Below are 57,671 nucleotides of genomic sequence, written 5' to 3'. Positions count from 1 at the left end.
CCGCGCCATCCTCAACTACAAGGGGCGCTACCTGCTCACGGCTACCCTGCGGTCCGACGGGAGCACCAAGTTTGGCGTCAACAATAAGTACGGCTACTTCCCCTCGCTGTCGGCGGCCTGGGACATTAGCCAGGAGAGTTTTTTGAAGGTGGAAGCCATCAACCAGCTGAAACTACGGGCCGGCTACGGCCGCACTGGCAACCAGGAGTTTCCGGCCGGCTCGGCCCGCGGGTCCATCGCTTTCCTGAATAACAACGAAGGCACCCGCCAGGTCAACAACGACAACGCCAACCTGAAGTGGCAGTCGGACGAGCAGTACGACGGTGGGGTTGACGTTGCCTTGTTTAATAACCGCGTGACGCTGACGGCCGACTACTTCTACAAGAAGACGACTGACCTGCTGTATCCGCTCGCCCCGATTCAGCCCGCTTCGCCCGGCGGCGCCATCACGTGGAGTAACCTCAACGGCACCATCGTGAACAAGGGGGTCGAGCTGATTGCCGGCGTTACGGCGGTCGACGGGCCACGCTTCGGCTTGAGCTTCAACGCCAACGCCACGTTCATCCGCAATATGGTGTCGGGCATCCCCGGGGTCATCCAGACGGGTGCCCTCAACGGCCAGGGCTTGTCGGGCGTGACGGTGGAAACGATTCAAAGCGGCTACCCCATCAACTCGTTCTTTACCCAGCAGTTTCAGGGCCTCGACCCCACCACCGGCCAGTCGCTGTACGCCGACAACGGGGCCCCCCGCTACCTGGGCAACCCCAACCCCCGGACGCTGGCGGGCCTAAGCACCACCGTGCGCTTTGCCAAACTCTCGCTGACGGCCAACTTCAACGGGGTATTCGGCAACCTCATTTACAACAACACGCTCAACAGCGTGCTCAACGTGAGCCAGATCCAGGGCGGCAAAAACATTTCCAAGGTCCTCTACGATTCCCCCATTAAGGAGGCCCTTAGCAACCGGCTCGCGCCGTCGTCGCGCTACCTGGAAAGCGGTAACTACGTGAAGCTGTCGAACGTAACGTTGTCGTATGCCTTGGGTGACCTGGGCAAGGTATTCAAGGGGGCCAGCATTTACGCCATCGGCCAGAACCTGTTCGTCATCACAAACTACACGGGCTTTGACCCTGAAGTCAACACCAACAAGACGGTGAACGGCGTGCCCTCGGCCGGCATCGATTACACCGGCTATCCGAGCGCCCGCACCTTCACGTTCGGCGTCAATTTCTCCCTCTAACCCACTCAACTACTTATTTTTATGAAAAAAATACTCAGCGCGGGGGCCCTGCTGGCGGTGCTTCAGCTTGCCAATAGCTGCCAGATCAACGAGGAGTTCCAGGGGACCTTGCCGGCAGCGCAGTCGGGCGGCGGCTCCGCCAATCCGGCATCTTTGCTCGATGGCGTGTACAGCTCGATGCGCAGCCCATTTCAGGGAGCTACCCAGGTGTTTGCCCTTTCGGAAGTAACCACCGACGAACGCCTCATGCCCACCCGCGGGGGCGACTGGGACGACAACGGCGTGTGGCGCCAGTTGCACCAGCACAACTGGGATGCCAACCACACCCAAGTGCGCGATGCGTTCAATAACCTGAACGGCGTCGTGTTCGCAGCCACTGACATTCTCCGCTACAATCCCAGCACGCAACAGGCCGCCGAAGCCCGCTTCCTGCGCGCCTGGGCCATGTACTGGGTGCTCGACCTTTACGACCAAGTGCCTTACCGCGACCCGGGCGAACCCGTAACGCAACTGGCCCGCGTGCGCAAGGGCACCGAGGCGCTCGACTTCATCATCAGCGAGGTGAACGCCGTGCTGGCGACCCTGCCCGACGCCCCGGTATCCCGGGCCACCAAAGACGCGGCCCGTGGCCTGCTCATGAAGTGCTACCTCAACCGGGGCGTGTATGCCAACCGCAGCACCCCCGCGTTCGCTGCGGCCGACATGAACCAGGTTATCAGCTTGGCCGATGCCATCATCAACAGTGGGCGCTACCGATTCGCCACCAACTACTTTGATAACTTTGCTCCCGACAATACCAACATCGGCACGGAGAACATCTTCACTGAACTAAACGTGGGCGGCGTGAGCAGCGGGGCCCAGTACGACCTGTGGCGCTTCATTTCGCACTACAACATGGCGCCCAGCGGCTACAACGGGCCAACGGCTTTGTCCGATTTCTACGACAAGTTTGGGGCTAACGACATTCGCCGGGGCACGGTATATAAGTACAAAAATGGCCCAACCAATCCTGGTAACCGCCAGAATGTGGGTTTCCTAATAGGCCAGCAATACAACCTGAATACGGATGTTGCGCTGACTGACCGCACCGGCGCGCCTTTGGCTTTTACGCGGGAGGTAAGCATCATCGAAACCAACGCCCAAACCTTGGAGCGCACGGGCATCCGCCCGATGAAATACCCACCTGACTTTACCAATAACTCGGCTGGCACGATTGACAACGACATGGTGCACTTGCGCCTGCCCGACATCCTGCTAATGAAGGCCGAAGCTATTCTGCGCGGGGGCACGGCCACGACAGCTGGCACCTACGGCAACACGCCGCTGGCGCTGGTCAACTCCATCCGCACGGATGCTTCGCGCAATGCCGGGGCTCTCGCCAGTGTGGACTTGAACGCCTTATACGACGAGCGAGGCCGGGAATTATACCTGGAAATGTGGCGTCGGCAGGACATGGTTCGCTTCGGCAAGTTTCTGGGGCCTATCCAGGAAGGGTCCACAACCAGCGCTGCTACCTACCTCATCTTCCCCATCCCCAACCAGCAGATTGCCGTTAACTCGAACCTAGTTCAGAACCCTGGGTACTAAGCTCTAAGCGGCGCGGAGCCCCAGAGGCCCCGCGCCGCTTGCCCATCGACCACGCAAAGGAGGATAAGCCAACGCTTATCCTCCTTTGTTTTAGGCCATTTTTCACCGTTTTCCCGTTTTCGGATGCTACGCACTATTCGCAATAAATCGAGCCTGTTTTTTGGCGCGCTGGCGCTGCTGTGGTCGGCCGCCTGGGGGCCCGTGGGGGCCCAAACGGCCGTTGACCCCTGGCGCATTGCCGCCGATAAGGTGGACCCCAACCACTACTACGGTGCCACGGTAGCCAACGGGCTGATTGGCATTGTGTCATCGCCGGTGCCGTTCCAGGTGAAGAGCGTGGTGCTGGCCGGCGCCTACGACCAGTACGGCCGCGGCCGGGTGAGCAACTTCCTCAACAGCTTCAACCTGCTGAATATGTACCTGGAGGTGGACGGCAAGCGCCTGGGGCCCCAGGAGGCCACCAACTTCCGCCAGGAGCTGGACATGCAGCGGGCGGCCCTGACGACCACTTTCGACTACGCCGACAAGGCTACCGTGCGCTACACGTACTACGCGCTGCGCCACCTGCCCTTCACGGTGCTGCTCGACGTGAGTATTACGGCCAAAAAGGACGTGAACCTGACCGCCGCCAGCGTGATGGAGGCCCCCGACGCGCTGCGCGACGTGCAGAACTACTACAACGAAATCGATAGGCCCCACGCCACGCTCAGCCTGCTCACGTCGTCGGCCAAAAGCCCGACGGGCAAGATTCAGCTGTGCGCGTCGACCAGCTTTTTGTTTGAGGAGCCGCACGGGCAGGAGCCCCGCATCATCCACGAGATGTGGGACAACAACATGCACCTGATGAAATTCGGCAAGGCCCTGAAGGCCGGTCAAACCTACGGCTACGCCATTGCGGGCTCGTCCATCACCTCGGCCCACCACCCCGACCCGCTGAACGAGGCCGAGCGCCTCACCATTTTTGCCCGCCTGGAGGGCCGCCAGCGCCTGCTCGACTTCCACGCCAAGGCCTGGAAGGATTTGTGGCAGAGCGACATTCAGATTACCGGCGATGCCCAGGCCCAGCAAGACGTGCACAGCATGCTGTACCACCTCTACAGCTTCTCGCGGGCGGGCACCGACTACTCGCCCTCGCCGATGGGCCTCTCGGGCCTGGGCTACAACGGCCACGTGTTCTGGGACACCGACGTGTGGATGTTTCCGGCGCTGCTGGTGCTGCACCCCGACATTGCCAAGTCGCTGCTGGAGTACCGCTTCCGCCGCCTGGAGCCGGCCCGGCGCAACGCCTTCGCCCACGGCTACCAGGGCGCCATGTACCCCTGGGAAAGCGCCGACACGGGCGTGGAGGAAACGCCGGTGTGGGCCCTGAGCGGACCGTTTGAGCACCACATTTCGGCCTGCGTGGCGCTGGCTGCCTGGCAGTACTACTGCGTGACGCAGGACAAGGACTGGCTGCGCGAGAAGGGCTGGCCCATCCTCTCGGCCACGGCCGACTTTTGGGCCAGCCGGGTGGAGCGCAACGGCCCCGGGCACTACGACATCAAGAACGTGGTGGCTTCCGACGAGTGGGCCGAGAACGTGGACAACGACGCCTTCACCAACGCCGCGGCCCAGGTGAACCTGCGCAACGCCACCGCCACCGCCCAGCTGCTGGGCCTGCGCGCCAACCCCGACTGGCTGCACGTGGCCCAGAACATTCCCATCCTCAAAATGGCCGACGGCGTGACCCAGGAGTACGCCACCTACCACGGCGAGGGCATCAAGCAGGGCGATGTGAACCTGCTGGCCTACCCGCTGAAGACGATTACCGACCCCGCCCAGATCCGCAAAGACTTGGCCTACTACGAAACCCGCGTGCCCACCGAAGGCACCCCGGCCATGACGCAGGGCATCTTCGCGCTGCTCTACTCGCGCCTCGGAAACGCCGACAAGGCCAAGCTGTGGTTCAAAGACGCATACGAACCTAACCTGCTGCCGCCCTTCCGCGTCATTGCCGAAACCAAGGGCGGCACCAACCCCTACTTCGCCACCGGCGCGGGCGGCGTGCTGCAAGCCGTGCTCATGGGCTTCGGCGGGCTCGACATTACGCCCGCCGGCATTGTGCAGCGCAAAACCACGCTGCCCAGCGGCTGGCAATCGGTGCGCATCACCGGCGTGGGGCCCCAGCACAAAACCTACGCCAACGGCCGCTAACGGCGGCTGGGGCCCCGGGCCTTTAAATCCCGGGGCTCAGGGGCTCAGGGGCGGCTTACAAAAAGCCGGTCATGCTCATCTGGCGTCCACGCAGTGAAGCATCTTTCCCGCTGAGTAAACCTAATTACTTACGCGAGAGAGATGCTTCACTGCGTGGACGCCAGATGAGCATGACGGCCTTTGGGGGCACCAGGGTCCTAATTTGGGGGCCCTGGCACGAACGCGCTGCCCACGCGCCGCCTCAATCGTCGTCGTCGTCGCGTTTGGGCGTGGGGCGCAGGAAGGCGCCGCGGCGGGGGGCCGGCACGGCGGCGTTTTCGCCCCGGATGGCCTTCCAGACCACCTCGGTAAGGTCGCGGTCGGGGGTGGCGTCTTCGCGGGCCAGGTTGAACTTGGCCGAGCGCTCGGCGCTGCGGTTCCAGGCGGTGTTGCGGGCGTCGAGGGGCACGCGGGCGGCTTTGGCTTGGTACGGGGCCCCGGCGGGCGCGGCCTGGAACACGCCGAACAGCGGCCGCGCGGCGGCGTCGTACTGGCTCATGGGCGGCAGACCGAGGACGAGCTCCATCGTGCGCAGCACCCCGGCCGTGGTGTAGAGGGTGTGGTCGACGGCGCCGCGGCGGGTGTAGGGGCTGATGACGAAGGCCGGCGAGCGGTGGGCGTCCACGTGGTCGGGGCCGTTCTGGGCATCGTCTTCAAGCACGAACACCACCGACTCGTTCCAGATGGAGCTGTGCGAGAGGTGCTCCACGAACTGGCCCAAGGCAAGGTCGTTGTCGGCCACGGCCGAGATGGGTGAGATTTTGCCCAGCCGCTGGCCGCTGGTGTGGTCGTTGCTGATGCGGATGGTGCTGAACTGGGGCACGGCCCCGCGGGCCAGCAGCGAGTCAAAGTCCTGGGCCCAGATGCGCACCCGGTCCACGTCCTTCACGTCCAGGTCGAAGCCCGGGGCCTTGGGGCAAATGTGCCCTTCCAGCGACTTGAGCGGCGTTTTGCCGTTTTCGGCAAACTCGCCGTAGCTGCGGTAGCTGCGGCCGGCGCGCTGGCAGTAGTCCCAGATGAAGCCGTCGCGCGGGTAGGCAATTTTGCGGGTGCCCTCGAAGTCGTAGGTGCCGCCGCGCCCGCCGTAGCTGATGGGCCACGACTTCTCCACGTAGTCGGTGGCGTAGGCGGCCATGCTCCAGTTGTGGCCGTCGGCGCTCACCTCGGCATTCACGTAGAAGTTGTCGAGCAGCACGAACTCGCGGGCCAGCGCGTGGTGGTTGGGCGTCACGCGCTCCGGAAAAATGCACAGCGTCGAGTCGCCGTTGCCCTCGCGCATATCGCCGAGCACCTGGTCGTACGTCCGGTTTTCCTTGATGATGTAGAACACGTGCTTGATGGGCGACGCCTGGCCCGCGCGGCGCGGAATAGGGCCCCCAGCTACGCCCAAGGCTTCTTTTTCCAAGGCCGGCGTGAAGGGCGTATTGGCGTACACTTGCGCCGAATAGGCCTTGAGCTGGGCCGCGCTCGGCGCTGGGATGACCGAGAGCGTGCCCTTGAACAGCCCGCCGATGTACTGCTCGCGTCCGTTAATGATGCCCTTTTGGTAGCCGCTGTTGTCGGTGCGCTTCACCGGCTGGGGCCCCCGGGGGTTGGGCAGCGAGGAAAAGCCCTTGCCGTTGGCCACCAGCACCTGCTTGCCCAGCGTGCGCACGCAGGTGGGGTACCAGCCCGTGGGGATGAAGCCCTTCGGGACGCTCTTGCCCGGCGCCGCCACGTCGAACACGGCCAGGCAGTTGTTGTCGGCGTTGGCGATGTAGAGGGTTTTCTCGTCGGGGCTCAGGGCCAGGCCGTTGGGCGTCGAGCCGGTGAGCTTGGTGGGGTACAGGGCCGAGGAAATGGTTTCGAGCACCTTCCAGCTCTTGGCGTCCACCACCGACACGGAGTTGTCGTTGGCATTGGCCACGAACAGGTAGCGGCCGCTGCGGCTCTGAATCAGCTCGTTGGGGTGGCTTTCGGTGGCCAGGCGCTGCCGGATCTGGCCGGTGCGGGTGTCGTAGGCCAGCAGCTCATCGCCGCCCCACAGGCTGATGTAGAGCGTGTTGCCGTCGGGCGCCAGCAGGCACCCGTAGGCCTCGTGGCCCAGGGCTAGCCGGCTGAGCGTACGCTTGGTTTTCAGGTCAATGACGTACAGCGCGTTGTCCTCCTTGGTCACGGTGTAGAGGCGCTGCCGGGGCCCGTCCACGGCCAGGCCGGCGGGGCTGATTTTCTCCTTCGGCCAGGCCTTGCCCAGGCGCAGCGTGTCGGGGGCCCCCAGCTTGCGGGCGGCCACGGGGTAGGCCAGGATAACGTTGTCGTTGGCGCCCGACACGTAGAGTCGGTCGGCCGCCGCGTTGAACGCCAGCCCGTACCACGACTTGCCGATGACTTTCTCATCGAGCAGCTTTTGCGTTACCGGGTCGATGAGCTGCACCGTTTGGGTGCTCTGCCCGTTGTTGGTAACGGCCAGCAGCCGGCCCGATTGCGAGAGCTGCATGTTCAGCGGCAGGTCGCCGAGGGCCAGGGCGGGGCCCCCGGCCGGCGTGAGCGACCAGCCATTGGGCAGCAGAATTTTGGCGGCCCGGGGGTCGTCGGCGGGCACTTGGGCGGCGGCCGGGCGGGCGGCCAGCAGGCCGAGGGCGGCGGCCAGGGCAAAAGCGATTTTCATGCGGAGCGGAATGAGCCAGCAAAACGCCGCCCAACCCAGGCGGCCGGCCCGGCTTAGGCCCGGGCTGAGCGCAAAGGTCGGCAGCGGGCGGCCGTGCGCGGCTACGCCAATATTACGTTTGCGCGGGCCGCCGGGGCCCCGGCGCGGCTAGTACATGGTGGCGGCCCAGCTGGCCGGGCTGATGCTGCGCCGCCGCCGTTGCAGCTCGCGCACGCGGTACACCGCTACCACGGCCCCAATTACCCAGCCAATAATGGTGGGTTGCAGCAACAGGAATAGCGTGCCCAAGCCCCGGCGCCGGTTCATCAACAGCGAAATTCCAGGAAAAAGGCATGCCAACCACCTGAGCCCAACAGATTGATACAATCCAAATATATCCGATAAACATTCAAAAGTTTAAAGGCAACCGTTTGGTGCCGGTCGCCATTCGGGGGTTGCGGCGGGCCCCCAGGCAGCCAAAGCCGGGCATTGGCCACTGACAGGGCCCCGGCCGCGGCCTTCGCATCCACCGGCTTGCACCGGGCCGGCGCTGGCGCGGCCGACCCGGTACAAGCCGGTGGTGGGCGGAGCTAAATCGCAATTTTCTGTACCTTCCGCCTCGAAATTATCCTCTCTTTCCCACCCTTTGCCCCTACCCGCCTATGAGCCAGGTACCCGAGGCGCCCTCCCGGCGCGAGTTTGTTAAGAAAAGCACGTTGGCCGCGGCCTCGTTTTTCATTGTGCCGCGCTTCGTGCTGGGCGGCAAGGGCTACACCGCCCCCAGCGACCAGCTGTTGATTGCTGGCATTGGCGCTGGCGGCAAGGGCGAAAGCGACATTGCCATGTTTGCCAAAACCGGCAAGGCCCGCATCGCCTACCTCTGCGACGTGGACGACCGCCGCGCTGCTAATTCGCGCAAAGCGTTTCCTCAGGCCAAGTACTACAAAGACTGGCGGAAGATGCTGGAGAAAGAGCACAAGCACATCGACGCGGTATCGGTGTCGACGCCCGACCACAACCACGCCATGCCGGCCCTGGCGGCCATGCAAATGGGCAAGCACGTGTACGTGCAGAAGCCGCTGACCCACGACATTTACGAGGCCCGTGCGCTCACCGAGGCGGCCCGCAAGTACCCCAAAGTGGTGACCCAGATGGGCAACCAGGGCTCGTCCAACGACGGCGTGCGCCAGCTGATGGAGTGGTACGACGCCGGCACCATTGGCGACGTGCACACCGTTTACTGCTGGACGGACCGGCCCGTCTGGCCCCAGGGCATTGCCTGGCCCACTACCGCGGCCACGCCGCCCGCCGAGCTGGATTGGGACTTGTGGCTGGGCACGGCCCCCAAGCGCGATTACGTCGACCACCTCATCCCCTTCAACTGGCGCGGCTGGTGGGCCTACGGCACGGGGGCCCTCGGCGACATGGGCTGCCACCTGATGGAGGCCCCCTTCCGGGTGCTCGACTTGCAGTACGCCAACTCGGTGCAGGCCAGCGTGGGCAGCGTGTACGTCGACGAGTTTAAGCGCGGCTACTTCCCCGACAGCTGCCCCCCCAGCAGCCACGTCACGCTCACGTTCCCCAAAACCGCCAAAACCAAGCAAGACATTACCATGCATTGGATGGACGGCGGCATCCAGCCCGAGCGCCCCGACGAGCTGGGCGCCAACGAGCTGTTTGGCGACGGCGGCAACGGCATTCTCTTCATCGGCGACAAGGGCAAGATGATGGCCAGCACCTACGCCGACAACCCGCGCCTGCTGCCCCTCTCGCGCAACCAGGAGGTGACGGTGCCCCAGACCCTGGCCCGCGTGCCGGGCCAGGCCAACGGCCACTACGGCCAGTGGGTAGAAGCCTGCCTGGCCGGCGCCGGCAAAACGAAACTCAGCTCGCCCTTCGCGCTGGCAGGCCCCCTCACCGAGGCCCTGCTGATGGCCAACCTGGCCGTGCGCGGCTACGACCTGCAAAAGCCCCGGGCCACGGGCCAGGGCTTCGACTACCCCGGCCGCGGCCGCAAGCTGCTCTGGGACAACCAGCAAATGCGCATCACCAACCTCGACGAGGTTAACCAGTTCGTGAAGCGCGACTACCGCACCGGCTGGTAAGCCAGCGGCGGCCGCCGCGGGGCCCCATGCGGGGCTTTTGCGGCGGCCGCCGTATGTTTGCCGGCACTTGGGGGATTAGCTCAGCTGGCTAGAGCGGTTGCTCCGCAAGCAACAGGTCATCGGTTCGACTCCGATATTCTCCACCAAAAAGCCCTGGCCAGTTGGCCGGGGCTTTTTGGTTGCGTTTGCCCCGCGCTGGGGGCCCTATTTCTCTATGTAATAGCGCAGGTTTTCCTTGGTGATGATGTCGAGCGGCAGGTACTTCAGCGGGGGCACTTCCTTCTTGAAAACCAACTGGTCGGCCAGTGCAAAAACGCCCTGGTAGCCCTGCTCGTGCGGGTTTTGGTTGATGAGGAAGTCAATCACGTTCTCGTTGAGGAAGTGAATGTTCTTTTCCAGCAGGTCGTAGCCCACCAGGCGCACGTCCTCGCGGTGGTAGGCTTGCAGGTAGGGCGCAATTTCGTAAGCCTTGGAAGTGCTCACGAAAATGCCGCGCAGGTTCACTTCCGCGTCGTCGAGCAGCCGGTTCAGCTGCCGGGCAAATGATGGGTCGGACGGGTCGGGCAGGTCGATGCTAACGACGGCATCGGGGGCCGGGCGGGGCCCCGGAGCCGCTTCGTTCTGGGCGGCCAGCTGGGCAAAGTAGTCGCGGAAGCCCCGCTCCTTCTGCGTTACGTGCACGGAGTTGGCAATGTCTTCGGCGATGTGGGCGATGAGGTACGTGCCCGGCCGGGCCTGCCCAAACTGCACCAGCTTGCCCGCCAAAAACCCGCTCTGGTACGAGTCCTGCCCCACGTAGCTCAGCGAGGGCAGCTCGGCGATGTAGGTATTGAAGAGCACGTACGGAATGCGCTGCGCCTGCCAGCGCTCAAAAAACGCCAGCGATTCGCGGTAGAACAGCGGCGCCACGAGGATGCCGTCGGGCTCGGAGCGCGTGGCCGCCTCGGCCTGCGCCACAAACGAGGCCACCTCCGTGAGCTCGTAGGGGTACATGGTGACGTTGACGCCGTACTGCTTGAGCTCCTTGGCGGCCTTGCCGATGCCGTCCCACGGGGCCTGCCAGTAGGGGTCGATGAGGTGGTCGGGCTGCACCACGGCCAGCTGGTAGGTGCGGTTCGAGCCGAGCGTGCGGGCAATCAGGTTGGGCTCGTAGTCCAGTTCCTCCATCATCAGCAGCACTTTCTGCCGCACTTTTTCCGAGACCCGGCCCCGGTTGTGGAGCACCCGGTCCACGGTTCCCACCGACACGTTGGCCTTGGCGGCAATATCCTTGATGCGTACCGCAATTTTTTCCATACTGCTAACGACCCTTCGCCCGGCGCGCCGGCTTGCGTGCGGCGCCCTAGCGCGCGGGTCCGCGCTTGCTTGTAAACGTACCAAAGTTATCACGTAACTCAGCGCCCAGGGCCGCGCCGCCGCACGGAGCCGCCGGCAACAGCAACGAACAGTGCCCGGGGTTGCTGCGCATCTGCTTTTTTTTATATCGGGGCCCCAGGCGTTGGGCTTGGCTTACCGAACCACTTAAAGTGCCGTGTGTGCGCACACTCTGAACAATTATTTTTGCGTGTGCGCACACATTTTTTGTCTAACGCTTGCTTTGCTTGCGCGGCAGGCTTATGTTTGATCCAAGCAAACTCTTATTTACTACGATTATTCCATGCAGCCGCGCTGGCCCTTGGCCTGCCGGCCTCTATAAAGCGCCCCGGCCATTACTGCACTAATTCTTGCTTCGCGCTCCGAAAGCAGCCCCTGGGGCCCCGGCTTTTCGCCTGCCGCGCCTTCCTGCTTCGTTTTAAAAATCCGCCATTTTTACGCTCGAAATTCAGCCATGGAAGTTTTGAATTACTCCGAAACTACGTTTGAAAAACTGCCGGTCACCGTTTTTGAAACGTCGCGGGAAGGCGCCATTTACGTGGCCCACGAAATTGCCGAGCTGATCCGCGCCAAGCAGGCCAAGGGCGAGCAGGCCGTGCTGGGCCTGGCCACCGGCTCGTCGCCCATCGGCGTGTACAAGGAGCTGGTGCGGCTGCACCGCGAGGAGGGCCTCAGCTTTCAAAACGTGGTCACGTTCAACCTCGACGAATACTACCCCATGCCGCCCGACGAGCTGCAGAGCTACGTCTACTTCATGCACGAGCAGCTGTTCGACCACGTGGACATCCGGCCCGAAAACGTGCACATCCCGGACGGAACGCTGGCCATCGAAAAGGTGAAGGCCTACTGCCAGGCCTACGACAAGCTGATGGAGGACTACGGCGGGCTCGACTTGCAGCTGCTCGGCATCGGGCGCACCGGCCACATCGGCTTCAACGAGCCGGGCTCGGCCAGCACCTCGGCCACGCGCCTGGTAAAGCTGGACCCGTTGACGATTACCGACGCGGCCAAGGACTTCATCAAGGAAGAATACGTGCCGCTGCGGGCCCTCACGATGGGCGTGGGCACCATCACCAAGGCTCGCCAAATCATCCTGCTGGCCTGGGGCGAGGGCAAGGCCAAAATCCTCCAGGAAACGGTGGAGGGCAAGATTTCGGACGCCGTGCCGGCCTCCTTCTTGCAGCAGCACCCCCACACGCGGGTGGTGGTGGACCAGTGGGCGGCCCTGGAGCTGACGCGCATCAAAACGCCCTGGCTGGTGGGCATGTGCGCCTGGGACGACGTCCTGATTCGGCGGGCCGTTATCTGGCTGAGCCTCAAGATGCAGAAGCCCATCCTCAAGCTCACCGACGAGGACTACAAGGACGGCAGCCTGAGCGACCTGCTGGTGGAATCGGGCAACGCCTACAGCCTCAACATCCGGGTGTTCAACGGTATCCAGCACACCATCACGGGCTGGCCGGGCGGCAAGCCCAACTCGAACGACGCCCAGCGGCCCGAGCGGGCCCTGCCGGCCCACAAGCGGGTGCTCATCTTCAGCCCCCACCCCGACGACGACGTGATTTCGATGGGCGGCACGCTGCTGCGCCTCGTCGACCAGGGCCACGACGTGCACGTGGCCTACCAGACCTCGGGCAACATCGCCGTGTTTGACGACGACGCGCGCCGCTTCGCCGACTTCGCCCTGGACTTCGCCCAGAAGCTGCACGTGGGCGCCAACAAAATGCAGCGCGAGCACGCCGAAGTGGTGGAGTTCCTCAGCCACAAGAAGTTGGGCGAGGAAGACAGCCTGTTGGTGCAGGACATCAAGGCCCTGATTCGGAAAGGCGAGGCGGCGGCGGCCTGCCGCTTCTGCGGCGTGAAAGATGCCAACGTACACTTCATGAACATGCCGTTTTACGAAACCGGGCAGGTGAAGAAGAAGCCCCTGGGCGAGGAAGACATCCAGGAAGTGGTGAACATTTTGCAGGAAATCCAGCCCCACCAAATCTTCGCCGCCGGCGACCTGCGCGACCCGCACGGCACGCACAAGGTGTGCCTCGACGCCATTTTTGCCGCCCTGGCGCGCCTCAAGGGCAAAGAAGCCTGGCTCGACGACTGCTACCTGTGGCTCTACCGCGGGGCCTGGCAGGAGTGGGACGTGGAGGAGATTGAAATGGCCGTGCCCATCAGCCCCGAGGAGTTGATGCGCAAGCGCCAGGCCATTTTCAAGCACCAGTCGCAGAAGGACAGCGCCGTGTTCCCCGGCAACGACAAGCGCGAATTCTGGCAGCGCTCCGAAGACCGCAACCGCGCCACCGCCAAGCGCTACGACCAGCTCGGCCTGGCCGAATACGAGGCCATGGAGGCCTTCGTACGCTACCGCTTTTAGGGCCCCGGGGCCACTTCCGGGGCTCCGGCCCGCCGGTGCTAAGGCGCTGGCGGCCGCCCCACTCCGCCCCCGGGCGCACCCTCCCCTCTTTTTCTTGATTGTTGCATGAAAGACAGCAAAGCCATCGTCGTTCCGCCCCTGGTCATCATCGGGGCCCTGTTTTTCATCTTCGGGTTCATCACCTGGCTCAACGGCACGCTGATTCCGTTCCTGAAAATTGCCTGCGACCTGACCTACGCGCAGGCCCTGCTGGTCACGTTCGCCTTCTACATCGCCTACGTGTTTTTGGCCATCCCGTCGTCGCTGATTTTGCGCCGCACGGGCTTCAAAAACGGCATGGCGCTGGGCCTGGTCGTGATGGCGGCGGGCGCCCTGGTGTTCGTGCCGGCGGCGCAGGCCCGCTCGTTTGGCCTGTTTCTGGCGGGCTTGTTTGTGCAGGGGGCCGGCCTGGCGCTGCTCCAAACCGCCTCCAACCCCTACGCCACCGTGCTGGGGCCCATCGAGAGCGCCGCCCGGCGCATCAGCATCATGGGCATTTGCAACAAGGTGGCCGGGGTGCTGAGCCCGTTCATCATCGGGGCGGTGGTGCTGAAGGGCGCTTCGGAGCTGGAAAGCCAGCTGGCCCGCACCGCGTCGCCCGCCGCCAAAGCCGTGCTGCTCCAGCAGTTGGCCGACCGCGTAATTTTCCCTTACCTCGTGATGGCGGGGGCCCTGGTGGTGCTCGCCGGCCTGGTTAAGCTGTCCGGCCTGCCGGAAATCATCACCGAAGAAACGGCACCCACGCCTGCCGCCGGGGCCCCAGCGGCCGCGGGGAAGGGCCTTTTCCAGTACCCGCACCTGGCCCTGGGCGTGGGGGCCCTGTTTTGCTGCGTGGGCGTGGAAGTGATTGCCGGCGACACCATCATCCAGTACGGCCGGGCGCAGGGCATCAGCCTCGACGTGGCCCGCAACTTCACCTCCCTCACGCTAGTGGCCATGCTGGTGGGGTATTTTGTGGGCGTGTGGGCCATTCCGCGCTACGTGAGCCAGCAAAGGGCGCTGGCCATTTGCGCCGCGGTGGGGGCCCTGTTCACGGTGGGCATTTTGGCTACCCACGGCTTTTCGTCGGTGGCGCTGGTGGCGCTGCTGGGCCTGGCCAACTCGCTGATGTGGCCGGCCATTTTTCCGCTCAGCATCCGGGGCCTGGGCAGCTACACCGAGCATGGCTCGGCGCTGCTCATCATGGGCATTGGGGGCGGCGCGGTGCTGCCCTACGTGTACGGCAAGCTGGGCGAAGGGCTGGGGTTGCAGCAAGCCTACGTGCTCCTGATTCCCTGCTACTTGTACATCTTGTTCTTCGCCCTTCGGGGCCACGCCTACCAGCCCAAAACGGCGGTATCCTACGCCTTACCAGTTGCTTAATCCGCTGTGCCCATGAACCCGAAACCTACCCTGCGTTGGGCCCTGGTGGCGGTGCTGCTGGCGCTGGGGGCCCCGGCGCGGGCCCAGTTTCGGGTGGTGGGCTACCTGCCGGCCTGGCGCGGCGAAGTGAACCCGGCGCAGCTCGCCCAGCTCACCCACGTCAACTACGCCTTTTTGCTGCCCACGGCCACCGGCGGCCTGGTGCCCCTCGAAAACCCCGATAAATTGCGGCGCCTGGTGGCGGCGGCCCACGCCGCCGGGGTGCGGGTGCTGGTGTCGGTGGGCGGCTGGCACGACGGCGACCACAGCGCCTTCGACGCCATCGGGGCCAACGCGGCTTATACTAATACCTTCACCACCAACCTGATGCAGTTTACCGCCGCGTACCAGCTCGATGGCATCGACATCGATTGGGAGCACCCCGACGCCAGTACCGCCGCCGGCTACGGGGCCCTTATGGCGGCGCTGGCGGCCCAGCTGCACCCCCGCGGCCTGCTGCTGACGGCCGCCGTGGCCGGGGGCACCTGGGCGGGCCCCGGCATTCCCAGCCACGTATTCGGCGATGTAGATTTTCTGAACATCATGGCCTACGACGCGCCCCCGCCCGCACATTCTACCTACGAAGGGGCGGTGGAAACGCTGGCCTACTGGAAGGGCCGCGGCCTGCCGGCCACCAAAGCCGTGCTGGGCCTGCCCTTCTACGGCCAGCCCAACGGCGAAGCCTTCTCGGCCCTGGTGGCCCGGGGGGCCCCGCCCAGCGCCGACCTGTTCGGCAGCGTGGGCTACAACGGCTTGCCCACCATCGCGCGCAAAACCAACCTGGCCTTCGACCAGGGCAGCGGCGTGATGATTTGGGAGCTGACGCAGGACGCGGCCGGGGCCAACGCCTTGCTTGCGGCCATTGCCCGGGTGGTGGCGCAACGCACCCGGGCGGGGGCCCCGGCGCACTAGAGCCTGTTATGTACTTGAAGCGTGTCGGGCGAGCATAATACAGGCAAAAACGACAAAATGAAGCTGCTGTAAGGTCTGACTCAAGCGCTCGTGGTCGCGGGCCAGCCGCCGAAAGCGGCTGCACCAGGCAAAGCTGCGTTCGACCACCCACCGGCGGGGCAATAATACAAAACCAGTCTGCCCTTCTGGTTTCATAATTACTTGCAAGTCAATGTCATGCACCGCCGCTTCGTACTCCGGGTCCTCCCCCGTATACCCCTGGTCGCCGAAGCTGACCTCGACCGTTTGACCCGTCACTTCCTGCACCTGCCGACATAGCTCGCCCACCTGCGCCCGCTCCTGCTCATTAGCCGGGGTGACGACCACGCTCAGCAGGTGGCCCAGCGTATCCACGGCGATGTGCGCTTTACTTCCCTTGCGCCGTTTGGCTCCGTCATAGCCCGCCCGGTGTCCACTCTCAGGCGTGCTTTGCAGCGTGCGCCCGTCAAAAATGACGGCCGTGGGTGTAGCTGCCCGGCCCAGTAACATTCGCTGCAACTCATTCAAGTCGTGTACGATACGTTCGAATACGCGGGCGTCCCGCCAGCGCTCCCATTGCTGGTACACGGCCGCCCAGGGCGGCAGGTCGTGGGGCAGGTAACGCCAGGGGCAACCTGTGTGGGCCAGATAGCGCAAGCCATTAAAGAGGGCGCGCAACGGGTGTTCCCGTTGGGGCGCATCTTCACGCATCAAGCACAGGTAGGGGCACACAAATGCCCATTCATCGTCCGAAATATCACTGGGGTAACACCGCGTTGTCGCCATACCCCAAATTTAACCCTCAGTACAGAACAGCCTCTAGCGGCGGGCCGCCGGCCAGCACGGCGGGGCCCGTGGTAAAGTATTAAAGCCAGCCGCGCACCACCTGCTAGGCCGCGTAGCAGCGGCGTTTAGCGCCGTTATAACCAAATTTTTGCGTGCGCGGGCACCCTTTGCATTTTTTATCTGCGTGTGCGCACACATTTTTTGACGCCGCGCTTGCTTTGTGTGCAGCAGGCAGTTATGTTTGGGGCAAGTTAGCTATATAGTTGTTCGAAAAGTCTTATTCGTCAGCCAGAACCAGACCGGAAAAACGGGCGCGCAGCCAGCGCGCTCCGCGGGTATACCGGCGTTGTTTGGGCCGCAAGTGAAGGCGCAGTTATCGGCGCGGTGTTATTGAAACGGCTACCAATTCAACGACTCTCCTCTGCCATGCTCCCCGTTCCCTACTCCTGCCCTGCCACTCCCGCCGCCTTACCTAGCTTCTTAGCTGGGGCCCCCACGGGCCGCGCGCACCGGCCGGGCTAGGGCCCCAGGCCCTCCTTTTCAACTTGCCGGCCGCCTCGCGCCTGGTTCTTGGCTCCGTTCCGCATGACGGCGGAAAAGCTGCTTTTTAGCGCGGCGCTGTCGTTTTTTTCTCACCAATTTCCCCACCGAAGTCTATGAAAAACTTTACTTGGTTTATTTTTCTGCTCTTGCTGGGCTTGCCCGGCTTGGTACAGGCCCAAACGACGACGGTGACGGGCAAGGTGACTGACGCGAAAGGCACCTCCCTGCCGGGGGTGACGGTCGTCGTGCGGGGCACGCGCCAGGGCGCCACCACTAACGCGGAGGGCACGTACTCCATCGCAGCGGCCGACACGGCGGCGCTGGTGTTTTCGTCGGTGGGCTACAACGCGCAAACGGTGCGGGTGCGGTCACAATCGACTATTAACGTGTCGCTGACCGAAAACACCCAGGCGCTGGACGAGGTGGTGGTAACGGCCCTGAACGTGTCGCGCGAGCGCAAAACCCTGGGCTACTCGGTGACGGAAATCCAGGGCACCTCGCTGACCCAGGCCCGCGAAACCAACGTGGCCAACTCGCTGGTGGGGAAAGTGGCCGGCTTGAACGTGAACTCCACGGCCGGGGGCCCTGGCTCGTCAAGCAACGTCATCATCCGCGGCGCGTCGAGCATCAACCAAACCAACCAGCCGCTCTACGTCATCAACGGCATTCCGGTGGAGAGCCAGCCCAGCGGCGGGGCCGGGGCCAGCATCGGCAACAGCGGCGGGCAGTACGACAACGCGCCCGACTTTGGCGACCCCATCTCCAACCTGAACCCCGACGACATCGAGACGATTTCCGTGCTGAAGGGCGCGGCGGCCTCGGCCCTGTACGGCTACCGGGCCAAGGCGGGCGTTATCCTGATTACGACCAAGAGCGCCAAGGGCAACGACGGCATTGAGCTGAACAGCAACTACGTCGCCCAGCGCGCGTTCAACCTCACCGACTGGCAGTACGAGTACGGCCAGGGCAGCACCGGCATCAAGCCCGCCACGGCCACCGCGGCGGCGCAGTCGGGCAACTCCAGCTGGGGCGCGCGGCTCGACGGCACCCCCGTGGTGCAGTTTGACGGCACCTCGCGGCCCTACTCGGCGCAGAAAGACAACATCAAAAACTTTTACCGCACGGGCGGGGCCCTCACCAACACGCTCTCGTTCAACAAAAGCTTTACGGGCGGCTCGGTACGCCTCTCGGCCAGCGACCTGGCCAACACGGCGGTGGTGCCCAACTCGCGCCTCGACCGCCAGACGTTTAACCTGACGGGCACCTTCGACCCCTTCAAGCGCCTCACCATTGATGCGCGCACCAACTACATCCTGGAGCAGGCCAAAAACCGGCCCGTTTTGTCGGATGGGGCCGGCAACGCCAACTTCAACGTGGCCTTCCTGCCCACCAGCCTGGACGTGCGCGACTTGCAGGGCCCCAACGGCAACGGCACGCTGGCCAACGGCAACGAGCTGACGTTCAACACCGGTAACCTGTACAACACCAACCCTTATTTCGCGGCCAACCAGTTCGTCAGCAACACCCGCCGCGAGCGGATGCTCTCCAACCTGACGGCCCGCTATAACTTCGATTTTGGCCTGTTTTTGCAGGGCCGCCTCGGGCGTGACGCCTACAACGACCGCATCACGACCGTGACGCCCTCGGGCACGGCCTACCGCCCCTCGGGCAGCATCACGGAAATCACCAACCAGTTCACCGACCTCAACGCCGACGTGCTGGCCGGCAAGACCTTCAAGGTGGGCGAAGACTTCACGTTCGCGCCCAACGTGGGCGCCAGCTACCGCCGCACCAAGCAGGAAGGCTTCCAGAACTTTGGCAACGACTTCGCCGTGTTCGGCATCAACCAGTTGAGCAACACCAAGACGCGCTCGGTAGCCCCCATCTTCTACGACCTGGAGGTGCAGTCGGTGTACGGCTCGGCGGACTTCTCCTACAAGGATTTTCTGTTTCTAACGGGCACCGTGCGGCGCGACTGGTTCTCGTCACTGGCCACGCCCGGCGTTGAAGGCAAAGACCTTGGAAAAACGTATCCTGGTGTAAGCGGCTCGTTTGTGTTCTCGGAGCTGTTCAAGCCCGCTTTCCTCTCGTTTGGCAAAGTCCGGGCCGGCTACTCGAAAGTAGGGCAAGCTACTGGCCCCTTCCGCACACAGCTCAATTACTCCCTAGGTTCGACTACGCTCAACGGAGTGCCCTACGGGGGCCCCTCCGACTCCAGTATCCCTAACCCTAATTTAAAAGCATCGGAGGCTACCGAGTTAGAAGTAGGCACCGAATTAGCTTTTCTGCAAAACCGGCTGCGGCTCGACCTGACCTTCTACAAGAAGAACTCGACCGGCGAGATTGTGGACGCTCCTTCCTCGATTACATCGGGTTACTCGAGCGCGGTATTGAACGCGGGCCGGTTGGAAAACAAGGGCGTGGAAATGTTGCTGACCGTGCTGCCGGTGCGCAGCGCTAAGTTCACCTGGACTTCTTCGTTTAACGCGGCCTACAATAAGAGCACGGTGCTCTCGCTGGCCGCCGACCAAACGCAGTCGGTGTACGCCACGTCGCGCTCGGGGGCGGGCTTCCTGGGGCAGGTGGTGGGCAAGCCCTTCGGGCAAGTGCTGGCCTACGACTACCAATACAACACGGACGGAAGCATTGCGCTGGCCCCCAGCGGCGTGCCGGCCCGCGGCAACCTCACCTCCTACGGCACCGCCTACCACCCCTGGACGATGGGCTGGAGCAACGACTTTACGCTCGGCAACATTAACCTGGGCGTGCTGATTGACGGCAAGTTTGGGGGCAAAATCTTCTCCACCACCGACTACTACGCCACCATCTACGGCCTGCGCAAGGAAACGCTGGTGAACCGCGAGGGCAACTTCGGCACCGCCGCCAGCCCCATCAACGCCCAAACCTACTACGGCACGCTGGCCGACAACGTGAGCAAGCAGTTCGTGCAGGACGCCAGCTTCATCAAGCTGCGCCAGGTCACGCTGGGATACTCATTTCCGACCAAGCTGTTCAACAACCACGTGCAGCGCCTGACCCTGAGCCTGGTGGCGCGCAACCTGTTTTACTTCCGCCGCCTCACCGACAACATCGACCCCGAGGGCAGCTACAACGCCTTCACGCAGGGCCTGGAGCTGGGCGGCGTACCGCCGTCGCGCACGTTCGGCCTCAACCTGAACGCGAAGATTTAGGGCTTTTCCGTTAACTTCTTACCTATTGGCTATATGAAAAGTCTGTTCTCAAAACCAGGGGCCCTGGCCCTGGGGGCCCTGCTGCTGGCCAGCGGCTGCACCGACCGGTTCACCGAAATCAACACCAACCCCACCACCTACAGCCAAACCAACTTCGACGGCAACTACTTGCTGGCGCAGGAGCAGCTGACGTATACCGGCAGCACCGACTTTGCCTTCGAAACCTGGCGCGGCAACCTCATTTACTGCGCCACCATGATGCAGGGAATGTCCACGGTGATCAGCTACTGGGCCGGCGACAAGTACTTGCTCAACGAAGGCTACACCGGCGCTTACTGGGAGCGCGCCTACTCCGAGCAGGTGAAGCCCGCCACCGACTTGGTGGTTTTCACCGCTGGCAAAGACCAGTACAAAAACCTGCACCAAATTGCCCGCATCATGCGCGCGCTCATCATGGAGCGCATTACGGACCTCTACGGCGACGCGCCCTATACCCAAGCGGGCCAGGGCTATTACCAGGGCATCATCACGCCCGCGTACGACCCGCAGATGGCCATTTACAACGACCTGATCAAGGAAGTGACCGAGGCCTCGGCGGCGCTTGACCCCAACGCCGACATTCCTTCGGGCGACGTGTACTACAAGGGCAACATTGCGCAGTGGCAGCGCTTCAGCAATACCTTGCTGCTGCGCCTGGGCATGCGCCTGAGCAAGGTAGACCCCGCCAAAGCCCAGCAGATTGCCGCCCAGGTGCAGGGCAAAACCATGACCAGCGACGCCGACAACGCCTACGTGCTATTTGACGTGGCCGGCGGCCGGGCCACCCAAAACCGCAACAGCCAGGTGCTGCTCGGCGACGGCGGGCAGGAGCACTACTACGTGAAGTGGTCGAAGACGTTTATCGACTACCTGCAAACCAACAACGACCCGCGCCTGTCAAAAATCGCGGCCACGCAGCTCTACCTCTCGGACGGCAACAAAACCCAGAACGCCAACTTCGTGACCACAGCGGCCGTGCAAAAAGGCCTGCCCAACGGCCGCGACCTGAGCGGGCGCCCGGCCTACGACGTGTCGACGGCGCCTGGCTACACCACCTTCCCCGACTACTCCTCGCCCAACCCGGGCATGACGAAGCGCACCGGCCCGGCGTTCATCCTCACCTACGCCGAATCGGAACTGCTGCTGGCCGATGCCGCCCAGCGCTTTAGCCTGACGACGGGGGGCAGCGCGGCTAGCCACTACAGCGCCGGCGTAACGGCCGCTATGACGTACCTGAGCCAGTACGACGCCACGATGGCCGTGGCCCCGGCCGACATCGCAACCTACCTGGCGGCCCACCCCTACGCGGCCGCCCAGGGCCTGGAACAGATTAACACCCAGTACTGGGCCCTGACCAACACCATGCTCGACTTCTACGAGTCGTGGAGCAACTGGCGCCGCACCGGCTTCCCGGTGCTTACCCCCGTGGTGTACCCCGGCAACGCTACCAACGGGACGATTCCGCGCCGCTTCCCCTACCCCCTCTCCGAGATTACCAGCAACCCCAACAACTACGCCACGGCCAAGGCTGCCGTGAACGGTGGCGACTTCCTCACCGGCCGCGTGTACTGGGACAAATAGGGCCCCGTGGGCCCCCCGGGCCGTTTTGCTTAGTGCCACTAGAACGCCGTGCCAGGCGGGCGTCCGCGCCGGGCACGGCGTTCTAGTGGCACGTTTGCGGTTGCTGGCCGGCGCCGTTCGCTGCTTTTCCCACCTTATTTGCCCCGCTCACTGCTCTTTATGCTCTTGCTTCCCAGCCAACTCGGTACTTTCCTTGCCAACAGCCGCCTGCTGGGGGCCCCGGCGCGGGCGCAGTTGCCTGGTGCAATACCGGCCAGCCCGGCGCTGGCCTTTGCGCTTGCTGCACGCTAGCCGGGGCCCTATGCTTAAGCGAATTCTTTTCGGACTGAGCATTGCCAGCGCCGGGCCCGCCCGGGCGCAAACTGCCGGCCCGCCGCTCTACAAAAACGCCAATGCCCCCACCGAGGCCCGGGTGCAGGACCTGCTGGGCCGGATGACGCGGGAAGAGAAAGTGGGCCAGCTCTCGACCCTGCTGGGCTGGGAAATGTACCAGAAGCAGGGCCCCCAAGTAGCCATCAGCCCGGCGTACCGGGAGGCCGTGGACGCGCGCCACACCGGCATGCTGTGGGCCACGCTGCGCGCCGACCCGTGGACCCAGAAAACGCTCAAAACCGGCCTCGACCCGGCCCTGGCCGCCGAGGCCACCAACGCCTTGCAGCGCTACGCCGTGGAGCACACGCGGCTGGGCATCCCACTGCTGCTGGCCGAGGAGTGCCCGCACGGCCACATGGCCATCGGCACCACGGTGTTCCCCACCTCCATCGGCCAAAGCAGCACCTGGGACCCCGCCCTGATCGAGCAGATGGGCGCCGCCATTGCCGCCGAGGCCCGCGCCCAGGGGGCCCACGTGGGCCACGGCCCGGTGCTGGACCTGGCCCGCGAGCCACGCTGGTCGCGGGTGGAGGAAACCTACGGCGAAGACCCCGTGCTGAACAGCCAGATGGGCGTGGCCATGGTGCGCGGCTTCCAGGGCCCCGGCCCGGTGGGTGGGCCCCACATCATCGCCACGCTCAAGCACTTCACGGCCTACGGCGTGCCCGAGGGCGGGCACAACGGGGGCAGCATCGGCACGGGGCCCCGCGAGCTGTACCAGAGCTTTTTGCCGCCGTTCCGGGCCGCCGTCAAGGCGGGGGCCCTGTCGGTGATGACGGCCTACAACTCCGTGGACGGCGTGCCGTGCTCGGCCAACGCGTTCTTGCTAACGGACTTATTGCGCAAGCAGTGGGGCTTCCAGGGTTTCACGGTGTCGGACCTGGACAGCATTTCGGGGCTGGTGGGCGGGCACCGCGTGGCGGCCACCCCGGCGGCGGCGGCCATCAACGCCGGCCTCGACACCGACCTCAGTGGCTACGGCTACGATAAGGAGCTGCTGGCGGCGGTGAACGACGGGGTGGTATCGGGCGAGGTGCTGGACCGGGCCGTGGGCCGGCTGCTACGGCAGAAGTTCGAAATGGGCCTATTTGAAAACCCCTACGTGGCGGTGAAAAAAGCGGCCAAGCAGGTAAAAACCGCCGCCCACGTGCAGCTGGCGCGCCGCGTGGCGCAGGAGTCGGTGGTGCTGCTGAAGAACGAGCGCGACCTGCTGCCACTCAGCAAAACCCTGAAAACTATTACCGTTATCGGCCCCAACGCCGACAATATTTACAACCAGCTGGGCGACTACACCGCGCCCCAGCCGACGGACAACGTCGTGACGGTGCTGGAAGGCATCCGGTCCAAGGTATCGGCCGCAACGAGAGTAGCTTACGTGAAAGGCTGCGCCATCCGCGACACCACGAGCGCCGACATTGCCGGCGCCGTGGCGGCAGCCCGGGGAGCCCAGGTGGCGGTGGTGGTGGTGGGCGGCTCCAGCGCCCGCGACTTCAAAACCGAGTACCAGAGCACCGGCGCGGCCACCGTCACGGCTGCCGCGGGCGGCCAGCTCGTCAGCGACATGGAGAGCGGCGAGGGCTACGACCGGGCCACGCTGGATTTGCTGGGCAAGCAGCTGCAGCTGGTGCAGGCCTTGGCGGCCACCGGTACGCCGGTAGTGGTGGTGCTCATCAAGGGCCGGCCGCTGAACCTGAATTGGTTGGCGGCCCACGTGCCCGCCGCGCTCGATGCCGGGTACCCGGGCCAGGAAGGAGGAAACGCCGTGGCCGACGTGCTGTTTGGCGACGTGAACCCCGCCGGGCGCCGGCCGATTTCAGTGCCCAAAAGCGTGGGCCAGCTGCCGGTGTACTACAATTACAAAACCCCGGCCCGGCACGACTACGTGGAGCTGGACGCCAAGCCGCTCTACAGCTTCGGCTACGGGCTGAGCTACGCCAAATTCGCCTACTCCGACCTGCGCACCGACGTGGTGGAAAGCGCGGGCACCGTGCAGGTTAAGGTCAGCTTCAAGGTGAAAAACACCAGCGCCCGGTCCGGCGATGAGGTGGCCCAGCTGTATTTAAACGACAACGTCAGCTCAACGGTGACGCCTGCCAAGCAGCTCAAGAAATTCCAGCGCTTCGCGCTACGGGCCGGCGAAGAAAAGACCGTAACCTTCGCCCTGGGCCCCGACGAGCTGATGCTGCTGGACCCGAAAATGAACTGGGTGGTGGAGCCCGGCACCTTTACCGCCCTGGTGGGCGCCGCGTCGGACGACATCCGGCTGAAAGCGGATTTCCCGGTTCGGCAAGCTCTCACCGTGCCAGTTGGTCAATAATTAACAGCCTAACCAAATAAACCAAGACCGTCATGCAGCGCGCAGCGAAGCATCTTTCCCGCGCCAGCAATCATAATTAGTTACGCGAAAAAGATGCTTCGCTGCGCGCTGCATGACGGTCTTATTTCGTTACCTATTTACGCCAACAACTGCCTCTTGGGGCCCTGCCGATGACTTACCGCTTGCCATTTTGCCTGTTGTGCGCGCTGCTCCTCCACCTGCCGCTGTGGGCCCAAACCCGGCGCGAACTCAACTCGGGCTGGCAGTGCTTGCCCGCCGCGAAGGCCGGCGCCGACGGGCTGGTGCTTTCGCAGCCTTCGTACGTGCTGGCGGGGTGGGCCCCGGCCGTGGTACCCGGCACCGTGTTGACGACCCAACTCGCTAATAAACAGGTGCCTGACCCGTTCTACGGGATGAACAACAAGCGCATCCCGGATATTTACACCACCGGCCGCGACTACTACACTTACTGGTTCGTGAAGGACTTCGCGGAGGCACCGGTGGCCGGCCAGGAGCAGGTTTGGCTGCACTTGCGGGGCGTGAATTACAGCTGCGAGGTGTATCTGAACGGCCAGAAAATCAACAAGCAGACCCACCACGGCATGTTTCTGCGCCAGGCCTACAACGTGACGCCCTACCTGGCCCGCAACGGCCAGAACCGCCTGGCCGTCATCGTGTACCCCGCCGACCCGGTGGGCAACCCCAACGGCGGCCAGGGCGGCGACGGCCGCATTGCCAAGAGCGTGGCCACCCAGTACACGGCCGGTTGGGACTGGATTCAGCCCATCCGGGACCGCAACACCGGCATCTGGGACAAGGTGACGCTGGAGCGCACCGGGGCCGTCAACCTGAAAAACCCGCACGTGGTGACCCGCGTGCCCGGGGTGCACCTCCCCGCGGGGCCCCAGGCGCCGGCCACGGTGCAGGTATCGGCCGAGCTGGAAAACCCCACGGCCAAGGCCGTGGCGGGGGCCCTGACTTACACCCTGGACGGCCACACCGTGTCGCAGCCGGTGAGCATTCCGGCGCGCACCATCAAGGTGGTCAGCCTTAAGAACCTGAGCCTGCCCAACCCCAAGCTGTGGTGGCCCAACGGCTACGGGGCCCAGCCCCTGTACCCGCTGAAAATGCAGTTCATCATCGGCGGCAAAACCGTGTCTGACGCGGAAACCATGGAGGTGGGCGTGCGCGAAATCCAAACCCAGTGGAACCCCAAAACCCAGAGCCGGCAGGTGCTGGTGAACGGCCAGAAGGTGTTCATCAAGGGCGGCAACTGGATTATTTCGGACGCCATGCTCCGGTTTACGGACGCGCGCTACGACGCCGAAATCCGGTTTCACCGCGACATGAACCTGAACCTGATTCGGATTTGGGGCGGGGCCCTGGTGGAGCGGCCCGCGTTTTACGCGGCCTGCGACAAGTACGGCCTGCTCGTCATCCAGGACTTTTGGATGTCGGGCGACGCCAACGGCCGCTGGCTGGACCCCCAAAAGGCGGACGACCAGTGGACGCGCCGGCAGTACCCCGACGACCACCGGCTGTTCATCAACTCGGCCGCCGACCAGGTAAAAATGGTGCGCAACCACGCCTCGCTGGCCATGTGGTGCGGCGGCAACGAAATCACCCCGCCGAAGGACATTTTCACGGCGCTGGCCGATTCCATCCTGCCAAAGCTGGACGGCACGCGCTGGTTCATTCCGTATTCCAACTCCGATAGCCTGTCGTACAACCGATTGGGCGGCAACGGCGACGGGCCCTACGGCATCCAGGACCCGCGCAGCTTCTGGGGCGTGCGCACGTACCCGTTCAACTCCGAGGTGGGCTCGGTGGGCGTGGGCGACTACGAATCGCTGGAGCGGTTCATTCCCAAGGCCAACCTGGTGGCGCCCCAGTGGAACCCCGCCCACCGGCCCGCCGAAACGGTCGACTCGGTGTGGAACTACCACCTCTACATCAGCTACGAAAACCACCTGCTGCCTTATGGGGCCCCAAAGGACGTGCGGGATTTTGCCCTTAAAGCCCAGCTCGTCAACTACAACCAGTACCGGGCCCTGATGGAAGGCTTCAGCGCGCACATGTGGGAATGGTACACGGGCACCATCATCTGGAAAACGCAGAACCCCTGGACGTCGATGCGCGGCCAGATGTACGACTACTACCTCGACCCCAACGCCTGCCTCTACGGCCTGCGCAGCGGCAGCGCGCCACTGCACCCCATGTACAACCCCGTGGACAGCATGGTGATGATTGCCAACAACTCGTTTGCCGTGCAGCGCGACCTGATGCTGGTGGTGGACGCCTACGACCTGGCCGGCAAGAAGACCAACATCACGCAGGTCATCGTGGAGATTAATCCGTCGATGGCCAAAAGCTACCTGCCCATCGGCCCGGTGGTGCGGCGGTTGGGCAAGCAGCAGGGAATGTTCCTCTCGCTCCAATTGCAAGACCTGAACAAGAAGGTCGTCAGCAGTAACTTCTACTGGCTGCCCGATGCGAAAGGCGAGTATTCGGGGCTGAAAAGCATGGCCAAAACCACCGTCAAAGTAGCCGCCAAGCAACTGGCCAAGAACAAAATATCCGTAACGCTGACCAACCCGGCCAACGCCCCGGTGGCCTTCTTCAACCGCCTGGCGCTGGTGAACCCCAGCACGCAGCAGCGCCTGCTGCCCGTGTTTTACAGCGATAACTATGTATCGGTGCTGCCCGGCGAAAGCACCACCGTAGTAATGGATTATACCCCCGGGGGCCCCACGCCCCTGGTGTCGGTAGAGGGCTGGAACGTGGAAAAGCAGTTGCTGCCCGTGGCGGCTAATTAAAAGCAGTAGAGTTATTTCCGAGTGAGAAATCGCACAAAAAAGAACGTCATGCAGCGCGCAGTGAAGCATCTTTCCCGCAGCAGTAATCATAATTAATTACGCAATAAAGATGCTTCGCTGCGCGCTGCATGACGTGCTATATTCTTTCTGATTCAGGAATAAACCTGAAATACGTTTTATGAGGCTCCGTCCCACCCAATTATTGTTCCCAACGGCTGCGTTGGCTTGCGGCCCGGCTGCGTTAGCAGCCTGCGCCAGCACCAAAACTGCGGCCACCACCGCGGCCGGCAGCCGGGGGCCCCGAAGCCTCACGCGGTACGTTGACGCGTGCATCGGCACGGGTTTCCACGGCCACGTATTCGTGGGGGGCCAACGTGCCGTTTGGCGCGGTGCAGCCGGGGCCCGCCAACCGCTCCGAGGGTTGGGACTGGTGCTCGGGCCACCGTCATTCTGATTTCACCACCGGTGGTTTTTCGCACCTCCACTTCAGCGGCACCGGCCCGGTGGTGGGCAACCTTTCCGTGGTGCCCACCACCGGGCCGGTGCGCGTGGTGAAAGGCACGGCCAAAAACCCCGAGAAAGGCTACGTTTCCTTCTCGAATTAATTAGCTTGACGCAGCTAAGCTCCTGTGGCAGCAGCACCGCTTGCTACCTTCCTTTTTGCCCACCCGCTTTTCTCACCTTTTGCTCTTTTTTATGCCGATGTTTCCCGCCCGCTTTGGTACTATCCTCACCACCGGCCTCCTGCTGGGGGCCCCCGCGCTTGCGCAGCAGCCCGCCACCCCACTGGGCCTGGTGCCGCTGCCCCGCGAAGTGCAAACCAGCGCCGGCACCTACGCCCTGCCCCAGAAAGTCAGCGTGTACGCCGCCGGCCCGGCTGCCCAAAACGTGGCCGAGCTGCTGAAAGGCTTCCTGGCCCCGCTGGGCAAAACCGTGGCCCTGACGACCAACCGCCAGGCCGCGCAAATCCGGCTGCTCGCGGCCGCGCCCGGGGCCCCCGGGGGCCACGAAGGCTACCAGCTGGTGGTGGATAAAAGTGGCGTGAGCATTACGGCGGCGGGCGGCGCGGGCTTGTTCTACGGCACCCAGACGCTGCTGCAACTGCTGCCACCCAAGGCCACGGCCGCCGCGCGCGTGCCCTACGTGCGCATTGCCGACGCGCCGGCGTTTGGGTGGCGCGGGGGCATGCTCGACGTGTGCCGCCACTTCTTCCCGGTCGAGTTCGTGAAGAAGTACATCGACTTTTTGGCCGCCTACAAGCTCAACACCTTCCACTGGCACCTGACCGACGACCAGGGCTGGCGCATCGAAATTAAGAAATACCCCAAGCTCACGCAAATCAGCGCCTTCCGCAAACAAACACTGATTGGGGCCCAGCAGACGTTCAAAACGCCCGCCGAGTTCAAGTACGACGGCACGCCCTACGGCGGCTTCTACACCCAGGACCAGATCCGCGAGGTGGTGGCCTACGCCCAGAAACGCTACGTCACCATCGTGCCCGAAATTGAAATGCCGGGCCACTCGGTGGCCATATTGGCCGCCTACCCCGAGCTGGCCTGCAAGCCGGGGCCCTACGAAACCTGGACGATGTGGGGCGTCATCGACGACATCGTGTGCCCAACCGAGCCTACGTTCCGCTTCTTTGAGGACGTGCTGACCGAGGTGTGCGCCCTGTTTCCGGGGCCCTACGTGCACATTGGGGGCGACGAGGCGCCGAAAACCCGCTGGAAGGAAAGCGCCGCGGTGCAGGACATCATGAAAAAAGAGGGCTACACCGACGTGGAGAAGGTGCAGGGCTGGTTCAACCGCCGCATCGAGGCCTTTTTGACGAGCAAAGGCAAGAAGCTCATCGGCTGGGACGAAATTTTGGAAGGCGGCATCGACGACAAGGCCACCGTGATGAGTTGGCGCGGCGAGAAGGGCGGCATCGAGGCCGCCCGCCACGGCAACGACGTGGTGATGACGCCCGCCGGCTACCTCTACCTCGACGCCGGCCAGAACCCGCAGCCCCACAGCCCCAACGAGCCGCTGATGATTGGCAACTACCTGCCCCTGGAAAAGGTGTACGGCTACAATCCACTCTCGAAAGAGCTGACGCCCGAACAACAAAAGCACGTGCTGGGGCCCCAGGCCAACCTGTGGACGGAATACATTGCGACGCCGCAGAAGGCGGAGTACATGCTATTCCCGCGGCTGCTGGCCGTGGCCGAAGTAGCCTGGACGCCCGCCGCTAAGAAAAACTACGCCGAATTTCTGCCGCGCCTGGGCCAGCAGTTTGCCCACCTCGACGCTAAAAACATCAACTACCGCGTGCCCGAACCCGTGGGCCTCGACAGCCTCAGCGCCGTGAAGCAGGGCGGCCGGGCCGTGTTCACGCTCCGCTCGCTGGTGCCGGGGGCTCAAATCCGCTACACCCTCGACGGCCACCTGCCCGACGAAACCACCGAGCTCTACACCAAGCCGCTGGCCGTGCCGCAGGGCGCGCGCCTGCTGGTGCGGGCCGTCACCATCGCCCCCAACGGCCGCAAAAGCCCCCCCGCCGAGCTGCTGGTGCGGTAGGTTGGGGCCCCGGTGCGAATTAATTGACTGCAATAGCCTAGCTGTGCTGGTGGAGCGGCGGTATTCAGCAGCTTTTGGGCGCCAACCCAGTGTCGGTAAAACAAAAAAGGCTTTCCTGCTTGCAGGAAAGCCTTTTTGTGGGCCCACTTGGAATCGAACCAAGGACCTGCTGATTCACTTTCCTCCGGTTTCCCGAAGTAGTTGGACTATCTCATCACCGTGCTCGCCTGGTGGGGCAAGGGTAGGTGGGGGGCGTTGGTGAAAGCGTATTGCATGGTCTGCTCACTTCCTAGTCTCTGCACCTTCCGGGTACTTTCATGACCGTTCCCCGGCTTGGCTCAGGATTGCCATCGGGGCCATTTGCTCCGAACAGGTTTCCCTGAGTTAACCCCCTGCTCATCCCGTAGTTTCCTGCCGGGAGGCACCGCTAAGCATTCGTTGAATATTCTGAAACGTCAGTTCGGGATGATGCGTTTCCGCGTGGCAGTTGGAACAAAGGAGTTCACATTTACTTGCTTCGGCAGCAATACTTTCCCAATTCCGATTGGAAAGCACCCGCATGTCCAGCTTCATGCTTTTCATACTCGGCTCGGAATGATGAAAGTGCAACGCCGCAGCGTTGGCACGGTAGCCACATTTCTGACACCCCCCCGCCAAACTCTTCAATCAAGTGCAGCTTGCGCTTCAATGACCGTAGGGTTTGCGAGTGATACGTATTAGTTTGCGCTTTCACCCGGTGGTAATGGTCTTTCTGCTTGCATGTATTGCTACAATACTTCTGCTTTTGACCAGCGATGGGTTGTGCACAAACTACACATTGTTTCATGAATTCAAAGAACGCCTGTTGATGAGTCAGCTGCTCTAACCGATTGAGCTATAGGCCCGCATGGTAGCTAAAGAAGCTACCAGCAATTCAAAGATACGCCAGCGAAGGCAATTACGTGCGCAAGCGGGGGCAAAGGCACCTGGCGGGAGCAAACTTTGTGCAGCGGCCGGCATCCTCGCTGGCCACGTTTATACCTTATGCTTCCCCATTTGCTTTTCGACTTCGGCGGCGTCCTCATCGACATTGACTACGCCCGCACCCCCGCCGCCTTCCGCCGCCTGAGCCGGGCGGGTAGCACCGTGGAATACAGCCAGGCCGAACAGGCCGAACTATTCGACCAGCTCGAAACCGGCCAGCTTACGCCGGCCCAATTCCGCGACGGGCTGCGCACGACCTACGACCTGGCGGCCACCGACGAAGAAATTGACCAGGCGTGGCATGCGCTGCTGCTCGACGTGCCCGCCGAGCGCCTGGCCCTGGTGGCCGAGCTGCGCCGCCAGGGCCACCAAACGGCCCTGCTCTCCAACACCAACGCGCTGCACATTGCCGAAATCAACCGGCGGCTGGCGGCGCAGTACGGCTTCAAGAATGGCATTGCCGATTGCCTTGACCGCGTGTTCTACTCGCAGGTGGTGGGGCTGCGCAAGCCGGGCGAGGCGTTTTTCCAGCACGCGCTGCGCGAAATGAACTGGCGGGCCGAAGACGTGTTATTCATCGAAGACAGCCCCCAGCACGTGGCCACCGCCCGCCGCCTGGGGCTGCGGGTGCTGCACCTGGCCCCGCCGCTCACCCTCACCACCGCCCTGCCCGAAGCCCTCCGTGCCTTTCCCCGAGAATACGCCCCCCTTGCCTGAGTTTGCCCCCGCGCCGGGCCCCGGGGTACCCTTGCTCCTGCCCGAACTACTAACCTCGCCACCCGAAGCTGCCGACGGGGGCCCCGGCTGGGGCTTCCGGCGCTACGAGCGGCTGCCCCAGCCGCCGGCCCGGGTGTACGCCCGCCACCTGGGGCTGTTTTTGCTGACGCTGCTGACGACCACGCTGGCGGGCGTGCAGCTCACGCGGGGCGACGTGGGCCTGCCGCCGCTGGGCGTGTGGGGCCTGCCGCCGCTGCCGGGGCCCGGCGAATGGGTGCGCGGGCTGTGGTTTGCGCTGCCGTTTCTGGGCGTGCTCACGGTGCACGAGTTTGGGCACTACTTTGTGGCGCGGCGCAACCGGGTGGCCACATCGCTGCCGTACTTCATTCCGTTCCCATTGGGGCTGGGCACGTTTGGGGCGGTGATTCGCATCCAGGACCGGATTTTCTCGCGGCGTGAATTCTTCGACATTGGGCTGGCGGGGCCCCTGGCGGGCTTCGTAGTGGCGGTGCCGCTGCTGATTTACGGCTTCACGCACCTGCCGCCGCTCGGTTACCTGTTTCAGATTCACCCCGAGTACGCCCGGTACGGGGCTAATTACGCGCAGTACGTGTACCCGCCGGGGGCCCCGGACGGCATCAGCCTGGCCCGGCCGCTGCTCTACCGCTTGCTCGAATTTGGTTTTGCCGACCCGGCCCGCCTGCCCCACCCCAACGAGCTGCTGCACTACCCCGTGCTGCTGGCCGGGGCCCTGGCCCTGTTCTTCACGGCCCTGAACCTGCTGCCGATGGGCCAGCTCGACGGCGGCCACATCCTATACGGCCTGCTGGGGGCCCGGCGCTTCAACCGGCTGGCGCGGGTGCTTTTCATTGGCTTCATTTTTTACGCCGGACTGGGGCTATTTTCGCTGCATTCGGCGCCCGACACGTGGCTGTACTGGGGCCCCGCCTACGCGCTGTACCTGGGGCTGGTGTGCTGGCGGGCGCTGCCCACGCCGCGCCAGGGCCTGCTGCTGGCGGCCGGCATTTGGGCGGCGCAGCTGGCCGTGGCGGCGGCCGTGCCGGGCGTGCTGGGCAACCCCGGCTGGCTGGTATTTGGGCTGCTGCTGGGCCGGCTCACGGGCATTTACCACCCGCCCGCGCCCGACGACCGGGCCCTGAGCCGCGGCCGCCAATGGCTGGGCTGGATGATGGTGGTTATTTTTGTGCTTTGCTTCACGCCCTCCCCGTTTAAGTAGGTTTTTAGTTGTCAGTTGCTCGTTGTCAGTTGTCAGTTTTTTATCAACAGATTTTCATTTAACGACTAGACAATCGGCCACGAAAAGCTCGCAGCTAAGGCCAAGCTGTTCAACGCGTTTCGCACCTAACAACTAATAACGAACAACTGACAACTAAACCGCCCATGCATTTTCAGCAACGCCAGCTTACCCGCGCCACGCTACTGGCCCTCCGCGAGCACGGCCTATACGTGTGCCAGCGCGATGGCCGCGGCCACATTGCCCTGGAGCTGGAGATGCCCTACGAGGAAATCCTGCCCGTGCGCGCCGAGCGCCGCCGCCAGGTGCCGCAGCGCCAGCTGATGGGGCTGCTGTTTGGGGCCCTGTGGCTGGCCACGTCGCTGGTGCCCCGCGAGGTAAGCGGGGCCGCGTGGCTGGCCGAATCCTGGGGCTGGGTGTTTGCGGGTGGGGTGGGCTTGGTGGTGTTTTTCTACTACGGGCTGCACAATTGGTGGAGCCAGCGCGTGCTGCACACGGCCCGCGCCCAGGTGGTGCTGGCTGACACGCCCGCCGAACGGGCCGCATTCCAGGACTTTACCACCGCCCTCGACCGCCGCGCCAAAACCTACCTGCGCCGCGAATACGGCACCGTGAATCCGCTCGGCAACATCGAGCCCCAGCTGCGCCGCGTGGCTTGGCTGCGCGAACTGGACGTGTTCAGCCCCGCCGAGGCCCGGGCCCTCACCACGCGCCTCACCGGCCAAGTGCCCAACGCGCCCCTCACCAGCCTAGGCCAGGACCTCGACATGCCCTTCGTGAACTAGGGCCCCGGGCAGCGGCTTCAAGCCGTTTGTAAAACGGAGTGGGACTCCGTTCGGCGCGTGGACGCTGAACGGAGTCCCACTCCGTTTTACATTATTTTCTTACTCACTTACCACCAGGCGGCGGGTTACGGTGCTGCCGTTGGCTAGGTGCAGGCGCACCAGGTACACGCCGGCGGCCAAGCGGCCGGGCGTGAGCTGGGGCCGGCCGGCTTCGGCGGCGGGCTGCTCCCAGATGGTGCGGCCCAGGGCATCGAGCAGGCTGGCGCGGGCGAAGGCGGGGCCCGCCACCGCGATGGTGCCGCCTGTGGGCAACGGATTGGGGTAGAGCGAGAACACGGCGGGGGCCCCGGCGGCCGCGGGCGGCGTGGTGGCGGTAATTACCGTTTGGTTGTTGGTGAGCAGCGGGCGCAGCATGGGGGCCCCGGCGGGCAGGGCCGAAAACGCCAGCCACGTGCCCTGGTTGGTGCGCCAGAGGGTGTTGGCGGGGGGCGGGTTGTTCAGGTCGATGCCGTAGGGCAGGAACTGGCCGCGCGCGGTTTGGCCGTAGCCCACGTACACGCGCCCACTCACGGGCACGGAGGCGCTAAACAGCACGTCGACAAACGGTTGGCCGGCGGCCGACGGGTTGGTGAGCGGGTTGCGTAGCGTGGCGGTTTGGGTCATCAGGGGCGTGGCGGCGGGCTGGCCTTTGTCGTCGGCCCACACCCCGATGGTGACGCTGCGGTTGGCCCCGTTGTCGCCCTGGGCGTTGTTCAGGAACACGGGGTACAGGCGCACGCCCTTCACCTGGTCGGGCTGGTTGAGGTCGAGGGCGTAGGCCAGGTACTGGATGGGGCCCGTGGACGTGGCCGGCAACGCCAGCACGGCCTCGGCCGTGCCGTCGTCGAAGGCGTAGTAATCGTTGAGGAACACGTCGCGGCTGAGCGTGTCGTTGGGCAGGGTGCGGTCGCCAGCGGCCACGCGGGTGTTCAGGGCCAGGGTGTAGCGCAGCTGCTTGGCGGCGCTGGTGGTGGGCAGGGGCGCCGTGCGGGCGCTGCCCCCGATAACGGTTTGGCGCGGCTGCGTCGGAATGCTGCGGCTATCCGTGAGCCACGTGCCCTGGAAGCCGCCGGCCACGTCCTGCACCGTGCCCGTCCAACTGATGGGCGTGGGGATGGGCCCCGGGTTGAGGTTGGTAATTTCGGCGTTGAGCATGGGGTTCAGCTCGCTGGCCGGCGCGGCGGCGTTGTACTGCCACCAAGGCAGGGCCGTGTAGCGGCGCAGCGGGTTGCCCAGGCCCTGGGCGGTGGCCAGGTCGGCGTAGGTAGTATCGGCGGCCGTGCGGTTGGCGCCCAGCACGAAGTAGTCTAGGCTCCAAGCGTCGGTGCTAACGGACACGTTGCCGGTGGCCTGAAATTGAAATTGAAAGCCCGCGTGGAAGTAGCGCGCATCGGCCACGGCCACGGCTTTTTGCCGGAAGCCGCTTACCGCCGCCCCGCCGGCCAGCTGCTTCCACTGCGACACCCAGCGCCCGTCGCGGTCCAGGAAAAACAGCTCCAGCGCCACCGGCGTGCTGCCGCTGCTGCGCTCCGAGGGGCCCACCACGCTCCCCTCCTGCCAGGCAAAAGTGAGGAACACCCCGTTGCCGGGGCCGTAGCCGCTCAGGTCGATGGGCTGCGACGTGAGCGAGTCGATGGCCCCGAAATTCGGCGTGTTGCCGTAGCCCTGGCCGTTGGCCCGCAGGCCGTCGAGCGTGGCCACGCCCCGCGTGAGCGGGTGCACCGGCAGGCGGTTGTTCACCAGGGCCCCGCCGCCGGGCAGCCAGTTTTGCACCCGCGGGTTGCCCTCGCGCGGCGTCGTGAAGTCGTCAAAAAACGGCAGCCCCAGGGCCGTGCCGCGCCGCGCCACCACGGGGCCCCGGGCGGGGGCCGCGCGGCTGGGGTCGGCGGGCAAAGGCTGCACGGGCAACACGCTTTGGGCCCGGGCGGCCAGGGCCAGCAGCAGCAATGCCGGCAACAAGCGAAGCAGTCGAATCATACGGAACAAGGTGGTAGTGAGCGCCAACGCCGGGCTCTGCGCTTTAGTGCGGGGCGGCGACTACTTGGCAATCCACAGGTCTACGAGTTGGCCCATGCGGATGGTGGCGTCGGGGCCCGGCACGGGGCGCTGGCGCACCACGGTGCCGGCGGTTTGACCCTCCTCGGCGGCCACTTCGAATACCTCCCCTTTTTGCAGGCCCTGGCCCACGAGCAGCGTCACGGCCTCGTCCTGCGGCATGTTCACCAGGTTCGGAACCGGGAATTCCTGGTTGCCCAGGCCGTCGCCCACTTCCAGGTCGATGCGCGTGCCCTTGGCCACGGGGGACCCGGGCACAATTTCCTTGCCGTTCACGAACTGCTTCAGCACGGCGTTTTGGGCCAGGTTAGGCACCAGCTTGATTTGGCCCACCACTAGGTCGTAGCTCTGCAAAATGAGCTGGGCGTTTTTCACCGAGCCGTCCACCAGCTTGGGCATTTTGATGACCGGCGGGCGCTTCATGGCCACTTGCAGGTAGATTTTGCGGCCCTCCTTCACCTTTTCGCCCGGCGCGGGGTCCTGCGTCAGCACCGTGAACGGCCGGATGCCGGGGTTGTAGCTGGAGTCGTCGACGAAGTACGCCAGGTTGCGCTCGTCGAGGTATTTCTCCAGGTCGGCCACGTTCATGCCCGTCACCTTGGGCACCGTGATGGTTTCGCCGTGGTGGGTGGTCACGGGCAGGTACACGTAGAAAAAGCCCAGCACGAGCAGCGCCGCCGCGCCCAGCACCAAGGCCAGATGCTTCACAACATCGAGTGGGGTGTTGGCTTTGAAAAAACTGGCCATAGGTTGGTTATTGATATTTGACTTTAAGTGTCATGCTGAGCGCAACTGAAGCATCTCTTCTGCTCAACTAATCAAATTTTACTGCCGCAGGAGAGATGCTTCGGCTGCGCTCAGCATGACGTTTCAGAGTGTAGTGAGTCCCGGGGCCCTGCCTTACGCCGGGGCCCCGGCGGCCACCCGCCCGGCCCGCGCCTTGCCAAACTCCAGAATCCGGTCCACGAACTGGTAGGGGGTGTAGCCGGCCAGGGCCGTTTGGTGGAAGATGCAGGTGGCGGGCGTCATGCCGGGCAACGAGTTGACTTCGATGATGATAACCTCCACGGCGCCGCTCTGGCGCACCCGCACAAAGGCATCGATGCGGGCGTAGCCCTGGATGTCGAGCACCTCGGCCACGCGGTGCAGCACGGCCTTCACCTCGTTGCTCACGCGCTGGCGCTCGCCGGGCTCGGCGGCGTAGCGGGCGGGCGTAATGTTCTGGCCCTCACCGGCCAAAAACTTCTCCTCCAGGCTCAGCACCTCGCCGTTGGCCAGGGCCTCGCTGGCCTCGAACACCTCGATGGCAAGCCGGCCATCCTCGTCGTAGCTCGTGAGCAGGCCCCCGGTCACTTCCAGGAAGTGCGCGGCCCCGTCACGGCTTATCAACGTTTCCACCAAAAAGGCGTCTTTCTGCGGAAACTCCTCCTTGAAGCCCAGGTGCAGCACCTCGGCGGGGCCCGCCAGCAGGTCTTCCTGGTCGCGGAACATCAGCTCCGTGAAGGCCACCAGCTCGGCGCGGTTCTTAATCTTTTTCACCGCCGACGAGCAGCCGTCGTCGGCCGGCTTGGCGATGAACGGGTACGGAAACTGCGTTTCCAGGCTGCGATAGAAGCTTTCGGGGTCGGCGGCCCACTCCAGGCGCGGGGCCATGCGGTGGTCGGCCACGAGCAGGCCGGCGGCGCGCAGGCGGCGGTTGGTTTCGAACTTGTTGATGGTGACGGCGCTGCTGGCCACGCCCGAGCCGTTGTAGGGCAGCCCGAAGCGTTCCAGCTCCTGTTGCAGGGCCCCGTCCTCGCCCGGGCGGCCGTGCAGGGCAATGAACACTTCATCGGCCAGCTCGGCCAGCTCCGCGAACGAGATGCGGCGCGGCTGGACCAGCCCCTGCCCGGCGTAGGTGCGGGTGAGGGCCCCCGCCTCGGCCTGGATTTTGGCCAGGATGGGGTGGGGCCCCTCGCCGGCCTCGGCGTGCTCAATCTTCTCGCGGATGTCGTCGGCGTTGTCCTTCAGCATCACGTTGATGGGCAGTACATAAAGGCGGTGCTCCTGGGCCGAGCCGGTGAGGAACACCGGCACCGGCGCGTACTTGGCCGACGAGCTGAGCTTCTCGAAAATGTTGCGCCCGCTCTCCACCGAAATGTGGCGCTCCGACGAGTACCCGCCCATGATGACGGCCACCCGGATGCGCCCGCCCGCGCCGGCCTGCTGCCGGTCGGCCACCGCCGCGTCGAGCGTCGCCAGCAGGGCCCCCAGCTTGAACGGTGCCATGCCGCCCGCCCGGCGCGCCGCCAGCGACATGCGGATGAGGTAGGTCAGGAACTGGCTGGGGTTCAGGCCAATCTCGGCCGCTTGGTGGAAGAAGAACGAGGCCGGCAGCATGCCGCTGGTCGTGTTCGGGTCGTTGAGAAAGATGGTGCCGTCGGCCTGAATGAAACCGTCGAGCCGCGCGTACACCTGGAAGCCGAACGTGCGAAACATGGCCTGGCACTGCTGCCGGATGCGCTCGATTTCGGCCTCCGGCAGGTCGATGGGCGTGATTTTGCGGGCCAGGCCGGGCAAGTACTTCGAGCGATAGTCGAACAGTTCCTCGCCCTTCAGAATCTCAGTGGGCGGCAAGGCCAGCGGCTCGCCGCGCTCATTCTCCACCACAATGCACGAGAACTCGCGGCCGGCCACGAAGGCTTCTACTAGCACCGCTGTTTCACCGTGGGTACTGGCCAGGCGCACCGCGTCGGCCGTTTCAAACCAAGCACTTAGGGCCCCCAGCAAAGCCTCGGGGTGGTAGATGGGCTCGAGCGCATCAGTGGCCGGGGCCCCGGCGGCGGCTTCGAGCACCACGGGCAGGCCGATGCCTTCGCGGATATCCGCCAAGTGCTGCACCCAAGCGCGCTGGCCTTCTTCGCCCAGGCCTTGCCACTCGGCGCGGGTCAGTTTTTTGCGAAACAAGCTGCGTTCCATAGCTGCTTCGAACGCGGCCAAGTTGCTTTCCTTCAGCATACTAATGCCGATGCTGCTGCCCTGGTGCGGCGCTTTGAACACCAGCGGCAGGCCCAGGCCCCCCACGGTGTCGGCCAGCACGGCGGCGGGGTCGGCCGCATCCCAGGCGGCGGCGGTGATGACGCGAAACTTCGGCGTAGCTAGGCCCGTAGCTTGCAGCAGCTTCTTCTGCGCCACCTTGTCAATACCGAACGCGGACGGTAAAATGCCTGAGCCCGAGTACGGCACACCTAGCCACTCCAGCAAGCCCTGGATGGCGCCATCCTCGCCGCCCGGCCCGTGCAGGGCCAGGAAGGCAAAGTCCATCAGCAGCGGCAGCTCCTCGGGCATCACCTGGCGGCCCACGCGGCTCAGGTCCGGGTCCAGCAGGGGCCCCGTGGGCAAGCCCAGGCTCTCCACGTACACCGACCACGGGTGGGCCGTGGGCGGCAGCGCGGCCACCGGCGGGTAAAAGTCGCGGATGGTGCCCTTGTATAAGTACTGCCAGTCGAGCAGCAGGAACCGCCCCAGGCTATCCACAAAAATGGGCACCGGCTGAAACAGCGCCTTATCCAAGTTATCAAAAACGGTGCGGCCCCCAGCAAACGAAATTTCCCGCTCGCGCGAAGTGCCCCCGAAAAAAATGCCAATTCTCATAGTAGCGCAAAGGTAAGAAGGGCAACGGGGCCCCGCCGCCCGTAGCGTGGACTTCGCGAGTCCCCGTGTTTGAACGGTTGCTGCACAGTCTGTAGCGCGGACTTTGTAGTCCGCGGCTTTGAACGGTTGCCGAACGATTATCGCCAGGACGAAGCGAGTGCCGCGGACTACAAAGCCCGCACTACACGCGCCGAGCCCGTTCAACTCGCGGACTCGCAGAGTTCACGCTACAGCAGCGCCACCAGCTCGGCCACTAAAGCAGCATCGGTTTCGAACTGCGGGGTGGCAAACAATCCCGCGCTGGCCTCAGCCGGCACCAGACGCTTGGCGCTGGCGTGGAACTCGGGGGCCCCGGTGTGGGCGGCCAGCGTCTGGATATTAGACGCCGTGATGCCCGCGCCGGGCATGATGCGCACGCGGCCCGCGGCCTGCACCACCAGCGCGGCCAGCTGGTTTTGCCCGGCCTCGGCGGTGAGCTGGCCGCCCGAGGTAAGCACGCGCTGGCAGCCCAGGGCGATGACGGCTTCCAGGGCCCCCGGCTGGTCGGGGCAGGCATCGAAGGCGCGGTGGAAAGTGACGCACAGCGGGCCGGCGGCGGCAATGAGGGCCTGGCAGGCCGCTTGGTCCACGCGGCCGGCCGCGTCGAGGGCCCCCAGCACCACGCCCGCGCAGCCCAGGGCGCGGCACGCTTCAATGTCGGCGCGCATGATGGCCAGCTCGTCGGCGCTGTACACGAAGCCGCCCGCCCGCGGCCGAATCAGCACGAACACCGGAATGCGCAGCCGCGCCCGCACCGCCTTTATCAAGCCATAAGAGGGCGTGGTGCCGCCCTGCTCCAGGTTTTGGCACAGCTCGATGCGGTGGGCCCCGCCGGCCTGCGCGGCCAGCGCCGAGGGCAGCGACGCGGCGCAGATTTCCAGCAGCCGGCTCACTTCAGGAAGTACTCGCTGTTGACGAGGCGCGGCGTGTCGGTGGTGCTCAGCGCGTAGCTGAAGCCTTTTTGCAGGGCGTAGGCCCCTATTTGGCCCTGGCGATTCACGGCGATGAACGCCACCTGGATGTCGCGCGCCTGGGGGCCCTTAATTTTGGCGACGCGCGCAATGGCCTCCTGGCAAGCGGCTTGCGGCGAGCGGCCCTGGCGCATCAGCTCCACCACGGTGTGCGAGCCGGCCATGCGAATCACGTCTTCGCCCTGGCCAGTAGCGGCCGCGGCGCCCACCTCGGGGTCCACGAACAAGCCGGCGCCGATGATGGGCGAGTCGCCCAGGCGGCCGCGCATCTTGAAGCCCATGCCGCTGGTGGTGCAGCTGCCGCTCAGGCGGCCCTGCGCGTCAAGGGCCAGCATGGCGATGGTGTCGTGGTTGTTGGGGCCCCCGGCCGGGCCCACGGGCCGCGTGCCCGAGTTTTCCACGTTGATGACGGGATGGTACTGGCTGGTTTTCAGCCATTCGCGGTAGTTCTTCTCGGCGTCGGGGCTCAGCTTTTGCTCCTCCAGCGGGAAGCCCTGGGCCACGGCAAACTGCTGGGCGCCGGGGCCCACCAGCATCACGTGCGGGGTGCGCTCCATCACGCGGCGCGCCACGCTGATGGGGTGCTTGATGCGCTCGAGGGCGGCCACGCTGCCGCAGCCGTACTTGTCGTCCATGATGCAGGCGTCGAGCGTCACGATGCCGTCGCGGTCGGGGTTGGCCCCCAGGCCCACGCAGCAGCTCTGCTCGGCCTCGGTCACCATCACGCCGGCCTCCACGGCGTCGAGGGCGTAGCCGCCGGGGCCCAGAATTTTCCAGGCGCCGCGGTTGGCGTTCAGGCCGGCGTCCCAGGTAGAAATGACGAGCGGCTTGCCCACCGCGGGGGGCCCCGGCAGGGCCGCGGCGGCGAGCGGCGCGGCGGCCAGCCCGGCCAGGCCAGCGGCGGAGGAATGCAGAAATTTCCGGCGGGAAGCCATAAAGCAGGGGTTTGGTGGGGGCGCGGGCAAGGTACGCGCCGCGCCGGTATTTGCCCGCCCCAGCCGCCGCGGGGGCCCTACGCCAGTGCCAGCAGGGCCGTGTCCACCACGTCGCGCAGCAGTTGCGGGTCGGCGTCGGCCTTGGCCATCACGCGCATTCCGTTCAGGACGCTGACCAGCAGGCGGGCCTGGGCCTGGGGCGCGGCCGTGCGCCGCACCTCGCCGCGCTGCTGGCCCCGGCGCAGGACGGTGGCCAGCAACGTTTCCAGAAAGTGCTGGTACTCCGCGGCCAGCGCCTGCACCTCCGGGTCGTGGGGCACCAGCTCGGTGATGGTGTTCACCATAAAGCAACCCCTCTGCCCGGCATCGGCTTGGCACAGGCCCGCCGTTAGTTCCAGCACTTGGCGGACGTGCTCCGCGGCGGGCACGGCGGGGTCGGCGGCAAGGGCGGTCAGGGTGTGAAACGCTTGTTGCTGGTACTGGCCCAGGGCCCGCAGAAATAGCGCGTGCTTGTCGCCAAACGTGGCGTAGAGGCTGGCCCGGCTGAGGCCCGTGCCCGCCACCAAATCCTCCACAGAAGTGGCGCTGTAGCCCCGGTACCAGAAGGTTTCGAGGGCTTTTTGCAGCGCGGTGGCTTCATCAAATGCGCGGGGACGGGCCATAACTCGGGCGGCAAGCGGGGGTGAAAAACGTGTCGAAGATACCAGCCCGCCCCCCGCCCGGCCGCAAGCGGGGGGCGTTGCAGCGGGGCCGGTGGGCGGCCCCGGCGCCACCACTACCGCAAACGCGGCACTCCCCACGCCCCAACCCGGAGCGTGCGGAATGCCGCGTAACCGCGCGCGCCGACCCAGCGCTACAGCGTGCCGATGCCGCCGCCGGCAATGATTTCCTCCCCCAGCACAAACGATGAATCATCGGAGGCCAAGAAAACAGCTACGGTGGCAATTTCCTTCGGCTGGCCGACGCGCTTTATCGGCACGAGTTCCGCGTAGCTGGCTGCTGCCTGGGTGGCCGCTTCGGGCGTCATCCCCAGCTTCGCAAACATCTTGTGGTTGATGGGCGTGTCAATCGGGCCGGGGCTAACGACGTTGACGCGAATCCGGCGGTCGAGTAATTCCAGGGAGAGGTTGCGGGCCAGGGCCACGATGGCCGCCTTCGTGGCCGAGTACACCGAAACGCCCGGAAACGCCCGGTGGGCCGTGGTCGAGCCATTCAGGATAACGGCGCTACCGTCGTTGAACAATGGCAGCAGTTGCTGAACAGTAAAGTAAACCCCCTTCACGTTGATGTCGAACTGCGCATCGAAATGGGCCTCATCGACCTGGGCGAAGGGCGCGGCAAACGACACCCCGGCGTTGACGAACAGCGCGTCGATGCGCGGGTGGTGGGCCTGCACCTGGGCGGCGAGCTGGCGCAAATCGGCCATGCTGGCCGCGTCGGAAACCACACCCGCGGCCCGGGGCCCCAACTGGGCCACGGCCTCCTGCACGGCTTGGGCGTTGCGGCCGGTGATGACGACCTGCGCCCCCTCGGCAATGAATTCCTGGGCGGTGGCGAAGCCAATGCCGCTGTTGCCGCCCGTGACGACGGCTACTTTATCTTGCAAACGGTTCATAGAAAAAGGATTTGGAATGATTGTTCTGCAAAGGTAGGCCAGGTTCTTTTATTTACAGAATGATTGTTCTTAAATAAAAATCTATTTTTCCCCGCCTCCGGGGGTCCGCCTTCTTTTCGGGGCCGACGGGCCCCGGGCGCGGCGGGTGGCGCACCCGCTGGCTCCCGCGTACTTTCGCGCCGATGGTACTACTCGCCGACAGCGGCTCGACCACGTGCAGCTGGCACCTGCTCGGGGCCGCCGCCCCCCTCCGCTTCACCACCGAAGGCTACAACCCCTATTTTGTTGGCACGGAAGCCATTGCCGCGTCGCTGGCACGGGCCGTACCGGCGGCCGTGCCCCGGGCGGCGGTGCGGGCGGTGCATTTTTACGGCGCGGGGGTGCTCTCGCCGACCAAGGCCGAAGTGGTGGCCGGGGCCCTACGCCAGGTGTTCCCGCGGGCCCAGGTGCACGTGGCCGAAGACCTGCTGGCGGCGGCCCGCGCCCTGCTGGGCCACGCGCCGGGCTTCGCCGCCATCCTGGGCACGGGCACCAACTCGTGCCTATTCGACGGCGAAAAAATTACCCACGTGGTGGAGTCGCTGGGCTACTCGCTCGGCGACGAGGGCGCGGGCACGTACTTGGGCCGGCTGCTGCTGCGCGACTACCTACGCGGCCGGGTGCCGGCGGGCCTGGCGGCGGCCATGCAGGCCAGCCACGGCCTGGGCGACCTCAGCGAGGTGCTCGACCGGCTCTACAGCCAGCCGCTGCCCAACCGCTTCTTGGCCAGCTTTGCCCGGCTGGCCCGCGAGCACTACCACGAGCCCTACTGCCAGGCCGCGGTGGCGCAGACGTTCGAGGCGTTTTTCCTGCAAATCGTGACGCACTACCCCGATTACCAGCGCTATGCGTTCAACTGCGTGGGCTCGGTGGGCTACCACTTCCGCGACGCGCTGGCCGCCGCCGCCGCCCGCCACGGCATGGCGGTGGGCCGCATCATCCAGGGGCCCATCGACGCGCTGGCGGCCTACCACCGGGCCGCGGCCGCGCGGTAGGGCCCCCAGGGCCCCGGGCGCGGCGTCACAAAAGCCGGCGCGCGCCGTTCAATGGCCAGGCCGGGGCCCCGTGGGGCGTTCGGCATTCTTCCGGCACCTTTGCAGCACTTTCTTCTTTCATGTTGTCAGTTGCTCGTTGTCAGTTATTAGCTGATTTATAAGTTAATGACTAACAACTGACAACGAGCAACTGACAACCCGTTTACTTTTGCACGACTACTTAACCCCTCCCCCGTTCCATGAACACCCTGGATAACACCAACTTCGCCGGCCGCCGCGCCGTGGTGCGCGTCGATTTCAACGTGCCGCTCGACCAAGACCTGCACATCACCGACGACACTCGCATCCGGGCGGCCACGCCGTCCATCAAAAAAATCCTGGCCGACGGCGGCGCCGTGGTGCTGCTTTCGCACCTGGGCCGGCCCAAGGGCGGCTACGAGAAGAAGTTTTCGCTCGAAAGCCTCGTACTGCGCCTCCAGCAGGAATACGGCCAGGAAGTGCTCTGGGGCGGCGACGTGCTGAGCGACGAGGCCCTGGAAAAAGCCAAAAACCTGCAAGCCGGCCAGGTGCTGCTGCTCGACAACCTGCGCTTCCATAAAGAGGAAGAAGGCGGCGACCCGGCCTTCGCCCAGCGCCTGGCCGCCCTCGGCGACGTGTACGTGAACGACGCCTTCGGCACGGCCCACCGCGCCCACGCCTCCACGGCCGTAATGGCTCAGTACTTTGCCCCCGAAAACCGGGTGGGCGGCTACCTGCTGCAGGGCGAAGTGGACAACGCCCGCAAGGTGCTGGAGCACGCCGAGCGGCCCTTCACGGCCATCATGGGCGGGGCCAAAATTTCGGATAAGATTCTGTTAATCGACAAGTTGCTTGACAAGGTGGACAACCTGCTCATCGGCGGCGGCATGGCCTACACGTTTGCCGTGGCGATGGGCGGCCACGTGGGCAGCTCGCTGCTGGAGGCCGACAAAGTGGACCTGGCCCGCGACCTCCTGGCCCGCGCCAAGGCCAAGGGCGTGAACCTGGTGCTGCCCGGCGACAGCCTCATCGCCAACGCGTTTGCCAACGACGCCGACGTTGACGTGGCCCCCAGCGACAGCATTCCGGCCGGCTGGATGGGCCTCGACCTGGGCCCCAGCGCCCGCGAGGAGTTCGCCGACATCATCCGCGCCAGCAAAACCATCCTCTGGAACGGCCCGATGGGCGTCTTCGAAATGAGCAATTTCTCGCTCGGCACCGAGTTCGTGGCCCGCGCCGTGGCCGAGGCCACCGAGGCCGGCGCCTACTCGCTCATCGGCGGGGGCGACTCGGCCGCCGCCGTGCAGCAAATGGGCTTTGCCGACCGCGTGAGCTACATCAGCACCGGCGGCGGGGCCCTGCTCGAATTCATGGAAGGCAAGGAGCTGCCCGGCGTGGCCGCTCTGGGCTAAGGAAAGACCAGGATGGTTTGCGGGCCGAAAGCCTGTACCACCAAGCTGTGCTGGCACCGCAGGGGTCTCGCACATGCTGCCTTGGGGCCCTAACGCAAGACCCCTGCGGTGCCAGCACAGCTTGGTGGTACAGGCTTTCGGCCCGCAAACCGTTTTAGTTTCAACCTTTCACCCCTGGCTCAACATATTTTCACTGACTATTTATTTCCCCGAACCTCATGGCCGACATCACTTCCGACGAGCTAAAGCAACGCCAGCAAGCCGGCGAAACCCCCACCATCATCGATGTGCGCGAGCCCTGGGAATTTGAGGAAACCCGCATCCCCGGGGCCCAAAATATCCCGCTCAACTCGCTGCCCACTAAGCTCGACGACCTGGAAGACCTTAAGGACCAAGAGGTCATCGTGCACTGCAAAAGCGGCGCCCGCTCGGCTTCAGCGGCGGCCTATTTGAAGCAGCAAGGTTTTACCAACGTGCGCAACCTGCTGGGCGGCATCATGGGCTACCAGGCGTAGGACTCAGTCCACCAGCTCAGCCCCGGCGGGGCGGCCCATCGGTAGCTAAACGTGCGCCAGGTATTTTTTAAAGCCCCAGCGGGGCAACCCATCGGTAGGCAAACGCACTTCAAGTATTTTTAAAGCTCCAGCGGGGCGACCCAACGATTGGGCCGCCCCGCTGGGGCTTTCGCTTTTTTCCCTTGCTAGAACTACCGATGGACCGCCCCGCTGGGGCTGTATTTGACCGATTTACAAGCTTACCAATAGCGCGTTACTTCGATGGGCGCAGCTGCCCGTCGGCCTCGTAGCGCAGGGCCCCGGCGTCCACCAATTCGCGCAGGGTGGCCTTCACCTCGTCGGCCTGGGCGGGGGCGAAGGCGGCCACCACCTCGCGGGGCGTTTGCGCCTGCTGGGCCAAGCGCTGCACCAGTTGCTCGCGCAGGCCGGCGGTGGCCACGGGGCCCTGGGCGGCTTTTTTGGCGGCCAGGCACACGTCGCACACCCCGCAGCGGGGCGAGTTGGCCTCGTCGAAGTACATGAGCAGCAGCTGCTGGCGGCAGCGCGTGCCGCTGAGGTAACTGATGGTGGCGGCAGTTTTTTCCTCGGCCAGGGCCCGGGCGGCTTCGAGGCGGCGCTGGTCGAGGGGCAGCTTAGCGGCGTCGTGGCGCGGGGTCATGAACATGGCTTGCGGGGCCTCGTGCCGCGGCTGGTAGTGCAGCACGCCGGCCCCGTGCAAGTAACGCAGCTGGTGCTGCACCTCCACCAGGCTGCGCCGCACCTGGTTGGCCAGCCCCTGCTCCGATACGGTTTGGAAGCCCGCGAACAGCTCGCCGCCGTGCAGCCGCAGCAGCGCCTTAATGAGCAGATCGTGCTCGGCATTGGCTACCTGGAAGGCGTACAAATCGTGGTTATTGGTGACGATGTGCACCCGCGCCGGGTTGTTCACGGCTTCATTCAGCTGGATAAAGCCCTCGCGCTGCAGAATTTTCAAGGCGTTGTGCGCGTCCACGGCGCGGATGCGGTAGGTTTCGGCGAACTGCCCCAGGTCGAAATCGAACGGGGCCAGCTCGCCGCCGCCCGCCGCCGTGCGCGAGTAGTTGGCCAGCGCCTGGTACACGCGCCGCACCGTGTCGAGCGGCGGAAAGGCCAGGCCGGTGCGGCGGCGCATTTCCGGCCCGTCGTGGGGCCCCGCCAGCAGCACGGCGAAGGCGTAGCGGCCGTCGCGCCCGGCGCGGCCGGCCTCCTGGTAGTAGGCCTCCAGCGTGTCGGGCGCGTCGAGGTGGGCCACCACGCGCACGTCGGGCTTGTCGATGCCCATCCCGAAGGCGTTGGTGGCCACGATGATGCGCGTTTTATCATTCAGCCAGTCTTGCTGCACCTTGGTGCGGCGCTCGGGGCCCAGGCCGGCGTGGTAGGCGGCGGCGGGCAATTTGTTTTGCTGCAAATAGGTGGCGGTGTCCTCGGTTTGGCGGCGGGTGCGGGCGTACACGATGCCGGTTTTGCCGGGGCCCACGCCGCGCAGCACTTCCAGCAGGCGGCGCAATTTGTCCTCCGTCGGCAGCACCGAGTACGAGAGCTTGGGCCGCAAAAAGCTCTGCTGAAACACGCCGTGGCCGGGCCGAAACAGCAGCTTTTCCACAATGTCGTCGCGCACTTGCCGGGTAGCCGTGGCCGTGAGGGCCACCACCGGCACGCCCGGCGCCAGCAGGCCCCGCAGCTCGGCAATGCGCAGGTAGGGCGGCCGGAAATCGTAGCCCCACTGCGACACGCAGTGCGCTTCGTCCACGGCCAGCAGGCTCACCGGCATCTTGGCCACCCGCACCCGGAAGATGTCAGTAAGTAGCCGCTCGGGGCTCACGTACAGAAACTTGACCTCGCGGCCATACACGCAGTTGTCCAGCGTGTGGTCGATTTCCTGGGCGCTCATGCCGGCGTAAATGGCTTCGGCTTTGATGCCCCGGCGGCGCAGGCCGTCCACCTGGTCTTTCATCAGGGCAATCAGCGGCGACACCACCAAACACAGCCCCGGCCGGGCCAGCGCCGGCACCTGGAAGCACACGCTTTTGCCGCCGCCGGTGGGCAGCAGCGCCAGCGTGTCGTGCCCATCCAGCACCGATTGGATGATTTCCGCCTGCCCCGGACGGAACGCCGCGTGGCCCCAAAACTCGCGCAACAGCGTCAGGGGTTCGGTATGGGCAACGGGCTCGGGCATGGACGAAATTACCCACAAAAAAGCCCGGCACCTCACAGTACCGGGCTTTTTGAATGTAGCGTGGACGCTGCGAGTCCACGCGGTTGAACAGTTGCTGCACGATTTAGTCGGCAGAACGAAGCGAAAGGCGCAGACTAACCGAGTCCGCGCGATGGCAAGCTAAGCAGCGGCTTTGTGGCCGCCGTTCTCGCGCTCGTCGATGGCGTTGCCGAGCTTGGCAATGGCCTGGATGGCGCGCTCCTCATCCAAGCGGTTGATGTTGAGCAACATCTTGGTTTTCTCCTGGCGGGTGATAACCGGGTGGTTCAGCAAGCGGATGATTTCCTCTTTGTGCGCCGCGGTGGCATACTGCACTGGGGCCGGAGCCGCGGGGGCCCCAGCGGCGAGCGCATCGGCCGGCACTACTTGCATAGCGGCAACGACAGGATCAGCCGCGGCGACTGGAGCCGGCGCAGCGGGGGCCACGGCTTGCGGCGCGTTCGTGTTGTAGTCCATTTCCTCGGCCGGGGTGGGCTCGTAGCCGGCGGCGCGGATTATCCAGGCCAGGATGTTGCGGTAGGCTTTCCCGATGGCGCGGGTCTGGGCCATGCTCATGATGGCAAACTCCTGGTAGAATTTCTTACCGCTCTCCTTGTTCGAGCACACCGCGAAGCCGGCGCCCACCGTCACGCCGTGGCGCAGGTCGTAGAGCGTCACTTTGGCCTGGTACTTCATTTCGGTTTCGCTGCTCACGTTGATGACGTGCTCCACGATGGGCACGATGCCCAGGCGCGAGCCGGCGTACTGCCAGCCCTCCACGTTCACGAACTCCTTGCCCTGCACGTTGGTGGTGAGCTTGTTGTCCTTAATGAACTTGGCCAGGTCCTTGGCCAAATCCAGCGTCTCGTCGGAGCGCGCAATGTCAAAGCTCTCGGCTTTCACCTTCTTGAGCGGTGTTTCCTTGGTGGTCTTGGTGGCGTCGGTGGTCATGGCGGTAGGGGTTATGGGTCTTAAATCCATTTTAGTGTTCGGATGTATAACCGCCCCATTGCCCAAATCGTGCCAGAAAAGCCAGAATTTTTAGTAAATTTTATTACTGATTATTAGTAAGTTATATACGTTAATGATTTTACACGCGCTAAGGACATAATCTAATTCGGTTAGCCGGACTAATTCTTTAGTCGACCCATTACTTTCTACTACCAACGGGGCCCCAAGCATCGGCACTGGTCCTGCGGGGCGGTGGTCCAAAACGGGGTGGTCCGGCGAATTGCCCGAAGAGCTTCGTTGGGCCACTCTTACTAAAAGAAAGGCGACTCCGGGGTATCGTAAGAGTGGTCCGACGACGGAAAAAATCGCCGGACCACCCCGTTTTATGACAACCTTATAATAACCTGGAAACCTGCTCTGGGGCCCCTATTCCTCCAGCACGTAGCCGTCGCGCATCACGATTTTGCGGTCGGCCATGTCGGCCAGCTGCTCGTTGTGCGTCACGATGACGAAGGTTTGGTCGAGCTCCTTGCGCAGCAGGAAGAAAATCTGGTGCAGCTCCTGGGCGTTCTTGGTGTCGAGGTTGCCGCTGGGCTCGTCGGCGAAGATGATTTCGGGCGAGTTTATGAGGGCGCGGGCCACCGACACGCGCTGCTGCTCGCCGCCGCTCATCTCGCTGGGCTTGTGGTCAGCCCGGAACTCCATGTTCATCATGCCGAGCAGCTCGCGGGCCCGCACGCGCACTTCCTTCTCCGAGCGGCCGGCCAGGTAGGCGGGCAGGCACACGTTTTCAAGGGCTGTGAACTCGGGCAGTAAATTATGAAACTGGAAGATGAACCCGATGTGGCGGTTGCGGAACCGCGCCAGGTCGTTGCGCCCCAGGCTGCTCACCGAGGCCCCGTCGAAGAGCACTTCGCCCGAATCGGGATTATCGAGCGTGCCCAAAATGTGCAGCAGCGTGCTCTTGCCGGCCCCCGACGAGCCCACGATGCTCACGATTTCCGACTTCTCGATGGTGAGGTTAATGCCTTTGAGGACTTCCAGCGACTGGTAGCTTTTGCGGACGTTGATGGCTTGGAGCAAAACGGGGCGGTAACGGGGTGCATAACAAAGGTAGCCGGCGGTTGGCATGGACCGGCCGGGCCAGGCGCGGGGCGCCACACATTATTATATGGTGCCGTCGCGGCGGCCTGGGGCCCCAGCGGCGGCCCGGAGCCCCCGAAGTGGTAGCCGCTGCGGCCGGGGCCCCATCCAAATTTTGCCCGCCACCTTGCGGCCGCGCACCGTACCTTCGCCGCACGTAAACCAACCCGACCCCTCCCCGCATGAACATCCACGAGTATCAGGGCAAAGAAATTTTGAAGAAGTACGGCGTCCGCGTCCAGGAAGGCATCACGGCCGACACGGCCGAGGAAGCCGTGGCCGCCGCCGAGAAACTGACCGCCGACACCGGCACCAGCTGGTACGTCATCAAGGCACAAATCCACGCCGGGGGCCGGGGCAAAGGGGGCGGCGTGAAGCTGGCCAAGAACCTCGACCAGGTGAAGGAAGTGGCCGGCAACATCCTCGGGATGCAGCTCATCACCAAGCAGACGGGCCCCGAGGGCCGCAAAGTGCACAAGGTGCTCATCGCCCAGGACGTGTACTACCCCGGCGAAACCCCCACCAAGGAGTTCTACATCAGCGTATTGCTGGACCGCACCAGCGGCAAAAACGTCATCATTTACACCACCGAGGGCGGCATGGACATCGAGGAGGTGGCCGAGTCGCACCCCGAGAAAATCCTCAAGGAATTCATCGACCCCGCCGTGGGCTTGCAGGGCTTCCAGGCCCGCAAAATCGCCTTTGGCCTCGGTCTCTCGGGTGAGGCGCACAAGGAGATGGTGAAGTTCGTAACGGCCCTGTACAAGGCCTACGACGAGACCGATTCCAGCATGTTCGAGATTAACCCGGTGCTGAAAACGTCGGACAACAAAATCCTGGCCGTGGACGCCAAGGTGACGCTCGATGAGAACGCCCTGTACCGCCACAAGGATTTTGTGGCCCTGCGCGACCTCAACGAGGAAGACCCCTTGGAAGTGGAAGCCTCGGCTTCGAACCTGAACTACGTGAAGCTCGACGGCAACGTGGGCTGCATGGTGAACGGCGCCGGCCTGGCCATGGCCACCATGGACATCATCAAGCTGAGCGGCGGCGAGCCGGCCAACTTCCTCGACGTGGGGGGTGGAGCCAACGCCCAGACGGTGGAAGCCGGCTTCCGCATCATCCTGAAGGACCCGAACGTGAAGGCGATTCTCATCAACATCTTCGGCGGCATCGTGCGCTGCGACCGGGTGGCCAACGGCGTGGTGGAAGCCTACAAGAAAATCGGCGACATCCGCGTGCCCATCATCGTGCGCCTGCAAGGCACCAATGCCGAGGAAGGCGCCCGCATCATCGACGAGAGCGGCCTGCAAGTGAAGTCGGCCACGCTGCTGAAAGACGCCGCCGCCCGCGTGAAAGAAGTGCTGGCCGAAGCATAGCCTTCGCCGCTGTTTACATTTAAAAAAGCCCGCCTGGTAACCCAGGCGGGCTTTTTTGGGTTTATGACAAGCAGTTTTATGCCGTCTGTCACGCAGAAGAACGTCATGCAGAGCGCAGCGAAGCATCTTTCCCGCGCAAGCAATCCAATCGATTAAGGTTAGTTACGCGGGAAAGATGCTTCGCTGCGCTCTGCATGACGGCTTTATAGCGAACGACTTTATAAATAACAGCCTCGTAACCCGCTACAACTTTCCAACCACCCTCTCCCATTTTGCCCCATGGAATTCACCCGCTTGGGAAACACTGGCTTGCAAGTTTCCAAAATTTGCCTCGGCACCATGACTTATGGCACGCCCACCGAACGCTGGCCCTGGGCCCTGGGAGAGGACGCCAGCCGCCCGTTCATTCAGAAAGCGCTGGAGTTGGGTATCAACTTCTTCGACACGGCCGATGTGTACAGCAACGGCGCCAGCGAGGAAGTGGTGGGCCGGGCCCTGCGCGACTTCGCCCAGCGCGACGAGGTGGTGCTGGCCACCAAGGTGTTCAACCCGATGGGCCCCGGGCCCAACGACCAGGGCCTCTCGCGCAAGCATATTATGAGCGCCATCGACGCCAGCTTAAAGCGTTTGGGCACTGATTACGTGGACCTCTACCAGATTCACCGCTGGGACTATCACACGCCCATCGAGGAGACGCTTGAGGCGCTGCACGACGTGGTGAAGGCCGGCAAGGCGCGCTACATCGGGGCCTCGTCGATGTACAGCTGGCAATTTGCCCAGGCCCTGTACCTGGCCGACAAGCACAACTGGACGCGCTTCGTGAGCATGCAGCCGCACTACAACCTCGTGTACCGCGAGGAGGAGCGCGAGATGCTGCCGCTGTGCCAGGACCAGAAAATCGGCGTCATTCCGTGGTCGCCGCTGGCGCGGGGGCTGCTCACGGGCGGCCGCGGCAAGCAGCGCAACGAAACCGAGCGCGCCAAAACCGACGCCTTCGGCAAGAGCCTTTACGGCCGCGATGACGATTTTGCGGTGGCCGACCGCGTGACGGAAATTGCGGAGGCCCGGGGCCTGCCCAACGCCCAAATCGCCCTGGCCTGGGTGCTGGCTAACCCCGCCATCACCGCGCCCATCGTGGGGGCCAGCAAGCCCGGCCACCTCGAAGACGCCGTAGCCGCCGTGGACGTGAAGCTGACCGACGAGGAAATGAAAAGCTTCGAAGCGCCCTACCAGCCGCACCCGGTGCTGGGTTTCAGCTAAGAAGCGTCCTGTAGCTTGGACTGGTAGTCCGAGCGCGAGCGCAGCGAGCATCTTGCGCGTGGAATCGTCCAGTTCCACCTGCTCGCTGCGCTCGCGCTCGGACTACCAGTCCAAGCTACAGACCGTATAAACGCAAAAAGGCCCGCCTGAACGTTCAGGCGGGCCTTTTCTTGCAGTTGGGTGCTTACGCGGCCACGCCGCCTTTTTCGGCTACGCCGGCGTTTTCCTCCGGGGCCACGGGAATGGCTTCGCCTTGTACTTTCAGCTCCACTTCCATGTTGCCGCGGGTGCCCACCGAGTACGGGCAGATTTTGTGGGCCTGGCGCACCATGTCGATGGTTTTGTCGCGGTCGAACGCTTTCAGGTCAATGTCGAGCACGGCCGACAGGCCGTAACCTTCGCCTTCCTGGAACAGCGTGACCGAGCACTTCACTTCGGTGGCGGGGTCGAGCTTGTCGCCGGCGCGCTGGGCGATGACGAGCAGCGCCTGCTGGAAGCACGACGAGTAGCCGGCGGCAAACAGCTCTTCGGGGTTGGTGGCGCCTTTTTTGCCGCCCAGCCCTTCGGGCACCGACATGTCGAGGTCGACAATGCCAGTGGACGAACGGACGTGGCCGCTGCGGCCGCCCACAGCCGTTGCGTCGGCCGTGTAAAGATTCTTTTTGGTGGATTCCATGGGATGGGGTGTGATTTAGGGCAGTTTAACGGGTAGTTAACTGACTTTTGCCGCCCAGGGTTGTGGCAGAATTTTGGGGCCCCGGCCGCCAATTTGCCCGGGCGGTTTGGCAGCCGGGGGTTTTGCGGCTACTTTTGCAGTCCTATCCAGACCCGGTCGCGTCGTACAACGGATAGTATGAGAGTTTCCGAAGCTCTTGATCTAGGTTCGATTCCTAGCGCGACCACTAAGAAAAAAGGGCCCCTTGCAGTGATGCGAGGGGCCCTTTTTTATTTTTGATAATTATCAAATTTCTTCTAGTAGCCGGTCCTTGTACACGGTGCGGTTGGCCTTGCCGCCCACTTCCTCGTCGGTGAGCGCCTAATAGAGTGTGCCGTGCTGCTCAGTAAAGGCCCGCAGATGGTGCAACTGGTTCTCGGGGTCTTGGCCCTTGGTCTTCGTCGACATTCGGGCGTAAATGGCGACGCGCATCGGGCCACTTATTTGGCTACGTTGAGTAAAATCCCCGCTTTATGTAAGAGATCAATAATCTTGGGCGATTGGGTCGCAAACAAAAAGATAAGCTTAGCAGCCTCCTCAGTACTCCAATCAATAGTGAGTTCACGAAGCTTTGCAAATGACTTTTCTAGGAAGCCTGCTTCAGCGTTTTTGCTCCGTATTGACTTCTCAATAGCTGTCAACAATGCTATTGTTTCATCCTGACGAGGTCCCGCCTTAAGCATTTGGGCGCGCTCCTGAATCACGGGGAACATGCTCAATAACTTTTCGACGGGTTCACCGCTAAGGTCAAGGAAACCCGGGCCGTTATTGCCATCCGCAGTGCAGTTGTCAAACGTTGAGAAAAGATTGGTGGTCACGAAGCCACCGCCTCCGTTGTTGGTAGATACGCAATTTGTAAATTGTCCCATATTAAGAAACGCGCCATTGTTAATAAAGTCTGGCTGCACTATATAAAAGTCAGTATTTATAAATAGGTTCCACACTAACTATTTGGAGGCATCCAAAAAACGGTCCTATATATGGATGGTAATAGTAGACGCCCCAACGACCTGAAAACGCAGGTTTCCGGGGCCGTTTTTATAGGCTGTTTTATGCATGGCTTAATTTATTAGTTGGGGGCCCCATAAATCACACATTTTAAATAGCCCTTACCCCAACCTCAAACCATTAAAACTCCCAGGAAATACGGTCGGGGTCTTTGAAGGCCACGTAGTCTTTTTGCAGGGCGGCGTCGGTTTTGACGCCGGTGTTTTCTACGCTGGCGGCTTGGAGGGCGGCGACGCGGTGCAGCTCGGCGGCGTCTTCGTAGGCCATGGCGATGTGGTCGAGGCCGATGTTGAAGGGCGTGAAGGTGGTATCGGCCGGGTACACGGGCGCGGCTTGCTTGAAGCCCACGAATACGGGCCCGATGAGGCAGCCCATCAGCTCCGGCGTTTCAAGCACCATCGGGAAGCCCAGCAGGTCCTGGTAAAACGCTTTGGTGAGGGCAAAATCGAGGCAGCGCAGGGCAATGTGGTGGATGCCGGGGGTTTTGGGCTGAATGGTCATGTAGAAAACGGGTTAGAAGCAAATGAAGTAGGGGCCCGAAGTTGGCCGGCTTGCTGCTTTGCAGGAACGGTAGTACCAGCCGGTGGCTGGGGCCCCGCTGCCCCGGCCACCGGCTGGTACACTTACAGCCACTCCGCCATTGTAGCCAGGTTGGGTTGCGAGTGTGCCAGGCTACGGCAGTGCTCAAGCACCAGCGGGGGCCCCAGGGCAGTGCGCAGGCCTTGTTTGCCGTTCAGTTGGGGCCCCGTTGAAAACACAAAACCCGCCTCCGGTGCCCGCAAGGGCCCCAGAGACGGGTTTTATTGGTTAGGGTTGGCTGCGTACTGCGGCAGCCGGCCCCGTGCTAATCGCCTGGAACCTATTGGTAGGCCCCAGGCGATTGGGATTACCTACTTCTTCTTGCGGCTGCGGGGCGAGCCGGTGCCGGTCGTTTTCTTGCCCGGCAGCTTCTTGCCTTCGGCCTTCAGCTCGCTGATGGTGGGGGCGGCGCCGTACTTCGCCTCGGCGGCATTGGTTTCGCCCGTCAGGTAGGGGTCGAAGTCCACGCGGCGGTTCTTGGCTTGGCCAGCGGCCGTCTTGTTGTCCGCAATCGGCTTGGTTTCGCCGTAGCCACGGGCCTCGATGCGCTCGGCGGTAATGCCCTTGCTCAGCATGTACTTGCGGGCGGCGGCGGCGCGCTCGTAGCTCAGGCGCAGGTTGTAGTTGTCGTCGCCTTTGCTGTCGGTGTGGCCCGCGATGGAGAGCGAGTAGTCGGGGTACTCGTTCATGATCTGCACCATCTGCTCCAGCTTGGGGAACGAGCTGGGCTTCAGCGTGGCCTTGTTGAAGTCGAAGTTGATGTACTTCGTGGCTTCGTTGAGCACCTTCTTGGTTTCGGCCTTCATCTCGGGGCAGCCCTTGTTGGTGGCGGGGCCGGCACGGTCGGGGCACTTGTCCTGGTAGTCGGGCACGCCGTCGCCGTCCGTGTCCACCGGGCAGCCGGTGGCGTCCACTTTCACCCCAGCGGGGGTATCGGGGCACTTGTCGAGGTAATCGGCCACGCCGTCGCCGTCCGTGTCAAGCGGGCAGCCGCTGGCGTCCACTTTGGTGCCGGCGGGGGTGTTGGGGCACTTGTCGTCGTTGTCGGCCACGCCGTCACCGTCGGCATCCGGGCAGCCTTGCAGGGCAGCCAGGCCCTTCACGTCGGGGCACTTGTCTTGGTAGTCGGGCACACCGTCGCCGTCCGTGTCAAGCGGGCAGCCGTTGAGGTCCACTTTCACGCCGGTCGGCGTGTCGGGGCACTTATCTTTCTTATCGGATACACCGTCGCCGTCGGTGTCCTTGGCCTTGCCAATGTTGGCACGCACACCCGCCGTTAACTGCAAGTAACGGTCGTGCTTGTCCCAGAACGTCGTGGCATTGTTGTTCACCCCGTCGAGGCGTTCGTCACTGGCTTGCAAGTAAGCTTGGGTGGCTTGCACGTAGAAGGTAGCCGACTCACCCAAGTGAAAGTCAAGACCGCCGCCTACCTGGCCGCCGAAGGTGCCGAAGCGGTTGAAGTTGTTGGGGCCCGTGGGGGTAGCGTAGCGGTCGGCCAGCACCCACGAGAATTGCGGCTCTACCAACAGATACGGGTGCAGGAAAAAGCTGTCCTTAATAGGAGCCTTCAACTTGAAGCCCAAGCCCGCCTGGTACATCTGGGCCTTGAAACGCTGGCCAGTGCTATTAAACGTACCTCCATTTTGCGGGAAGCGCAGCCGCGTGTAGTCCAAGTCTAACCTCAGGTCGAGCCAGCGGCCAACGTACTGCGTAATGTCGAGGCCGCCGCTGTAGGGCATGTTGTCCCATTTCCAGAAGGCATCGCCTAAGTCGCCGCGGTACTGCGTGGCGTTGGCGTGCAGGCCGATGGCCGTTTTGCGGTCGGCAGTTTGCGCTTGAAGCCGGGGGGCAGCAGCAAACAGCCCTACGCCCAACAGGGCGGCTTTGTAACAGGGAGATTTCATAAAAAAGGGCTACGAGGTGTTTGCGCAGGCTTTATTTAAGTGGAAGAATAAGCGGAAGTATGCTAGCACCCAATTGGAACCGGCGTAACCGGCGCAAAAAGATTTTTAATTAAGTACGGTGATCGGAGCTAGAAGTGACGTAATAGCATCACTATTGTCAGAAGAATTATGCTTATTAATAGATGTTAATCTACCAATTAACGCTTAGGTTAAACGGCTTTTAACAGTCGTTACCGTGGCCCTTTAAATAAGATCAACCAGTAACACGACGGGTATGAACCGGGTAGGTTGTGGCAGATAAGTAATAAAAAGAAGAAAGGATTGACTTCCTCCAAGAAGTTAGTTAGCCCTATTAAACGGGCCTGGGCCAAAGACGTTTAGAAAATTTTTGCGAAAGCGCCCAATACGCTACCTAACCGCCACAA

40 protein-coding genes and 2 tRNA genes (1 of these 42 cut by a window edge) are annotated in these 57,671 nt (G+C 63.8%); 24 read left to right on the top strand and 18 right to left on the bottom strand.

From position 1 onward, the window contains the following. From AXW84_RS06710 to AXW84_RS06700, 3 genes are all read left to right on the top strand, one after another. Positions 1–1,240 carry the end of a SusC/RagA family TonB-linked outer membrane protein gene (locus tag AXW84_RS06710; RefSeq protein WP_082773742.1) on the top strand. Its footprint begins 1,826 nt before the window's first position, so 1,240 of the gene's 3,066 nt are visible here — the last part of the coding sequence; its start codon lies off the left edge, out of view; its stop codon occupies positions 1,238–1,240. A 21-nt stretch (positions 1,241–1,261) separates the two neighbouring features. Beyond that, positions 1,262–2,827 carry a RagB/SusD family nutrient uptake outer membrane protein gene (locus AXW84_RS06705; protein ID WP_068230395.1) on the top strand — a complete coding sequence of 522 codons (1,566 nt, stop codon included), beginning with the start codon at positions 1,262–1,264 and terminating at the stop codon, positions 2,825–2,827. 123 nt (positions 2,828–2,950) lie between these two features. Then, positions 2,951–5,020, top strand: a complete 2,070-nt coding sequence (locus AXW84_RS06700; protein WP_068230393.1) for a glycoside hydrolase family 65 protein — start codon at positions 2,951–2,953, stop codon at positions 5,018–5,020. A 241-nt stretch (positions 5,021–5,261) separates the two neighbouring features. On the opposite strand, the gene AXW84_RS06695 is transcribed toward AXW84_RS06700, so the two are convergent. Both AXW84_RS06695 and AXW84_RS24600 read right to left on the bottom strand, forming a co-directional pair. Further along, complete coding sequence (locus AXW84_RS06695; RefSeq protein ID WP_068230390.1) at positions 5,262–7,706, bottom strand: bifunctional YncE family protein/alkaline phosphatase family protein; 2,445 nt, start codon at positions 7,704–7,706, stop codon at positions 5,262–5,264. A gap of 147 nt (positions 7,707–7,853) precedes the next feature. Beyond that, entirely contained in the window at positions 7,854–8,012 is a 159-nt protein-coding gene (locus AXW84_RS24600; protein WP_157886859.1) for a hypothetical protein, read from the bottom strand. Positions 8,013–8,347: 335 nt separating this feature from the next. On the opposite strand from AXW84_RS24600, the gene AXW84_RS06690 reads away from it, so the two are divergent. Further along, positions 8,348–9,790 (top strand): Gfo/Idh/MocA family protein, encoded by a 1,443-nt coding sequence (locus AXW84_RS06690; protein ID WP_068230387.1) that lies wholly within the window; start codon positions 8,348–8,350, stop codon positions 9,788–9,790. A 69-nt stretch (positions 9,791–9,859) separates the two neighbouring features. Further along, positions 9,860–9,936: transfer RNA gene (locus AXW84_RS06685), tRNA-Ala, on the top strand. Between the two features lie 58 nt (positions 9,937–9,994). Here the strand turns inward: AXW84_RS06685 and AXW84_RS06680 are convergent. Next, positions 9,995–11,086, bottom strand: coding sequence for a LacI family DNA-binding transcriptional regulator (locus AXW84_RS06680; RefSeq protein ID WP_068230383.1), 1,092 nt, complete (start codon positions 11,084–11,086; stop codon positions 9,995–9,997). 532 nt (positions 11,087–11,618) lie between these two features. Between AXW84_RS06680 and nagB the strand changes: the two genes are divergently transcribed. The 3 genes from nagB (at position 11,619) to AXW84_RS06665 (ending at position 15,887) form a co-directional block, all read left to right on the top strand. Beyond that, positions 11,619–13,535, top strand: a complete 1,917-nt coding sequence (gene nagB / locus AXW84_RS06675; protein ID WP_068230380.1) for a glucosamine-6-phosphate deaminase — start codon at positions 11,619–11,621, stop codon at positions 13,533–13,535. A 105-nt stretch (positions 13,536–13,640) separates the two neighbouring features. Further along, the gene (locus tag AXW84_RS06670) at positions 13,641–14,936 is read left to right on the top strand and encodes a sugar MFS transporter (protein WP_068230374.1); all 1,296 of its coding nucleotides are present in this window, start codon (positions 13,641–13,643) and stop codon (positions 14,934–14,936) included. 12 nt (positions 14,937–14,948) lie between these two features. After that, complete coding sequence (locus tag AXW84_RS06665) at positions 14,949–15,887, top strand: glycosyl hydrolase family 18 protein (protein ID WP_068230371.1); 939 nt, start codon at positions 14,949–14,951, stop codon at positions 15,885–15,887. A gap of 6 nt (positions 15,888–15,893) precedes the next feature. Here AXW84_RS06665 and AXW84_RS06660 read toward each other — a convergent pair whose 3' ends face one another. Then, positions 15,894–16,691, bottom strand: a complete 798-nt coding sequence (locus AXW84_RS06660) for an IS5 family transposase (RefSeq protein ID WP_068230369.1) — start codon at positions 16,689–16,691, stop codon at positions 15,894–15,896. A 656-nt stretch (positions 16,692–17,347) separates the two neighbouring features. Between AXW84_RS06660 and AXW84_RS06655 the strand changes: the two genes are divergently transcribed. The 10 genes from AXW84_RS06655 (at position 17,348) to AXW84_RS06615 (ending at position 33,829) form a co-directional block, all read left to right on the top strand. Then, positions 17,348–20,425 carry a SusC/RagA family TonB-linked outer membrane protein gene (locus AXW84_RS06655; protein ID WP_068230366.1) on the top strand — a complete coding sequence of 1,026 codons (3,078 nt, stop codon included), beginning with the start codon at positions 17,348–17,350 and terminating at the stop codon, positions 20,423–20,425. 33 nt (positions 20,426–20,458) lie between these two features. Next, entirely contained in the window at positions 20,459–22,045 is a 1,587-nt protein-coding gene (locus AXW84_RS06650; protein ID WP_068230364.1) for a SusD/RagB family nutrient-binding outer membrane lipoprotein, read from the top strand. A gap of 159 nt (positions 22,046–22,204) precedes the next feature. Further along, positions 22,205–22,336, top strand: coding sequence for a hypothetical protein (locus AXW84_RS26190; RefSeq protein WP_257722080.1), 132 nt, complete (start codon positions 22,205–22,207; stop codon positions 22,334–22,336). A 10-nt stretch (positions 22,337–22,346) separates the two neighbouring features. Beyond that, positions 22,347–24,734: a glycoside hydrolase family 3 N-terminal domain-containing protein gene (locus AXW84_RS06645; RefSeq protein WP_068230361.1), complete on the top strand. Its 2,388-nt coding sequence runs from the start codon at positions 22,347–22,349 to the stop codon at positions 24,732–24,734. 170 nt (positions 24,735–24,904) lie between these two features. Next, complete coding sequence (locus AXW84_RS06640; RefSeq protein ID WP_068230358.1) at positions 24,905–27,550, top strand: glycoside hydrolase family 2 protein; 2,646 nt, start codon at positions 24,905–24,907, stop codon at positions 27,548–27,550. Positions 27,551–27,870: 320 nt separating this feature from the next. Continuing rightward, positions 27,871–28,155 (top strand): hypothetical protein, encoded by a 285-nt coding sequence (locus tag AXW84_RS24595; RefSeq protein WP_204248430.1) that lies wholly within the window; start codon positions 27,871–27,873, stop codon positions 28,153–28,155. Between the two features lie 91 nt (positions 28,156–28,246). After that, a complete protein-coding gene (locus AXW84_RS06630) occupies positions 28,247–30,109 on the top strand; it encodes a beta-N-acetylhexosaminidase (protein ID WP_157886858.1) in 1,863 nt (620 codons plus the stop codon). Between the two features lie 1,023 nt (positions 30,110–31,132). Then, positions 31,133–31,789, top strand: coding sequence for an HAD family hydrolase (locus AXW84_RS06625; RefSeq protein ID WP_071891063.1), 657 nt, complete (start codon positions 31,133–31,135; stop codon positions 31,787–31,789). Beyond that, positions 31,782–33,026, top strand: a complete 1,245-nt coding sequence (locus tag AXW84_RS06620) for a site-2 protease family protein (RefSeq protein ID WP_236943266.1) — start codon at positions 31,782–31,784, stop codon at positions 33,024–33,026. The genes AXW84_RS06625 and AXW84_RS06620 overlap by 8 nt, the downstream gene beginning before the upstream one ends. A 164-nt stretch (positions 33,027–33,190) precedes the next feature. Then, positions 33,191–33,829 carry a hypothetical protein gene (locus AXW84_RS06615; protein WP_068230344.1) on the top strand — a complete coding sequence of 213 codons (639 nt, stop codon included), beginning with the start codon at positions 33,191–33,193 and terminating at the stop codon, positions 33,827–33,829. A 99-nt stretch (positions 33,830–33,928) separates the two neighbouring features. On the opposite strand, the gene AXW84_RS06610 is transcribed toward AXW84_RS06615, so the two are convergent. The 7 genes from AXW84_RS06610 to AXW84_RS06580 form a co-directional block, all read right to left on the bottom strand. Then, positions 33,929–35,845, bottom strand: a complete 1,917-nt coding sequence (locus AXW84_RS06610; protein WP_157886857.1) for a T9SS type A sorting domain-containing protein — start codon at positions 35,843–35,845, stop codon at positions 33,929–33,931. Positions 35,846–35,905: 60 nt separating this feature from the next. Next, positions 35,906–36,670, bottom strand: coding sequence for a PASTA domain-containing protein (locus tag AXW84_RS06605; protein WP_068230340.1), 765 nt, complete (start codon positions 36,668–36,670; stop codon positions 35,906–35,908). A gap of 153 nt (positions 36,671–36,823) precedes the next feature. Next, positions 36,824–39,556 (bottom strand): D-alanine--D-alanine ligase family protein, encoded by a 2,733-nt coding sequence (locus tag AXW84_RS06600; RefSeq protein ID WP_068230338.1) that lies wholly within the window; start codon positions 39,554–39,556, stop codon positions 36,824–36,826. A gap of 227 nt (positions 39,557–39,783) precedes the next feature. After that, a complete protein-coding gene (locus AXW84_RS06595) occupies positions 39,784–40,488 on the bottom strand; it encodes a copper homeostasis protein CutC (RefSeq protein WP_068230336.1) in 705 nt (234 codons plus the stop codon). Further along, the gene (locus AXW84_RS06590; protein WP_068230334.1) at positions 40,485–41,501 is read right to left on the bottom strand and encodes a N(4)-(beta-N-acetylglucosaminyl)-L-asparaginase; all 1,017 of its coding nucleotides are present in this window, start codon (positions 41,499–41,501) and stop codon (positions 40,485–40,487) included. The genes AXW84_RS06595 and AXW84_RS06590 overlap by 4 nt, the downstream gene beginning before the upstream one ends. A 77-nt stretch (positions 41,502–41,578) precedes the next feature. After that, entirely contained in the window at positions 41,579–42,163 is a 585-nt protein-coding gene (locus AXW84_RS06585; RefSeq protein ID WP_068230329.1) for a TetR/AcrR family transcriptional regulator, read from the bottom strand. A gap of 191 nt (positions 42,164–42,354) precedes the next feature. After that, complete coding sequence (locus AXW84_RS06580) at positions 42,355–43,116, bottom strand: SDR family oxidoreductase (protein ID WP_068230327.1); 762 nt, start codon at positions 43,114–43,116, stop codon at positions 42,355–42,357. A gap of 182 nt (positions 43,117–43,298) precedes the next feature. Here AXW84_RS06580 and AXW84_RS06575 point away from each other — a divergent pair, with 182 nt between their 5' ends. The 3 genes from AXW84_RS06575 to AXW84_RS06565 all read left to right on the top strand — a co-directional run bounded on the left by AXW84_RS06575 (position 43,299) and on the right by AXW84_RS06565 (position 46,095). After that, positions 43,299–44,150, top strand: a complete 852-nt coding sequence (locus tag AXW84_RS06575) for an N-acetylglucosamine kinase (protein WP_068230320.1) — start codon at positions 43,299–43,301, stop codon at positions 44,148–44,150. A 239-nt stretch (positions 44,151–44,389) separates the two neighbouring features. Beyond that, entirely contained in the window at positions 44,390–45,580 is a 1,191-nt protein-coding gene (locus tag AXW84_RS06570; protein ID WP_068230318.1) for a phosphoglycerate kinase, read from the top strand. 218 nt (positions 45,581–45,798) lie between these two features. Next, entirely contained in the window at positions 45,799–46,095 is a 297-nt protein-coding gene (locus AXW84_RS06565; protein WP_068230311.1) for a rhodanese-like domain-containing protein, read from the top strand. A gap of 253 nt (positions 46,096–46,348) precedes the next feature. Here the strand turns inward: AXW84_RS06565 and AXW84_RS06560 are convergent, their stop codons facing one another. The 3 genes from AXW84_RS06560 to AXW84_RS06550 all read right to left on the bottom strand — a co-directional run bounded on the left by AXW84_RS06560 (position 46,349) and on the right by AXW84_RS06550 (position 50,341). Further along, positions 46,349–48,289 carry a RecQ family ATP-dependent DNA helicase gene (locus tag AXW84_RS06560; RefSeq protein ID WP_068230308.1) on the bottom strand — a complete coding sequence of 647 codons (1,941 nt, stop codon included), beginning with the start codon at positions 48,287–48,289 and terminating at the stop codon, positions 46,349–46,351. Positions 48,290–48,448: 159 nt separating this feature from the next. Continuing rightward, complete coding sequence (locus AXW84_RS06555; protein ID WP_068230304.1) at positions 48,449–49,258, bottom strand: hypothetical protein; 810 nt, start codon at positions 49,256–49,258, stop codon at positions 48,449–48,451. A 426-nt stretch (positions 49,259–49,684) separates the two neighbouring features. Further along, entirely contained in the window at positions 49,685–50,341 is a 657-nt protein-coding gene (locus tag AXW84_RS06550; RefSeq protein WP_068230303.1) for an ABC transporter ATP-binding protein, read from the bottom strand. 242 nt (positions 50,342–50,583) lie between these two features. Between AXW84_RS06550 and sucC the strand changes: the two genes are divergently transcribed. Both sucC and AXW84_RS06540 read left to right on the top strand, forming a co-directional pair. Further along, positions 50,584–51,780 carry an ADP-forming succinate--CoA ligase subunit beta gene (gene sucC, locus AXW84_RS06545; protein ID WP_068230302.1) on the top strand — a complete coding sequence of 399 codons (1,197 nt, stop codon included), beginning with the start codon at positions 50,584–50,586 and terminating at the stop codon, positions 51,778–51,780. Between the two features lie 279 nt (positions 51,781–52,059). Next, positions 52,060–53,040 carry an aldo/keto reductase gene (locus AXW84_RS06540; RefSeq protein ID WP_068230301.1) on the top strand — a complete coding sequence of 327 codons (981 nt, stop codon included), beginning with the start codon at positions 52,060–52,062 and terminating at the stop codon, positions 53,038–53,040. 184 nt (positions 53,041–53,224) lie between these two features. Here AXW84_RS06540 and AXW84_RS06535 read toward each other — a convergent pair whose 3' ends face one another. Beyond that, positions 53,225–53,716 (bottom strand): Ohr family peroxiredoxin, encoded by a 492-nt coding sequence (locus AXW84_RS06535; RefSeq protein ID WP_071891059.1) that lies wholly within the window; start codon positions 53,714–53,716, stop codon positions 53,225–53,227. A gap of 154 nt (positions 53,717–53,870) precedes the next feature. On the opposite strand from AXW84_RS06535, the gene AXW84_RS06530 reads away from it, so the two are divergent. Beyond that, positions 53,871–53,942, top strand: a tRNA-Arg gene (locus tag AXW84_RS06530). Positions 53,943–54,195: 253 nt separating this feature from the next. On the opposite strand, the gene AXW84_RS06525 is transcribed toward AXW84_RS06530, so the two are convergent. The 3 genes from AXW84_RS06525 to AXW84_RS06515 all read right to left on the bottom strand — a co-directional run bounded on the left by AXW84_RS06525 (position 54,196) and on the right by AXW84_RS06515 (position 57,246). After that, a complete protein-coding gene (locus tag AXW84_RS06525) occupies positions 54,196–54,663 on the bottom strand; it encodes a hypothetical protein (protein WP_157886855.1) in 468 nt (155 codons plus the stop codon). A gap of 220 nt (positions 54,664–54,883) precedes the next feature. Further along, positions 54,884–55,264 (bottom strand): VOC family protein, encoded by a 381-nt coding sequence (locus tag AXW84_RS06520; protein ID WP_068230295.1) that lies wholly within the window; start codon positions 55,262–55,264, stop codon positions 54,884–54,886. A 389-nt stretch (positions 55,265–55,653) separates the two neighbouring features. Beyond that, positions 55,654–57,246, bottom strand: a complete 1,593-nt coding sequence (locus tag AXW84_RS06515; RefSeq protein WP_068230292.1) for an OmpA family protein — start codon at positions 57,244–57,246, stop codon at positions 55,654–55,656. Positions 57,247–57,671 lie beyond the last annotated feature (425 nt).

Source organism: Hymenobacter sp. PAMC 26628, assembly GCF_001562275.1.
In the GTDB taxonomy this organism is placed as follows: Bacteria; Bacteroidota; Bacteroidia; order Cytophagales; family Hymenobacteraceae; genus Hymenobacter.
This window is presented reverse-complemented; position numbering and strand designations above follow the sequence as displayed.

Coding starts and splice junctions, on each gene's coding strand:
- AXW84_RS06605 (WP_068230340.1), bottom strand. CDS start 36,670: ATGGCCAGTTTTTTCAAAGCCAACACCCCACTCGATGTTGTGAAGCAT.
- AXW84_RS06700 (WP_068230393.1), top strand. CDS start 2,951: ATGCTACGCACTATTCGCAATAAATCGAGCCTGTTTTTTGGCGCGCTG.
- AXW84_RS06645 (WP_068230361.1), top strand. CDS start 22,347: ATGCTTAAGCGAATTCTTTTCGGACTGAGCATTGCCAGCGCCGGGCCC.
- AXW84_RS06565 (WP_068230311.1), top strand. CDS start 45,799: ATGGCCGACATCACTTCCGACGAGCTAAAGCAACGCCAGCAAGCCGGC.
- AXW84_RS06665 (WP_068230371.1), top strand. CDS start 14,949: ATGAACCCGAAACCTACCCTGCGTTGGGCCCTGGTGGCGGTGCTGCTG.
- AXW84_RS06695 (WP_068230390.1), bottom strand. CDS start 7,706: ATGAAAATCGCTTTTGCCCTGGCCGCCGCCCTCGGCCTGCTGGCCGCC.
- AXW84_RS06580 (WP_068230327.1), bottom strand. CDS start 43,116: ATGAACCGTTTGCAAGATAAAGTAGCCGTCGTCACGGGCGGCAACAGC.
- AXW84_RS06680 (WP_068230383.1), bottom strand. CDS start 11,086: ATGGAAAAAATTGCGGTACGCATCAAGGATATTGCCGCCAAGGCCAAC.
- AXW84_RS06660 (WP_068230369.1), bottom strand. CDS start 16,691: ATGGCGACAACGCGGTGTTACCCCAGTGATATTTCGGACGATGAATGG.
- AXW84_RS06625 (WP_071891063.1), top strand. CDS start 31,133: ATGCTTCCCCATTTGCTTTTCGACTTCGGCGGCGTCCTCATCGACATT.
- AXW84_RS06575 (WP_068230320.1), top strand. CDS start 43,299: ATGGTACTACTCGCCGACAGCGGCTCGACCACGTGCAGCTGGCACCTG.
- AXW84_RS26190 (WP_257722080.1), top strand. CDS start 22,205: ATGCTCTTGCTTCCCAGCCAACTCGGTACTTTCCTTGCCAACAGCCGC.
- AXW84_RS06535 (WP_071891059.1), bottom strand. CDS start 53,716: ATGGAATCCACCAAAAAGAATCTTTACACGGCCGACGCAACGGCTGTG.
- AXW84_RS06555 (WP_068230304.1), bottom strand. CDS start 49,258: ATGACCACCGACGCCACCAAGACCACCAAGGAAACACCGCTCAAGAAG.
- AXW84_RS06540 (WP_068230301.1), top strand. CDS start 52,060: ATGGAATTCACCCGCTTGGGAAACACTGGCTTGCAAGTTTCCAAAATT.
- AXW84_RS06590 (WP_068230334.1), bottom strand. CDS start 41,501: ATGGCTTCCCGCCGGAAATTTCTGCATTCCTCCGCCGCTGGCCTGGCC.
- AXW84_RS06655 (WP_068230366.1), top strand. CDS start 17,348: ATGAAAAACTTTACTTGGTTTATTTTTCTGCTCTTGCTGGGCTTGCCC.
- AXW84_RS06690 (WP_068230387.1), top strand. CDS start 8,348: ATGAGCCAGGTACCCGAGGCGCCCTCCCGGCGCGAGTTTGTTAAGAAA.
- AXW84_RS06585 (WP_068230329.1), bottom strand. CDS start 42,163: ATGGCCCGTCCCCGCGCATTTGATGAAGCCACCGCGCTGCAAAAAGCC.
- AXW84_RS06650 (WP_068230364.1), top strand. CDS start 20,459: ATGAAAAGTCTGTTCTCAAAACCAGGGGCCCTGGCCCTGGGGGCCCTG.
- sucC (WP_068230302.1), top strand. CDS start 50,584: ATGAACATCCACGAGTATCAGGGCAAAGAAATTTTGAAGAAGTACGGC.
- AXW84_RS06705 (WP_068230395.1), top strand. CDS start 1,262: ATGAAAAAAATACTCAGCGCGGGGGCCCTGCTGGCGGTGCTTCAGCTT.
- AXW84_RS06570 (WP_068230318.1), top strand. CDS start 44,390: ATGAACACCCTGGATAACACCAACTTCGCCGGCCGCCGCGCCGTGGTG.
- nagB (WP_068230380.1), top strand. CDS start 11,619: ATGGAAGTTTTGAATTACTCCGAAACTACGTTTGAAAAACTGCCGGTC.
- AXW84_RS06610 (WP_157886857.1), bottom strand. CDS start 35,845: ATGATTCGACTGCTTCGCTTGTTGCCGGCATTGCTGCTGCTGGCCCTG.
- AXW84_RS06515 (WP_068230292.1), bottom strand. CDS start 57,246: ATGAAATCTCCCTGTTACAAAGCCGCCCTGTTGGGCGTAGGGCTGTTT.
- AXW84_RS24600 (WP_157886859.1), bottom strand. CDS start 8,012: ATGAACCGGCGCCGGGGCTTGGGCACGCTATTCCTGTTGCTGCAACCC.
- AXW84_RS06670 (WP_068230374.1), top strand. CDS start 13,641: ATGAAAGACAGCAAAGCCATCGTCGTTCCGCCCCTGGTCATCATCGGG.
- AXW84_RS06615 (WP_068230344.1), top strand. CDS start 33,191: ATGCATTTTCAGCAACGCCAGCTTACCCGCGCCACGCTACTGGCCCTC.
- AXW84_RS06600 (WP_068230338.1), bottom strand. CDS start 39,556: ATGAGAATTGGCATTTTTTTCGGGGGCACTTCGCGCGAGCGGGAAATT.
- AXW84_RS06640 (WP_068230358.1), top strand. CDS start 24,905: ATGACTTACCGCTTGCCATTTTGCCTGTTGTGCGCGCTGCTCCTCCAC.
- AXW84_RS06630 (WP_157886858.1), top strand. CDS start 28,247: ATGCCGATGTTTCCCGCCCGCTTTGGTACTATCCTCACCACCGGCCTC.
- AXW84_RS06560 (WP_068230308.1), bottom strand. CDS start 48,289: ATGCCCGAGCCCGTTGCCCATACCGAACCCCTGACGCTGTTGCGCGAG.
- AXW84_RS06520 (WP_068230295.1), bottom strand. CDS start 55,264: ATGACCATTCAGCCCAAAACCCCCGGCATCCACCACATTGCCCTGCGC.